General features: G+C 46.2%; 46 protein-coding genes and 1 riboswitch (1 of these 47 only partly in view). Of the genes, 33 read left to right on the forward strand and 13 right to left on the reverse strand.

The genetic code is table 11. The annotated features are described in order from the left end of the window. The 6 genes from fdx to KO537_RS06945 all read left to right on the forward strand — a co-directional run. On the forward strand, window positions 1-119 hold the final stretch of the coding sequence (gene fdx, locus KO537_RS06920) for an ISC system 2Fe-2S type ferredoxin (RefSeq protein WP_006081852.1). 220 nt of this gene lie to the left of the window's left edge; 119 of the gene's 339 nt are visible here — the last part of the coding sequence; the start codon falls outside the window, past its left edge; its stop codon occupies window positions 117-119. Between the two features lie 157 nt (window positions 120-276). Then, the gene (gene rimK / locus KO537_RS06925) at window positions 277-1,182 is read left to right on the forward strand and encodes a 30S ribosomal protein S6--L-glutamate ligase (RefSeq protein ID WP_006081851.1); all 906 of its coding nucleotides are present in this window, start codon (window positions 277-279) and stop codon (window positions 1,180-1,182) included. Window positions 1,183-1,295: 113 nt separating this feature from the next. After that, the gene (gene iscX, locus KO537_RS06930; protein ID WP_028759821.1) at window positions 1,296-1,493 is read left to right on the forward strand and encodes a Fe-S cluster assembly protein IscX; all 198 of its coding nucleotides are present in this window, start codon (window positions 1,296-1,298) and stop codon (window positions 1,491-1,493) included. A gap of 217 nt (window positions 1,494-1,710) precedes the next feature. Continuing rightward, complete coding sequence (locus KO537_RS06935; RefSeq protein WP_006081849.1) at window positions 1,711-1,878, forward strand: hypothetical protein; 168 nt, start codon at window positions 1,711-1,713, stop codon at window positions 1,876-1,878. A gap of 197 nt (window positions 1,879-2,075) precedes the next feature. Then, window positions 2,076-2,507 carry a nucleoside-diphosphate kinase gene (gene ndk, locus KO537_RS06940; protein ID WP_006081848.1) on the forward strand — a complete coding sequence of 144 codons (432 nt, stop codon included), beginning with the start codon at window positions 2,076-2,078 and terminating at the stop codon, window positions 2,505-2,507. 362 nt (window positions 2,508-2,869) lie between these two features. Next, window positions 2,870-3,313 carry an Hsp20 family protein gene (locus tag KO537_RS06945; protein ID WP_006081847.1) on the forward strand — a complete coding sequence of 148 codons (444 nt, stop codon included), beginning with the start codon at window positions 2,870-2,872 and terminating at the stop codon, window positions 3,311-3,313. Between the two features lie 100 nt (window positions 3,314-3,413). Here KO537_RS06945 and ilvN read toward each other — a convergent pair whose 3' ends face one another. The 3 genes from ilvN to KO537_RS06960 form a co-directional block, all read right to left on the reverse strand. Further along, window positions 3,414-3,908, reverse strand: a complete 495-nt coding sequence (ilvN, locus tag KO537_RS06950) for an acetolactate synthase small subunit (protein ID WP_006081846.1) — start codon at window positions 3,906-3,908, stop codon at window positions 3,414-3,416. Beyond that, window positions 3,908-5,626 carry an acetolactate synthase 3 large subunit gene (locus KO537_RS06955; protein ID WP_006081845.1) on the reverse strand — a complete coding sequence of 573 codons (1,719 nt, stop codon included), beginning with the start codon at window positions 5,624-5,626 and terminating at the stop codon, window positions 3,908-3,910. Before KO537_RS06955 ends, ilvN begins: the two co-directional genes overlap by 1 nt. 531 nt (window positions 5,627-6,157) lie before the next feature. Then, entirely contained in the window at window positions 6,158-7,381 is a 1,224-nt protein-coding gene (locus KO537_RS06960; RefSeq protein ID WP_006081844.1) for a multidrug effflux MFS transporter, read from the reverse strand. Between the two features lie 595 nt (window positions 7,382-7,976). Between KO537_RS06960 and KO537_RS06965 the strand changes: the two genes are divergently transcribed. Then, on the forward strand, window positions 7,977-9,851 hold the full coding sequence (locus KO537_RS06965; RefSeq protein ID WP_219234116.1) for a choice-of-anchor I family protein: 1,875 nt from the start codon (window positions 7,977-7,979) through the stop codon (window positions 9,849-9,851). A 115-nt stretch (window positions 9,852-9,966) separates the two neighbouring features. Here the strand turns inward: KO537_RS06965 and KO537_RS06970 are convergent, their stop codons facing one another. Next, entirely contained in the window at window positions 9,967-11,358 is a 1,392-nt protein-coding gene (locus tag KO537_RS06970; protein WP_219234117.1) for an SLC13 family permease, read from the reverse strand. A gap of 80 nt (window positions 11,359-11,438) precedes the next feature. Between KO537_RS06970 and KO537_RS06975 the strand changes: the two genes are divergently transcribed. Beyond that, the gene (locus KO537_RS06975; protein ID WP_105252590.1) at window positions 11,439-12,257 is read left to right on the forward strand and encodes a helix-turn-helix transcriptional regulator; all 819 of its coding nucleotides are present in this window, start codon (window positions 11,439-11,441) and stop codon (window positions 12,255-12,257) included. Between the two features lie 120 nt (window positions 12,258-12,377). On the opposite strand, the gene KO537_RS06980 is transcribed toward KO537_RS06975, so the two are convergent. Then, a complete protein-coding gene (locus KO537_RS06980) occupies window positions 12,378-14,939 on the reverse strand; it encodes a glycoside hydrolase family 15 protein (RefSeq protein WP_219234118.1) in 2,562 nt (853 codons plus the stop codon). Between the two features lie 150 nt (window positions 14,940-15,089). Further along, on the reverse strand, window positions 15,090-16,751 hold the full coding sequence (locus KO537_RS06985; RefSeq protein WP_173244675.1) for an MFS transporter: 1,662 nt from the start codon (window positions 16,749-16,751) through the stop codon (window positions 15,090-15,092). A gap of 891 nt (window positions 16,752-17,642) precedes the next feature. Here KO537_RS06985 and KO537_RS06990 point away from each other — a divergent pair. After that, window positions 17,643-17,936, forward strand: coding sequence for a YciI family protein (locus tag KO537_RS06990; protein WP_173244678.1), 294 nt, complete (start codon window positions 17,643-17,645; stop codon window positions 17,934-17,936). 213 nt (window positions 17,937-18,149) lie between these two features. Beyond that, window positions 18,150-19,157: a class I SAM-dependent methyltransferase gene (locus tag KO537_RS06995; protein WP_173244681.1), complete on the forward strand. Its 1,008-nt coding sequence runs from the start codon at window positions 18,150-18,152 to the stop codon at window positions 19,155-19,157. Window positions 19,158-19,246: 89 nt separating this feature from the next. On the opposite strand, the gene KO537_RS07000 is transcribed toward KO537_RS06995, so the two are convergent. Then, a complete protein-coding gene (locus tag KO537_RS07000) occupies window positions 19,247-21,409 on the reverse strand; it encodes a glycoside hydrolase family 97 protein (protein ID WP_173244684.1) in 2,163 nt (720 codons plus the stop codon). Window positions 21,410-21,676: 267 nt separating this feature from the next. Here KO537_RS07000 and KO537_RS07005 point away from each other — a divergent pair, with 267 nt between their 5' ends. The 3 genes from KO537_RS07005 (at window position 21,677) to KO537_RS07015 (ending at window position 24,025) form a co-directional block, all read left to right on the forward strand. After that, the gene (locus tag KO537_RS07005; RefSeq protein WP_173244687.1) at window positions 21,677-22,477 is read left to right on the forward strand and encodes a tRNA (adenine(22)-N(1))-methyltransferase TrmK; all 801 of its coding nucleotides are present in this window, start codon (window positions 21,677-21,679) and stop codon (window positions 22,475-22,477) included. 301 nt (window positions 22,478-22,778) lie between these two features. Further along, entirely contained in the window at window positions 22,779-23,309 is a 531-nt protein-coding gene (locus tag KO537_RS07010) for an NUDIX domain-containing protein (RefSeq protein WP_173244689.1), read from the forward strand. 155 nt (window positions 23,310-23,464) lie between these two features. Next, entirely contained in the window at window positions 23,465-24,025 is a 561-nt protein-coding gene (locus KO537_RS07015) for a tRNA-uridine aminocarboxypropyltransferase (protein WP_173244692.1), read from the forward strand. 117 nt (window positions 24,026-24,142) lie between these two features. On the opposite strand, the gene KO537_RS07020 is transcribed toward KO537_RS07015, so the two are convergent. Further along, the gene (locus tag KO537_RS07020; protein WP_028759837.1) at window positions 24,143-24,826 is read right to left on the reverse strand and encodes a hemolysin III family protein; all 684 of its coding nucleotides are present in this window, start codon (window positions 24,824-24,826) and stop codon (window positions 24,143-24,145) included. A gap of 494 nt (window positions 24,827-25,320) precedes the next feature. On the opposite strand from KO537_RS07020, the gene KO537_RS07025 reads away from it, so the two are divergent. From KO537_RS07025 to KO537_RS07065, 9 genes are all read left to right on the forward strand, one after another. Then, window positions 25,321-26,700, forward strand: coding sequence for a hypothetical protein (locus tag KO537_RS07025; protein ID WP_173244695.1), 1,380 nt, complete (start codon window positions 25,321-25,323; stop codon window positions 26,698-26,700). 167 nt (window positions 26,701-26,867) lie between these two features. After that, a riboswitch (TPP riboswitch) is annotated at window positions 26,868-26,966 on the forward strand. 201 nt (window positions 26,967-27,167) lie between these two features. After that, window positions 27,168-29,273, forward strand: coding sequence for a phosphomethylpyrimidine synthase ThiC (gene thiC / locus KO537_RS07030; RefSeq protein ID WP_251071042.1), 2,106 nt, complete (start codon window positions 27,168-27,170; stop codon window positions 29,271-29,273). A gap of 2 nt (window positions 29,274-29,275) precedes the next feature. Continuing rightward, the gene (thiE, locus tag KO537_RS07035) at window positions 29,276-31,210 is read left to right on the forward strand and encodes a thiamine phosphate synthase (RefSeq protein WP_219234185.1); all 1,935 of its coding nucleotides are present in this window, start codon (window positions 29,276-29,278) and stop codon (window positions 31,208-31,210) included. After that, the gene (locus tag KO537_RS07040) at window positions 31,203-32,105 is read left to right on the forward strand and encodes a HesA/MoeB/ThiF family protein (RefSeq protein WP_219234119.1); all 903 of its coding nucleotides are present in this window, start codon (window positions 31,203-31,205) and stop codon (window positions 32,103-32,105) included. Before thiE ends, KO537_RS07040 begins: the two co-directional genes overlap by 8 nt. A gap of 1 nt (window position 32,106) precedes the next feature. Further along, on the forward strand, window positions 32,107-32,310 hold the full coding sequence (thiS, locus tag KO537_RS07045) for a sulfur carrier protein ThiS (RefSeq protein WP_105252576.1): 204 nt from the start codon (window positions 32,107-32,109) through the stop codon (window positions 32,308-32,310). Window position 32,311: 1 nt separating this feature from the next. Next, the gene (locus tag KO537_RS07050) at window positions 32,312-33,076 is read left to right on the forward strand and encodes a thiazole synthase (protein WP_173244704.1); all 765 of its coding nucleotides are present in this window, start codon (window positions 32,312-32,314) and stop codon (window positions 33,074-33,076) included. Further along, window positions 33,073-34,188: a 2-iminoacetate synthase ThiH gene (thiH, locus tag KO537_RS07055; protein WP_173244707.1), complete on the forward strand. Its 1,116-nt coding sequence runs from the start codon at window positions 33,073-33,075 to the stop codon at window positions 34,186-34,188. Before KO537_RS07050 ends, thiH begins: the two co-directional genes overlap by 4 nt. 102 nt (window positions 34,189-34,290) lie before the next feature. Continuing rightward, complete coding sequence (locus KO537_RS07060) at window positions 34,291-34,554, forward strand: chemotaxis protein (protein ID WP_173244710.1); 264 nt, start codon at window positions 34,291-34,293, stop codon at window positions 34,552-34,554. Window positions 34,555-34,559: 5 nt separating this feature from the next. After that, entirely contained in the window at window positions 34,560-36,773 is a 2,214-nt protein-coding gene (locus KO537_RS07065; RefSeq protein ID WP_173244713.1) for a putative metalloprotease CJM1_0395 family protein, read from the forward strand. Window positions 36,774-36,927: 154 nt separating this feature from the next. Here KO537_RS07065 and KO537_RS07070 read toward each other — a convergent pair whose 3' ends face one another. The 4 genes from KO537_RS07070 to cmoA all read right to left on the reverse strand — a co-directional run bounded on the left by KO537_RS07070 (window position 36,928) and on the right by cmoA (window position 41,918). Next, a complete protein-coding gene (locus KO537_RS07070; RefSeq protein ID WP_028759846.1) occupies window positions 36,928-37,836 on the reverse strand; it encodes a LysR family transcriptional regulator in 909 nt (302 codons plus the stop codon). A gap of 203 nt (window positions 37,837-38,039) precedes the next feature. Then, window positions 38,040-39,902, reverse strand: a complete 1,863-nt coding sequence (locus tag KO537_RS07075; RefSeq protein WP_219234120.1) for a M3 family metallopeptidase — start codon at window positions 39,900-39,902, stop codon at window positions 38,040-38,042. Window positions 39,903-40,197: 295 nt separating this feature from the next. Continuing rightward, a complete protein-coding gene (gene cmoB / locus KO537_RS07080; protein ID WP_173496872.1) occupies window positions 40,198-41,190 on the reverse strand; it encodes a tRNA 5-methoxyuridine(34)/uridine 5-oxyacetic acid(34) synthase CmoB in 993 nt (330 codons plus the stop codon). Then, complete coding sequence (gene cmoA, locus KO537_RS07085) at window positions 41,187-41,918, reverse strand: carboxy-S-adenosyl-L-methionine synthase CmoA (RefSeq protein WP_173496873.1); 732 nt, start codon at window positions 41,916-41,918, stop codon at window positions 41,187-41,189. Before cmoA ends, cmoB begins: the two co-directional genes overlap by 4 nt. 150 nt (window positions 41,919-42,068) lie before the next feature. On the opposite strand from cmoA, the gene KO537_RS07090 reads away from it, so the two are divergent. The 11 genes from KO537_RS07090 (at window position 42,069) to KO537_RS07140 (ending at window position 56,326) form a co-directional block, all read left to right on the forward strand. Beyond that, the gene (locus KO537_RS07090; protein ID WP_173496874.1) at window positions 42,069-44,879 is read left to right on the forward strand and encodes a transporter substrate-binding domain-containing protein; all 2,811 of its coding nucleotides are present in this window, start codon (window positions 42,069-42,071) and stop codon (window positions 44,877-44,879) included. Window positions 44,880-45,063: 184 nt separating this feature from the next. Then, a complete protein-coding gene (gene aspS, locus KO537_RS07095) occupies window positions 45,064-46,842 on the forward strand; it encodes an aspartate--tRNA ligase (protein WP_012089298.1) in 1,779 nt (592 codons plus the stop codon). A 297-nt stretch (window positions 46,843-47,139) separates the two neighbouring features. Then, window positions 47,140-47,886 carry a YebC/PmpR family DNA-binding transcriptional regulator gene (locus KO537_RS07100; RefSeq protein ID WP_219234121.1) on the forward strand — a complete coding sequence of 249 codons (747 nt, stop codon included), beginning with the start codon at window positions 47,140-47,142 and terminating at the stop codon, window positions 47,884-47,886. A gap of 103 nt (window positions 47,887-47,989) precedes the next feature. Further along, window positions 47,990-48,511, forward strand: coding sequence for a crossover junction endodeoxyribonuclease RuvC (gene ruvC, locus KO537_RS07105; protein WP_006081743.1), 522 nt, complete (start codon window positions 47,990-47,992; stop codon window positions 48,509-48,511). Beyond that, window positions 48,508-49,125: a Holliday junction branch migration protein RuvA gene (ruvA, locus tag KO537_RS07110; RefSeq protein WP_028759853.1), complete on the forward strand. Its 618-nt coding sequence runs from the start codon at window positions 48,508-48,510 to the stop codon at window positions 49,123-49,125. The genes ruvC and ruvA overlap by 4 nt, the downstream gene beginning before the upstream one ends. A 47-nt stretch (window positions 49,126-49,172) precedes the next feature. After that, window positions 49,173-50,177 carry a Holliday junction branch migration DNA helicase RuvB gene (gene ruvB, locus KO537_RS07115; RefSeq protein ID WP_028759854.1) on the forward strand — a complete coding sequence of 335 codons (1,005 nt, stop codon included), beginning with the start codon at window positions 49,173-49,175 and terminating at the stop codon, window positions 50,175-50,177. 745 nt (window positions 50,178-50,922) lie between these two features. Then, window positions 50,923-53,460: a TonB-dependent receptor gene (locus KO537_RS07120; RefSeq protein ID WP_028759855.1), complete on the forward strand. Its 2,538-nt coding sequence runs from the start codon at window positions 50,923-50,925 to the stop codon at window positions 53,458-53,460. 224 nt (window positions 53,461-53,684) lie between these two features. Then, a complete protein-coding gene (locus KO537_RS07125; protein WP_219234122.1) occupies window positions 53,685-54,365 on the forward strand; it encodes a response regulator transcription factor in 681 nt (226 codons plus the stop codon). A gap of 225 nt (window positions 54,366-54,590) precedes the next feature. Continuing rightward, window positions 54,591-55,718, forward strand: a complete 1,128-nt coding sequence (locus KO537_RS07130; protein WP_105252564.1) for a M14-type cytosolic carboxypeptidase — start codon at window positions 54,591-54,593, stop codon at window positions 55,716-55,718. A gap of 12 nt (window positions 55,719-55,730) precedes the next feature. Continuing rightward, window positions 55,731-56,048, forward strand: a complete 318-nt coding sequence (locus KO537_RS07135) for a zinc ribbon domain-containing protein (RefSeq protein WP_219234123.1) — start codon at window positions 55,731-55,733, stop codon at window positions 56,046-56,048. Continuing rightward, entirely contained in the window at window positions 56,045-56,326 is a 282-nt protein-coding gene (locus tag KO537_RS07140; RefSeq protein ID WP_113940384.1) for a DUF1315 family protein, read from the forward strand. The genes KO537_RS07135 and KO537_RS07140 overlap by 4 nt, the downstream gene beginning before the upstream one ends. A gap of 305 nt (window positions 56,327-56,631) precedes the next feature. Here KO537_RS07140 and ansA read toward each other — a convergent pair whose 3' ends face one another. Then, on the reverse strand, window positions 56,632-57,645 hold the full coding sequence (gene ansA / locus KO537_RS07145) for an asparaginase (RefSeq protein WP_006086774.1): 1,014 nt from the start codon (window positions 57,643-57,645) through the stop codon (window positions 56,632-56,634). Window positions 57,646-57,671: the final 26 nt, after the last annotated feature.

The raw sequence follows: 57,671 nt of genomic DNA on the forward strand, positions 1-57,671 counted from the left end.
ACAAAGCATGGGGACTCGAGCCCGAAAGCCGTCTATCTTGTCAGGCTAAAGTGGTCGACACTGACATGGTGATTGAGATCCCTAAATACACGGTTAACATGGTTAGCGAAGGCAATTAATATTGCTTCGATAATGATTAAAACCAGTCCACGTGACTGGTTTTTTGCTTTTGGCGTTGAGCATTTGTGCAACTAATCTTGTCTATGCCTCTAGTTGTTTGATTTATCCTTGCGCAAGCGTATTATGCGCTCAAAATTAATGGTTGCCGGAGACCAAATGAGAATAGCGATTTTATCGCAAGGGCCAGAGTTATATTCAACGAAGCGACTCGTTGAAGCGGCTCAATTACGTGGTCATGAAGTACACGTAATCAATCCCCTTGAATGTTATATGAATATCAACATGCGGCAATCGAGTATCCACATTGGCGGGCGAGAGTTACCTGCATTTGATGCCGTGATCCCCCGTATTGGGGCGTCGATTACCTTTTATGGTTCGGCGGTGTTGCGCCAATTTGAGATGATGGGCGTCTATGCCTTAAATGATTCAGTTGGAATTTCCCGCTCACGGGACAAATTGCGTTCTATGCAGTTGATGTCACGCCGCGGTATTGGTTTGCCTATTACCGGTTTTGCCAATAAACCGAGTGATATTCCTGACTTAATTGATATGGTGGGTGGCGCGCCTCTGGTGATTAAATTACTCGAAGGCACCCAAGGCATTGGCGTGGTATTAGCCGAGACCCGCAAAGCGGCTGAGAGCGTGATTGAAGCCTTTATGGGCCTTAAAGCCAACATCATGGTGCAGGAATATATCAAAGAAGCCAACGGCGCAGACATTCGCTGTTTCGTGCTCGGTGATAAAGTGATTGCCGCCATGAAACGTCAAGCTATGCCCGGTGAGTTTCGCTCTAATTTGCACCGTGGTGGCACGGCGAGTTTAGTCAAACTGACTCCTGAAGAGCGCTCTGTAGCTATTCGTGCGGCGAAGACGATGGGATTAAATGTGGCAGGGGTTGATTTGTTACGCTCAAACCATGGCCCTGTGATCATGGAAGTGAACTCTTCACCAGGGCTTGAGGGGATTGAAGGCGCCACCACGAAAGATGTGGCGGGTGCTATTATTGATTTTGTTGAAAAAAATGCGATTAAAGTAAAAAAGGTGACGCAAGCACAGGGGTAATGCCTCGGTTGTCGAGTATTGACTACGGAATATCAACACTTGATTCACCTCCTTATGGGTAACGGCGTTAAGCACTAGCTTATCCATTCAAGCGAACCGAATAGGGGAAAACGATGACATTAACTTGGATAGATTCGTTAGATATTGCGTTGGAATTACTCGAAGCACACCCAGAGGTGAATCCCACTCAGCTGCATTTCACCCAACTGTATGAGTGGGTGTTAGCTTTGAATGATTTTGCTGATGATCCTAAGCATTGCAATGAAAAAATACTGGAAGCAATTCAGCAGTGTTGGATTGATGAAAAGTAGTGAGCACAGTTGTGGTACGGCTTTTTATGTGAGGCATCTTGTCCTTCAGAAGATTAACTAAGGTGATTTACCTCACGTATTTGCAGTGGCGCAGAGAATATTTGGCGAGAGTTTGATCACAGTCAAGTTCATTTTCAGTGGATATCGTAATTTGTTGTATATTGGTTAAGGCATTTATATGGCTTAACTTTATTCTCGCAACTGCAAGGATGTTCACATGAAACTTTTGCTTGTATTGTTATGTATGCTTGTCCCTTCAATGGCTTGGGCTCATCCAGGTCATGGCGGTGTCGGTTTATTCCATCACTTGTTAGATCTTGCACCCGCAGTCATTTTAGTCGCTTTGATTGCATGGGCTGGTATTTGGGCAAAAAATAGAAAATAATCCCATTTTTTAATGAGTTAATGAACCCTGCTAAGGATTTATCCTACTAGCGGGGTATTTTGTGTGATCAAACTGATTACGAATAAAGCGAATGTGCGCAATATCTCAGACTAATTTGCTATAAAGATAGGATTTAGCTTTTAAATTTCGTATAATCCGCGCGAATTTTTTAAACTTGCTGACAAAGGAAGCTAGTTATGGCGATCGAACGCACATTTTCTATTATCAAACCTGATGCTGTTGCAAAAAACCACATCGGTGCTATCTACAATCGTTTTGAAACTGCTGGTCTTAAGATCGTTGCATCAAAAATGTTACACCTGACTAAAGAACAAGCTGAAGGTTTCTATGCTGAGCATAGCGAACGCGGCTTCTTCGGTGCTCTGGTTGCATTCATGACTTCTGGTCCTATCATGGTCCAAGTATTAGAAGGCGAAAACGCTGTTTTAGCTCACCGTGAAATTTTAGGTGCAACTAACCCAGCTCAAGCGGCTCCTGGTACTATCCGTGCTGATTTCGCTGAAAGCATTGACGAAAACGCGGCTCACGGCTCTGATGCTGTTGAATCCGCTGCTCGTGAAATTGCTTACTTCTTCAGCGCTGAAGAACTGTGTCCACGCACTCGTTAATTCGATGCTAAGACTGAAAAAGGAGCCCTAGGCTCCTTTTTTATTGGCTACAATTTAGCGAATACTGCTTGCCGTGCGCAATGAATCTAATGCCGCGATATCAATCACGTCTCGATTCACCGTTTTAAAGTTGAATTAGCATTTGTTTTTATTGTTCTTTTAAAATTCTGCACATTTTTTTAATTTTCTTGCTTGAAATTTTCTCTCCCGTCCTTATATCTATTTCAGGATCGCTCGATGAGGGTCCTAGTGTGAATTCTGTGCCGTAAGGACAGAAGATTTAATTCGGCAGACTCTACAAACGTTTTCATCCTGAAAACAGTCCGCCAATTCTCCATATTGCTTAAGACAAGGATATGAATATGCGTACTTATGATTTAACACCACTTTACCGCAGTGCCATTGGTTTTGACCGTTTAGCGCAATTGGCAGAACATGCCGCCGCCAATAATGGCAACTCAGGTTATCCTCCATATAACATCGAATTACTCGGCGAAAATCGTTATCGCATAACGATGGCCGTAGCCGGATTCTCTATGGATGAACTTGAGATCAGCAGTGAAGGTGAAAAATTACTGGTGAAAGGCAATAAAGCCGAAAGCCAAACCGAGCGTAAATACCTGTATCAAGGCATAGCTGAACGCGGTTTTGAGCGTACTTTCCAGCTGGCAGACTATGTCACTGTGCTCGGTGCAAGTTTAGAAAATGGCTTACTCAATGTTGATTTAGTGCGTGAAATTCCTGAAGCATTGAAACCACGCAAAATTGAAATCACCTCATCGCGCTTGTTAGACAGCCAGTCATAATTGACGCTGTGATAACCGCCTAAAACCTAAGGGGAGCATTATGCTCCCCTTGATGTTTTTGTGCTTATGCGAAAATGTCCGCGAGATTTCCGAGGGAAAGCTAGGCCTTCATGGCCTTTTCGCCGCGGGCCAAACCCACCACGCCGGAGCGAGAGACTTCGACCAATTTGGTGACTTCCCCCAGCGCATGAATAAAGGCATCGAGTTTATCTGACGTGCCCACCATTTGGATGGTGTATAAATTGGCGGTGACATCGACAATTTGACCGCGGAAAATATCCGCCATACGTTTTACTTCTTCCCTAAATTCACCTTGGGCTCGTACCTTAACAAGGGCGAGTTCGCGTTCAATATAAGCAGACTCGGTAATATTCGATACTTTTAACACATCGATTAACTTATGTAGCTGCTTCTCTATCTGCTCTAACACCATTTCGTCGGCAACGACTGTGATATTAAGCCGCGACAGGGTGATATCGTCCGTTGGCGCCACTGTTAAACTTTCAATGTTATAACCGCGTTGTGAAAATAAACCGACCACACGAGACAGGGCGCCGGATTGGTTTTCTAATAATACAGATATAATTCGACGCATTAGCATTTCTCCGTCTTGGTCAGCCACATTTCATTCATCGCACCACCGCGAATCAACATGGGGTACACGTGCTCAGTTTCATCCACCATGATGTCGATAAAGACCAGTCTGTCTTTCATCGCCAGCGCTTCAGCCATTTTTGACTCAAGTTCGGCGGGATCGCTGATCGTCATGCCAACATGGCCATAGGCCTCGGCAATTTTGGCAAAATTTGGCACTGAATCCATATAGGAATGTGAGTGACGGCCAGAGTAAATCATGTCCTGCCATTGTTTTACCATGCCAAGGAAACGATTGTTTAAGTTGATAATTTTAACCGGCGTATCATATTGCAGCGCGGTCGAAAGCTCTTGAATGTTCATCTGGATGGAACCATCACCCGTGACACACACAACGGTGGCATCAGGCATGGCCATTTTTACGCCCATCGCTGCGGGCAGGCCGAATCCCATTGTCCCTAGGCCACCTGAGTTGATCCAGCGGCGCGGCTTATCGAACGGATAGTACAAGGCGGCAAACATTTGGTGCTGGCCAACATCTGATGCGACATAGGCATCGCCATTGGTCAGCTTATACAAGGTTTCAATCACTTGCTGTGGTTTGATGCGGCCACTGTTTTTGTCATAGGCCAGACAATCGCGACTGCGCCATTGTTCAATGTCATTCCACCAAGTGGCAATGGCATCGTTGTCGTTGTGTTCGTTCGATTCATCTAACAGTGCCAACATGCTGTCTAAAATACTGTCGGCTGACCCCACGATAGGAATATCCACGTGGATGGTTTTCGAAATAGAAGAGGGATCGATGTCGATATGCAAAATGGTCGCGTTCGGGCAGTATTTTTCCACATTATTGGTGGTTCTATCGTCGAAGCGTACACCAATACCGAAGATCAAATCGCAGTTATGCATTGTCATGTTGGCTTCGTAGCGACCGTGCATCCCAAGCATGCCTAAACTGTTTTTGTGGGTGCTTGGAAAAGCGCCAAGCCCCATCAGCGTGCTGACGACGGGAATATTTAATCTCTCAGCCAATTGCAGGATTTGCTTATCACAACCTGAGATAATCGCGCCGCCACCGACATAAAGTACCGGTTTTTTCGCGGCTAACAGGGCTTGAAGACCACGGCGGATCTGACCTTTATGGCCTGATGTCGTTGGATTGTACGAGCGCATTTTGACGCTTTCTGGGTAGCAATATTCGTGCAGCAGAGCTGGGTTTAAACAATCTTTTGGCAGATCGACAACCACAGGACCGGGACGGCCAGTAGAGGCAATGTAAAAAGCCTTTTTAATAATTTCAGGAATTTCAGTCGGATCTTTGACTAAAAAGCTGTGTTTCACCACAGGGCGAGAGATACCTATCATGTCGCATTCTTGGAAGGCATCGTTTCCGATAAGATTGCTCGGGACTTGACCCGATAACACCACAAGGGGAATAGAATCCATGTAAGCGGTGGCAATACCGGTAATCGCGTTGGTCGCGCCTGGACCTGAGGTGACTAATACCACGCCCACTTTACCCGTGGCACGGGCGTAGCCATCGGCCATGTGTACGGCGGCTTGTTCGTGGCGAACGAGTATGTGTTCAATACCGGGGATAACGTGCAGGGCGTCGTAGATATCTAAAACTGAACCGCCAGGATAGCCAAAAATGTGCTTTACGCCTTCATCGATCAAAGAACGCACTATCATGCTGGCGCCGGATAACATCTCCATGTGGAACTCCTATTGCATAGTACCGTTACGGTAAACAGTATCTTGTTACAGCGACGGTAATCGCTCTAAAAATTAAGCCTGAAGGGTAATTCAGACTCCGAAATGCTGAACTGACTTCGTCGAAGACAAGTGACTCATCCCTTAGGATGCAGCAACTGTTGCAATGAACAGAATTTCATCATATTCAAAAAAAACAACATTTCAAGCCTTTTATGTAAAAAATAACCAACTTGAAACAATTTCACGTTTGAATGACTCGATAACTTGCTTGAATCGCCAAGTAACCTAGGCTGGTTTATGGGCTTATCTTATATTTTTCAGATTGTTAGATGCTTAAAAAGCAAAAACGGCACTAAAAGTGCCGTTTTGGTGTTGGAGGTTAGATAAGCAGATACTTAACTGTCGCGATTAAATATTACTTATTTGCTACATCTGTGAAAGCCAATGCGCTGTTTTATGCGATCAAACATGTGTTGCCGATGTGGCATTGGTATCCATGGCTCTTAGAAATAGACCCTTAAAAATAGATCCTTAAACCGTCGGCGGTATTTGATGCTTTGGACGATTGAATTGGCAAATACCGACTAACACAATAGAACCTAACATGAGGGCAGAGAAGGGCACGGCAGTGCCATCGTAAAACACCGCCAATAATGGCCCCGCCAGTGCGCCACAGCCAAATCTTAAGGTGCCAATAACTGCGGTTGCGGTTCCTGTTTCTTGTTTAAACTTCATCAGTACTATCGCATCGGCATTGACTGACATCACCCCTAGGCTACCCATCAAAGGAATAAGCATGATCACGGTAAAGTGATAGCTCATATCCAGCAGGTTTACGGTTAATAAACCGACACCAGCAATCGCCCCGAAAAAGGTCGACACATGCAACATACGTAGCGAACCATAACGGCCCACGATGCGCGTATTAATGATATTGGCCAGCATCAAGGCGCCGACGTTAGTGCTAAACAAGATGGCAAAATAGGATTTATCTAAGGCAAAGACTTCCATGTAAACGAAGGGCGATGCGGTGAGATAACAGAAAAATGAAAAAGACGTTAACACGCCACTGGCAATGTTTAGCTTAACGCCAGGACGGGAAAATACGGTCGCATAGGCGCCAAGAAACGATTTCTGGCTGCGGGTATCCATATCTTTATCGCTGGGCATTTTTAGCGCAAACAGCACCAGTAATAACAGGGTTGCGGCATAGGCGGATTGAATGAAGAAGATTAAATGCCAATCACCGAGTTCGAGGATCACGCTGCCAATACTAGGAGCCAACAATGGCGCTAACATCATGATTAAACTCACGTATGACATACCCTTGGCGGTATTGTCACCATAGACTTCTTTGATGTATCCCGGCACCACCACAGTCGCAGCCGCGCCGATAAAGGCCTGTAAAAAACGTAGTCCAAGAAAGACTTCGACTTGACCCGCAAACCCAATCAGTAAGCTGGTGAGCATAAATCCACTCAGTCCCAATATCACCATAGGGCGACGACCAATGCGGTCGGCTAGGGGGCCGAAACATAACATGCCCAGCGCGTAACCCGCTAAGTAGATACTCAGGGACTGTTGCACTGTCGTGACATCGGTATGAAAACTGAGCGCCAATGTCGACATCGCAGGTAAGTACATGTCGATGGCCAATGGCGTGATCGCGACAATCGCCGCAAGCATGGGAATAAGCAGCGCTAAATTCGGTATACGTCTGCCGTTATGGGCAGAAGGTTGTGATTGTGGGTCCACTGTTACCTCGGGTGGCGAAAGAATTGAAAGCGTATTTCACAGGTTTATGCGGTGTGGTTTAAATTGTACTAGGACAATTCACAATTAATCCGCCATTTTTAAGCCAGTTCCTGCGCTACCAGTTTCTACACTAAGAGCGAGAGCACATGATCAAGATCATTGGCGGGGTTTAGGCAAAAGTGAATTGCGTTATTGTCTATTTGCACAGTTCAGACAGCAAGCAATAGCATAGTAAAGTGCTCGGACAAATAAACCAATCTTTGCGCTGATTTCTTTACTGTATTTTACCGATTAAATTGTAACTAAGTGGTAAGTTTGATTATCGAGGCATCACTTTAGTGGATTGAGCCGTTATCTTCACAAGATTCTTCATTTAAATCTTTCTTATCAAGTCTTTCTTATCAAATCGTAGCCCTTTGTAACTCTGCTCTTTACACCTTAGTCCTTCACATCCTTATGGTTCAAACTGACTCATTCTAAAGTGCGAGCTGTCATCTGAGTGTCACTGCTTTGTCATCTAGGTGTCTTTTATGCTGACTAATTTAGTGGGCTTTAGCTTCACCCTACTAAAAATAAAATATTCAGGAATGACACGATGAAAACACAACTACTCCCGCTTGCAACCGCCATTATGGCGAGCTTATTACTCGGTGCTTGCAGCGGTGATGATGGCGCAGCAGGTGATAAAGGCGACAACGGCTTAAATTCACTGGTTAAAGTGACCGCATTAACTATCGGTGATGCAAATTGTCCCGCCGGTGGTCAGCGTATCGATACCGGATTAGATGCCAACCATAATGGACAATTGGATAATAGTGAAATTGCAGTCGCGCAAACCCAATATATTTGCCAGCCACAAACTGTAAGCTTAAAAGCAGAGTTGATTGGTCGTCATCAGACTGGCGTTTATGGCTTAAGTGCCGCCGAAATCGTTGAATATCACAGTGCATCTAACCGTATTTTTGTGGTCAATGCGATTAGCGGCAAAGTCGATATTATCGATGGCAGCTTATTAGCGACTGCATCAAACGCCACAGATCCTTTAGCATTGAATAATCTTGAAAAATTAGTAGAACTCGATGTTGCTAAGGATGTGGGTCAAACCTTTATGGGTAGCGTGAACAGCGTGAGTATTTCAGGCAACTTGTTAGTGGCTGCCATTGAGCGTGGTGACGCTGCAGGCAATAAAACCCAAGCTAATGGTTTTGTAGCTTTTTATCAGCTTAACGGCACAGATGCTCCGCAGTTTATCAGCGCCGTCGAAGTCGGTGCTTTACCCGATAATGTGGTGTTCACCCACGATGGTAAAACCTTACTCGTGGCCAATGAAGGCGAACCAAATCCAGCCTATACCTTAGATCCTGAAGGCAGTGTTGCGTTGATTGCTATTACTGACGGTAAGCCCGCAGCTACTGCGACCATCATAAATTTTAGTGCGTTTAATCAGGGCGGTGCGCGTGCAACTGAAATCACCGCTGACATTAAAATTAATGGCCCAATGGCGAGTGTGGCGCAGGATTTAGAACCTGAATATATCGCCATTAGCCAAGATAACCGCCGTGCATTTGTCAGTTTACAAGAGAACAATGCTATTGCCGTGATTGATATCGCCAATGCGAAAGTCTCGAAGATTTTACCGCTAGGCCTCAAAGATTACGGGCTTGATGTGAATAAAATTGATGCGAGTGACAAAGATAATCTTGTTAACCAGCAAAGCTACACAGGGGTGTACGGCATGTATCAACCCGATACCCTTGCTAGCTACCGTTGGAATAACACTGACTTTATTGTGACTGCGAATGAAGGTGACTCCCGTGACTATGCGGCTTTTTCGGAAGAAGCCCGCGCAGGGGATTTAGTGCTCGACCCGAATCACCCACAATTTGCCGCCGCAAAAGATAAAACCCAATTAGCGCGTCTCAAGGTAACGACGAGCATGGGGGACGATGATAAGGATGGCGACTACGACAAAGTCATGAGCTTTGGTGCTCGTTCATTCTCGATTTGGAATGCTGATGGTCAGCAAGTGTTTGACAGTGGCAGTGATTTTGAACGTATTACCGCCGCACTACTGGGGGATAAATTCAACAATAACAACGAAGAAAATAAAGGTGATAGTCGCAGCGATGACAAGGGGCCAGAGCCAGAAGCTTTAGCCCTAGGCCAAATTGGTCAACGACTATATGCCTTTGTTGGTTTAGAACGTACCTCTGGCTTTATGATCTATGACGTGACTAATCCTTTTGATGTGCATTTTGTCGACTATGTTGTGAATCGTGATTTTGAAGCTGACTTCGTTGTCGATACCGCTACAGGTGCAGTCAAAGGTGATGCAACATTGGCGGGTGATTTAGGGCCAGAAGGGATGAAATTTGTCAGTGCCGATAAAAGCCCTAACGGTAATCCTTTGTTAATCATAGGCAATGAAGTCAGTGGCACCACAAGTGTTTACCAACTCAAGATCAAGTAATTGAGCTTTACTCAGTCACCTGAGCATCGCGCTTTGGACGTGGGCCTTGTGAGTTCTTGATATAACCGCTCTAAAATCCACCATTGGAGGCATGAATACCGCCAATGGTGAGGGTTTAGGCTATCCAACCGAGCCATAGCCACCACAGATAATCCAGTGGGATCAGTGCAACGAGCGTTATTGCCGCCAGCGGTAAGGTGATGTTAAGTAGTTTGCTTAAGGGCTCTTGGGATAATTGCATCGCCAAAATCAACGGGGCAACCTGATAAGGAAAAATCACGGTTGAGAAACCGATCACCTGCGTCATTAATACCGCAGGGGTGGAGAAGCCAGTTGCATTGGCAAAATCTGCCGCCATGGGGGACAACACAGTCGGCACGCCTGGAACCGTTGCCACTAATCCTGTTAGCGTCGCGATTAACGATAACGACATAAAATTCAGGAACGATGCCCCTTGCTGCAATGGTAACCATTCACTGAACAGTTGACCTAGCGCAGTGCCGAGCCCGGAATGATTGACCAATGCTCCCAGACCTAAGGCCGCCGCGACAAAAATGACGGTCGACAAATCCACTGAACTATTAAAACTCTTAGGCTCAAGCACTCCCCATTTTGGGAGCAATAACAAGATAGCCGTTGTTAATCCTACCCAAGCGGGATTAATGCCGTGCAGCGAGTCAGTCACCCAAAAGAGCAAAGTAATCGCCAGTAACAGTGCAACTTTCTTTTGCATACCAAGGTTATAAGCTTCTTTTTCAATAACGCGTTCAGGCTGATTTTTATCAATTTTTGCAGGAAATAGGAAGATAACTAGCGCCACAATCAATATCGATTTGAGTAAACCAAGGATTGGAAAATGCAATAAGAGATACTCGGTATAACCAAAATGGATATTGAATAGATTCTCACTGGAACCTGCCAATATCATGTTGGGAATATTCGCGGGCAACACGGCAAAACTGGGCATGTTGCACGCCAGTGCCAAGGCGGTCGCAATGCCTATCCGTCCATGGCTACCACTAGCAAAACCGACTTGCTCAGCTAACGCCATACCAATTGGCACCATGACCACAGCACGGCCAACGGATGAGGGCATCACAAAGCCAAGCAGCACGGCACTAAAGACCAAACCCGCAATCAAGCGTGGATAACTTGAGGTCAGTATGGGGGCAATCAAACTGGCCATTCTGCGACTTAAGCCAGACTGAGTGATGGCACTGCCGATCACAAACCCTGAAATGATTAACCACACCGCAGTTGAGCCGAATCCGGAGAAAAGTATACTCGGCTCAATGAGTTTAAAAATGGTGGCAAGGGCAAAAAAGATTAACCCCGCCATAAAGGGCGGGAAGAAACCTGTGCTCCAAAACATCAAGGTCACTAACACTACGCCTGCGCTGTAGGAAAACACCGCGGGATGCTGACTTAGCGGAAAAAGCGCAAGTAAAGTAGCGATCAACAGTGCACTGAAAAACGCTAGCTGTTTAACGCCAATAAAACGTTTCATGCTCACCGACCTATTGGGTTGAATACGTAAAAGATGCCTACTAAGATAGCTGACTTAGTTTGGCGTTTTAAGAGGGTAATATGTCAAAATATGTTCCTAAAGCGACATTGTTAACACCCAGTGATGCGGCGTTTATCATAGATGCCAATCGGCCCGTGCTGACCCATACTCGCAATATGGCGGCGGAAGCGGGTATCGAGCCTCACTCGCACCCGCGGGGTCAGTTACTTTGGGCCGCCAAAGGCTTGTTACGTGTTCGCAGTGAAAATGCCGTCTGGGTGGTACCCTCAACCCATGCCGTTTGGATCCCTTGCAATTTGCCCCATCAAGTGAACAGTGAAACCCACGCCCATACTCGCAATATTTATATTGACCCTAGTTATGGCGTTAGGCCACAGGATACACAAGTGGTGATGGTGACTATGACAGCGCTGATGCGTGAATTAGTGCTTAAACTTTGTGAAAGTTCACATCTTATGGACAGTGGACAACTGCATCGGCTGGGTTTGGTTGCCATCGATGAGCTTCAAACTCTGGACAGTCTGGATGCCCATTTACCCGCTGGCTCAGATCCAAGACTCAGCCGATTAATCCAAACGCTGATCCGACGTCCAAAAGTGAGTTACTCACTGACCGAGTTAGCCGAAATGGGCGGCGCGAGTGTGAGAACGATTGAGCGACTATTCAAAGCTGAAACTGGGCTCACTTATCGACAATGGCGGCAAAGGTTTCGTTTGTTAAATTCGCTTGAGAGCTTAAGCCAAGGGGAGAGCACAACTATGGTGGCCCATAGTTTAGGTTATTTGAGTGTCAGCAGTTTCAGTGCCGCCTTTAAAATGCAATTTGGTTGCACGCCGCAAGATTACCCGCAGCATAAGCCTATGAGAAACGGGAGCTAAATCAGGCATCATAAAACTGTCTATAAAAAAGCTAGAACAATATCTAGGATGCTGTTCTAGCCTGCAATTTATCAAAGTGTCTTAAGCTAATGCGCTATTTTAATTGATTATTTCAACTTGTCATTTTAATGCCGCAGGGACGATAGGGTAATAATCCCAGACTTGGCCATCGGTCATTGAGCGCACCAGTTTGATGTATTCGGCATGGGTCCAAGCAAGCGGTGTGGCAGAGTTGGTGCCTTGTCCGAGTTGGTAATGATAGCGGGTGGCATCGCCGACACCGTCCCACGCTTGCTCGGGTAACATCATGCCCGCATTCGCAAAGGTTTCCATGCCTTGCACATAGGTGTTGATTAACTGTTGCTTGGTTTGCTGCGCGTTATTGCCTGTTAGCTCGCCTTTTGCTTGGGCGAGTGCTAATTCAAAATGACCACGCTCGCCGGTGAAGAAGGGCCAGACTCGGCCGCGTTGATCGGCGCTGTTGCTGCCAGATTCCGCATAGTTTTTGCCAGTAACCGTATCCTCGCCGTAACCGTCGTTGCCATAACGTCTAAAGCCTGGGATAGTGCTGCCATCTTTGGCGGTAAACTCGTATTTAAGGCGTAGGTTGTGCTCAAGCTCTGTATTATCAATCAGTTGAAGGCTTTGATTGATTAGCTTGTCAGTTGTACCGCGCACGCCATAACGTACTAGTTCTAAAAATCCGCCATCGAGGATCTGACGTTGATCTAAACCTTGCTTACCGTTATTTGCCGCCAGTGTATCGCTAGTATTTGGCTCTCCATTCGGGCTTAAACGTAAATAGTAGGGCGCGCTGACGCCTGCGCTGTTTTTCAATAGCCCTTGGGTGGTGACTAAGTGTTTTTCTAAACTATTACTTAAGTCTTTGGCGGCGGTAAGATAACGGGCGCTTGAAGTAATATCTTTAGCTTCTTTGGCAATTTCACTCGCGGCAACAAGACCAGCGATCACGGCAGCCGTTGTTGAGGGGGAGTAACCCGCTTGTTCTTCCCAACGTTCTTGCTGAGTTTTAGGTGGGGTGATTTGGGTGTGATTCCAATCCAGATTGACCTCACCGCCACTGATCAAGAAGTCCGCTGCACCTTTGAGCATCTCTTGATACCAGTGACTGATCTCATCAGGGGTGAGTACACCCGCTTGCCAGAGTTTCCAGCCGAGCATGATAGGCATGGCGGTTTGATCGAGCTGCACGCCGACCCATTCGATTTGGCCATCCACATGGGTCTTTTGCAGGAACCAACCGGGCGTACCCGTAAAGCCAGGCGTCTTTTCGGTCACTTGCACTTTTTTCAGGTATTCGAAGGCCACTTTGGGCGTTTGCGTGTCACCCATGGCGAGGAATGCCATGGCGCATTGGTAAAAGTCGCGCGGCCATACCGCTTTATAGCCAGTGCTCGGCACGGCTGCCGAAACCGTATCGCCCCAAGGATTAGATAACGAGGCGATAAGTGCGCCCGCATAGGTTTTATCTTCCTGCGCTTTCAAGACCATAGCACTGGTATACAGCAGCTTACCGTTATCGGTCGTGTTGTTGGCCATGTTAGCGATGGCGGGCAGCGAGCTTAGGTAACCCTGCCAGCCTGTGTTGTAATTGCTGAGCACAGCATCATAACCTGCGGCCAAGCTGGCATCGGCATTGGCTAAACTCTGTGCTTCATCTTTACCAAAACCGATGGCGAGATTAAAAGTGACGGGTTTGGCTTTGATGAGCGTAGGGTAACTCGCGGTAAAGGCGATATTGCCAACGGTCGATTTATCTTGCGCACTGGTCGTTTGATAGGGCGTATCGAGTTTGCCGTTATCGGCCAAATCGGCTAGGCCATCGGAAACACCGACAAAGCCAGTCGTAGCCTGCACAAAATTCAGATCGGATTTTACCGTCATTACGCTACTGTCTTTGGCGGCGGTATAGGCCACCAGCGCCTGATTATTAGCATGAGTGTTGGCATGATTGTCAGTATGAGTATCGATGCGGCCGATATCATTGGCGCCCGCATTGTCGATATGCGGATTGACATACAAATGCGGTGTAATGCCGTCTTCAAAGGCGGTAAAGGTGACACGCATCATCAAAGTGTCGCGGTCGGGATCGGTAAAGATATGCTTTTCAATCTGATACTTACCTTCAACATCTTTATTGATAATTTTATAGGCAAGGGATTGCGGGCGACCATTAGCATCTGTATCTAAATATTCTATGCTGCTGATAGTGTTCTCTTTTTCGGTATCGACAAAGCCATTACCTGTGACCACAAATTGCAGTTCTTTGAGCTGCGCATTATGGATAAGACCATACATGGTTTCGGTTAAAATACCTTGGGCGAGGGAGAACCAAACGCGGCTAATGGGATTTTGCTTGGCATCTTGGTATTGACCTTGGGTATAAGGCTCGTAAGACGTCCCAATACCAGTTTTACCCGAAAATGCCCAAGTCGGCGCTTTACCCGGTGCGCCGGGCGCAACCTGCTGGACACTTGGCGCGGCATTCACACTTGTGGCAGTTGTTGCTGAATTCGATGTGGGTGAACAGGCTGTGAACCCTATTGTCCCTAATAGACTTGCGGCGACGGCAAGCGCTAGGCGGCTGCGCTTTGTTAACGCTTGTGTGTGACGGTTTTGGTTGGTGTGCAGATCCTGCTGCGGCGTAGGACTCGATTCCATCTCGTTCTCCCCAAATAATGGTTTTATTTTTATAGTGATTGAATTGATAAAGATATTTTATGCTGCTGTGATTAGCCAAATGACTGAATTCACCGCATGCTTAACATGCATTGCTGCATGTCCCCTAATGTGTATCGCTGTTATAAAGAGCTAACTTTTATTCGTTAATTTGCTTGTGGCTTTCGTGATTGAGTGGGTCTTGCGGTTCATCGCTGCACTTTGATTATTTGAGTTATTTTGTTCGACAATGTCTTGGTCGACAAATAATACGGCAATGCCTGCACACATCATCAAGACGCCACCTGTGATCAGTGCATAAATAGGTTGACCATCGAACAGACCATTGAGCACTAAACCCAGCACACTGGCGGCAAGAAGCTGCGGGATGACGATGAAGAAGTTAAAAATCCCCATGTAAACGCCCATTTTTTGCGGGGGTAACATGCCCGACAACATGGCGTAGGGCACAGATAAAATTGACGCCCACGCGATACCGACACCTATCATAGGCAGCCATAACAGGCTTGGGTCTTTAATAAAAAAGAAACTAATCAAACCTATACCACCACAGAACATATTGACTGTGTGGGTCAGCTTGATGCCAATATGCTTAGCCAGCATAGGAATAAAAATCGCCGCAATGGCGGCAAAACCATTGTAAGAGGCGAACAGTACGCCGACCCAATCTGCGCCGTCGTTATAAGCTTGGGACAACACATCGCTGCTGCCAAAATGGTAAGACGTCACGGCGGCTGTGGTGTAAATCCACATGGCAAACAGTGCGAACCAAGAGAAAAACTGCACGATCGCCAGTTGATGCATGGCTTTGGGCATATGGAACAAGTCATCGACCACGCTAAATACCATGCCGAGCTTATTGCGTTCAGCGGGTTGTGAATTGCCCAAACGCAGCGCGCAATACAGTTGTAATGGGCCAAAGGCGAAAATCCCTAAGCTCAAAATATACAGTTGCTTGTCTAAATCCTGCGCCCAAATAGTGAAGGTGAGCAGGGCGCCGAGACCCATCCACACGAAGGAGGCAAATTGATAATCCTTGCGGGTACGAGTGCGGGCTAAGGTTTGATCTTCAGCATTGACTTGTTTTGCGTTAAAGCTGGCTAATTCTTCAGGGGAATATTCTCTTGACGATACGACAGTCCAAGTGACCGCGAGCAATAATACTGTGCCGCCAAAATAGAAGGCATAACGCACTGAATCGGCAATTTCACCCGCTGGTGCAGTATTCGCAACATCAAAAAAGTGAGTCAAAATATAGGGTAAGGCCGAAGCGACCACAGCGCCAATACCGATGAAAAAGCTTTGCATGGCATAGCCTTGGGTACGCTGGCTTTTCGGTAAATTGTCACCGACGAAGGCGCGAAACGGCTCCATGGCGATGTTGATCGAGGCATCCATAATCCATAACATGCCTGCGGCAATCCACAGGGTAGGCGAGTGCGGCATGATAAAAATGGCAAGGGTAGTAAAAATCGCGCCAATCAAAAAATAGGGGCGGCGACGGCCAAGGCGTCCCCAGGTGTTATCACTCAAATAACCAATAATAGGTTGAACCAATAAACCCGTTAGCGGCGCGGCAATCCACAGTATGGGGATTTCATCGATAGAAGCCCCCAAGGTTTGAAAAATGCGGCTGACGTTGGCATTTTGCAGGGCAAACCCAAATTGAATACCTAAAAAACCGAAACACATATTAAAAATTTGCCAGAAACTCAGCTCAGGTTGTTGCTTGAAGGCATACGGCAACTGAGGCGCTGCGGCTTGATGAGGATCTTGCTGGTGATTCGAAGACATTGAACTTCCTTTCTGTTGCCGGCAGTCGTTCTGCCTTGAGTGCTTATTGTTTTAATTGTTTTGCCTAGCAATGGATTGGCACTGTACTTTGCTTTTATGTGGTCAGCTATTTCATCACAGCCAAGAGCATACAATAAAAGCTAATAGTCAGATTCATGGCTTATTCATGGTAGTTTCGCGCATGCCATGAATGAGTGTACTCTGTGAAAAAATGGCGAATATACTCCTCCCTCAGAAGTATATTCGCCGATAAATTCATTTCAAATTTGGACCTAACACCTTAATTCAAAGGGGTTAGCCCAAGTGAGTGGCCTAAAGCCAGTCAGCAGAAAGAACTTAAGCCTGATAGCAATCCTTGTATGTAACCCTATCAGAAACGACCTCACAGATTTCAAACCCCACAAGCAGAGGGTGAAACTAGCGGATTTATAGTAGCCTCGGCGTAGATTTTTGCACAACTGCTTACATACGTATTCATCATGGGTTAGTAACTGGGTGGAAACATAGGTGTAACGCATTTGGACTGTTTATCAATAGTCATAGGCTTGCTGGAATGCTCAAATAACTCTCTAATCTTGTTAGAATACTTGATGATCAGTCATTGCATTATTTTTTAGAAAAAAGGGTATTGTTATTGCGGATGTTAACTGAGTGATAAAATCAACCGCAGCATAACTGACGGCGAGTTCAATGCACTTAATAAGAGTCAGGATGCAATAAATATCCAGTACGGATGCCGATAGCTTGACTCGAAAGTCGCGCACTCTGCACTATGATAATAGCCAGCCTAGATATGGTGGGATCAGATAGGTACTTAGCTTATGATGATCGCCAGATTAAGCGTTTTTCGTTCGATTATTTTAAATTTTTTCAGTTGATTAAAGGAACCCTATGTTTGTTGTCTCGCTTACCTATAAAAAGCCAATTGCAGAAGTGGAGTTACATTTAGCCGCCCATATTGCTTATCTTGATCAGTATTATGCCGCAGGGACTTTTGTCGCCTCGGGTCGCAAAGTGCCACGTACTGGTGGCGTCATCCTCGCCAAGGCTGAAAGTCGCGCGGCGCTAGAGGCTATTTTGCAGCAAGATCCTTTCTGCATTGCCGATGTCGCTGAGTTTGAGGTGATAGAGTTTGTGCCGACTAAAACGGCGCCAGGGTTAGAGCCGTTGCTTGAAGTGATTTAACCTACATCTTTGTTTGAAAATTATTCCGTGTACTTGGTTATAACAGGCTTGGCGGGTTGGGGGGACATAGAGTTCCCCCCCATTTGGATGTTAGTCGGTGTTTATGCTGTTTTCGGGGCGAACTTTTCCGATATTCTGCGACCTAGTTTGGTATTATGCCGTTTTCCCTCTTGAAACCTTACGCAGGTTTCCGCTGCGCGAGTCCCGCTTTTTATGTCTATTCAAACGCTGTTATCGACGGCTCTGGCGAAACGCCATGATTTTTTACAACAAGCAGAACAGGATCAAACCGATTGTTTTCGGGTGTTCCATGGCACAGTCGAAGGCGTCAGTGGCTTGAATATCGACCGTTATGGCGATACTTGGCTAGTGCAGAGTTTTCATCAGACCTTAACCGACGAAGAGTTAGCCGATGTGAGCGCTGTTTTGCTGCAACAGGCCGATTTGCCGATTGTGTATAACGACCGCTCATTAGGTAATTCCCGCGTATTGAACGCGTTATCTCCCGCACTGGCAGATATTGCGAATTCTGAGCGAGTTATGCAGGAAAATGGCATCAAGTTCAGCACTAAACTGCGCCACGAAGGACAAGATCCGCTGTTATTCCTCGATATGCGTATTGGCCGCGAATATGTACGGGCACACAGCCAAGATAAAACTGTGCTGAATTTGTTTTCCTACACCTGCGGCATTGGTACTGCGGCAGCCATCGGCGGCGCGACTCAGGTGATGAATGTTGATTTTTCTTCCTTTGCTTTAGCGACGGGCAAAGCGAATGCGGCGTTAAATCAGGTGTCGAATGTATGTGAGTTTGTGCAGAGTGATGCGTTTCCGGCATTGCGCCAATTGGCAGGCTTGAGTGTGGGAGGGCGTCGCAATCAAAAATTACCGAGTTATCCCAAATTGGCGCAAACCCAGTTTGATCTGGTGTTCCTCGATCCGCCGCGTTATGCCAAGAGTGCTTTTGGTATTGTCGATTTGGTTAATGATTATCAAGGTTTGTTCAAGCCCGCATTAATGGCGACGAAAGTCGGTGGCACTATCGTTTGCTGTAACAATGTGGCGAAAGTCGAGCGCCAAGCATGGTTTGACAGTTTAGTGCGCTGCGTTGAAAAACAAGGCCGTACAGTCACTACGCACACTTGGCTCGATCCCCATGAGGATTTCCCTTCGTTCGATGACAATCATCCACTTAAAATAGTGGCACTGACATTAAACTAATTGGGTCACAGTAAACACAAAGGGCGCTTTTTAGCTCCCTTTGTTTATAGCGACTTTGTTGCTCGCAACAAAGTCGTTAAAGCACTTTATTAAAGCACTTTGAACCTTATTGCCGTGCCGCCACTGCTGGCGAGTGAGAGGTTTAGGCTATCTTTAGCACTCACCTCTTTTGTTTCTATCACATAATCATAGGGGTTGGTTTTCCAATCGGCTTTTGCGCCATCGCGGTAAATTTGTGCTTGATAACGTTTATTCGGGGAGAGGAAATCCAGTTTGACCGTGACCGTGCGTGCGGTTTCATCCGTGAGTGCGCCTAAGTACCAATCACCTTGATCCTTCGCTTGGCGAGCAAAGACCACATAGTCACCGACTTCACCGGCCAGCGCGACACTTTGATACCAATCTGTGGGCACATCGCGGATAAATTGGAAGGCATCTAAGTGCTTTTCATAATTGCGCGGCAGATCCGCTGCCATTTGGATTGGGCTATAGAGCACAACGTACAAGGCGAGCTGTTTGGTCAATGTGGTTTGCACACGATTTTCAGCATCCAACCCCTTGGGCGCTAAGTCAAAAATTCCCGGGGTAAAGTCCATTGGACCCGCAAGCATGCGGGTAAAGGGTAACATGGCCGTGTGTTCAGGGCTGTTTGGTGGGCTACCCCAAGCATTATACTCTTGGCCGCGGGCACCTTCGCGGGAGATCCAGTTCGGATAGGTTCGGCGCAGGCCTGTGTCTTTAATCGGCTCGTGGGTATTGATACTGATATGGTGTTTCGCTGCTTCAGTGACATTGTGCAAATACTCACCGACCATAAACTGGCCGTCGTGCCACTCGTGACGGGTAATGCCTTTGTCATCTATGCGCTTGATTTGGCCACCATCGGCGACATAGCCCGTTTTGACTTGAGTAACACCAAGCTGCTCATACAGGGCGAAGGCATCTGCCATTTGCTCGCGATAATGCGTGACTGAACCTGCGGTTTCATGGTGGCCGATTAAGCGTATATTTTGTTTTGCCCCGTAGGCTGCGATGGCGGGCAGATCGAAATCAGCATAGGCCTTGGTAAAGCTAAATTGATCGCCATTGTGGAACCAGTCGCCGTCCCAACCTTCATTCCAACCTTCTACCAATACACCATCAAACTGATATTGAGCGGCAAAATCCATATAACGCTTTGTTTCACTGGTGGTTGCTCCATGGGTTGGGCCCGAGCCCCAAGTATTTTCGTTTAAGTGCATTCCCCACCAAATACCGACGTATTTCCCTGGTTTTACCCAAGTAACATCGCCGAGTTTATTGGGTTCATTGAGGTTTAGGATGAGGTGCGAATTGAGCAGCCCAGTTGCTTTGTCGGCAATTTGAATGGTGCGCCATGGCGTATAAAAACCCACTTGGGTTTTGACACGAATACCGTCGGACCAAGGCGTGAGATCCGCCTTAAGTTTGCCATCGCGCTGTTGATCTAAGGTCATGGCGGCAAAGTCCACCAAGGCGGCTTCGTGGATACTTAAGTGCGTACCGTCTGCGAGTTTAAAGGTGAAGGGGGTATGGGCTCTATCGACGTCTTTAAGCGCTGTGGTGCGATATAAATATTCGTAGCGATTCCAGCTGCGGGCAGGGATCCACCATGCTGTAGCTTTATCGCTTTTGCCGACATTGAACTCGGTTAACTCGTCAGTGATTAATAGCGGCGAATTGGCGGGTAGGGCAGCTTGTGGGGCTAAGTGATAGCGAAAGCCAATCCCATAGTCAAAGGCTTTAAATTCGATTTCGAGTTGCACCTTGCCATTACTTAATACTGCAGTCAGTTGATTGTGCTGATCGCGGATCCATTCCTGTTCGCCCCAAGGTTGTTGCCACTTTTCATCGGCACTTTTTTTATCGCTGCTTTTTATCTGTAATCCTTGACCGAGTTCGCCAAGGGATTGAAAAACTAAGCCTAAGCGGCTCGGTTCTATGACTGTTTTGCCGTGAAAATCGATTTTATATTCGGGGCGGCCAGTATCGTCACTCAAGCTGATTTGAATTTGTTGGTTGGGTGAGCTGACGGTAACGGTTTTGGCAAATACGTTGGCACTAAAAAGACTCGTAACTGCAAGGGCGATAAGTGAATGGCTTAATCGCGCTTGCGATAGTTTTTGTCGCGATGAGCTCTGGCGAGCGTGGCTGTTTGTTAAGTGGCAGTCTGTTACGTGACGGGCAGTTAAGTCGCTGCGAGTGAACTGAATAGGGTTGGTCTTGATGAACATTCCTTGATCCTTGTTTTTATAACGAATGTGACTCACAGCATACTAGTGGCGATGGCTTTTTAACCGCAACGGCCTGCATACGTATTCACCATATTAAGGCGTGGCGTAACAGACGTGACGTGAAGCACTGCGAGGGCACGAACAAAAGATGTGGTTTGCTTTTGACTCGGGTAAACTGCGCGCTTTCTTTTTGCTTAAAAATGCAATTTAGCGTGGGATTTACAGTGGGATTTACAGTATTTGGAGCCGCAGTAGTAAGGTCAAACCGTGAAAATTAGCCAACGTTTACAACAGATAAACAGCATGATCACTGGTCATTACGATCATATTTGGGATTGCTGCTGCGATCATGGTTTGCTCGGTATGCTGTTGTTAAAAAGGAATGCTGCCCGCCAAGTGCACTTTGTCGATTGTGTCCCTTCGCTGATGCAGGCGCTTGAGCTGCGTTTACAGCGTTTTTTCCCCGCAGAGATATCAGGCCTTAATCCCAATTTAGCGCCACACTCAGATCCAGACTTAAACCCAGACATAGACTCACAGTCAAATCAAGAACCAAACTCAAACTTATATCGTCATACTCAGTGGCAAGTGCATTGCCTCGATGTCGCGGCTTTACCGCTCGAGCAAACCAGTGACAAAGATAAACAGTTGATTATCATCGCTGGCGTGGGTGGTGAATTGCTGGTGGAATTAGTGCGGGCAATTCTAGCTCAACACCCACTGCGGCACCTCGAGTTTATTTTGTGTCCCGTGCATCATAATTACTATGTCAGGCAATCACTTTCGGCCTTAGGGCTAGGGCTTAAGTCGGAACACTTATTGGAAGAGAATCAACGTTTCTACGAAATCCTCCACGTCAGCACAATCATAGATCCAAATGGTCTGCCTATCACTGCTACGGGGTCGTTAATATGGCAGACGTTAGATGAAGCAAACCTGCCGCGAGCACACCACTACCTGTCGCAGCTGATTGGCCATTACCAACGCATGCCGGCGCACAAGCAAACTCCTGAAATTATTCACGCCTATCAGCAGCAATTGGCCCAGTTCTTGAGTGAGTATGAGTGAGCTTGAATGCGCTTGAGCATTTTTGCCGCTTGGGCATTACGCTGAGAACTAAGATGAGAACCAAAGATGAGCACCAAAGATGAGGATCAGGCGAAAGAGCTGATGCATCGCGATCTCGTTGTTAATATTATGGGTAAAACGATTTTAGCATAAACCGTTAACAATCAATCTTGTAATCGTTAAAATCTATTAATCACTCGGACTGGACTGAGTGTGATTATTGCCTCTGTGGCAGTTTTTGATCTGCATTTGGCGCATTTTCGTTTATGCTTCGACTCCTTTTCGGCAAATGGCTACGACGATGCGTTTATTGAGAACTACCCAAGATCCTGCGGTTAACCTACAGACGGCACGCGTTTTTTATCGCAGAGCTGCCCGCGCGATAGTGTTATCGGGTGAAGACATTTTGCTACTTTATACCCAAAAATACCGCGACTACAGCTTACCCGGAGGCGGAATTGATGATGGCGAGAGTCTCGAAGATGGACTGATCCGCGAGCTTCAGGAAGAAACCGGTGCCTTAGACATTCAAGTGTTAGCGCCCTTTGGTCGCTATGAAGAGTTTCGACCTTGGTACCGTGAAGGAGCGAATGTAGTGCACATGGAGTCATTCTGTTATGTATGCCGTATTGACATCACACTGGGTGAGCGTGGTTTAGGTGAGACTCGATTAGAAGCCCATGAGATTAAAAATGGCATGCGGCCTGAATGGCTTAATATTCATCAAGCTATCGCCCATAACGAAGATATTCAGCGCAATCATCCCCATAAAGGCCAATCAATAGAGCGTGAAACTTTTCTGCTAAAACAGATAGTATTGGAATGTTTTTAAATTTTACCATTTTTAAATCATAACTTTAATCTATGATTTTATTTCACGTCAAACTTAGTTGGCTTGGCTTGGCTTGGCTTGTTGGCGATCGAACACCGTTATTTTAACCTGATCTTTTAAGCGGATATGCTTCGAGTCTGTGCCTGAGTCTGTGGATGTTTAAGGCTATTTCTCACTCTTTTGCCGCAGCAAGGAAGGCAATGCAGATTATTTTATTGACCCACGAGCGCGAGTTAACCCGCAAAACGAATACTGGCCAACTCGCGTTAGCCGCATTTCCTGAAGAGGTGAAAAGCATCGTCTGGTCGAGAACGGCACCTGATAACGATTTAGTGGCTATGTTGGCATCGCAGCAGGCTAAACTGTTGTTTCCAGCAAGTGATACTGAGCCAGCGCTCTCGAACGCACAAACGTTATTAGCACCAGCGCAATCCACACTCATAGCAACACAACGAATGCCTAGCCAAGTGGTGATTTTAGATGCGACTTGGCAGGAGGCGCGTAAGATGCTGCGCCAGAGCCCCTATCTTAAAACTGCTGCACGAGTCAGTTTGCCGCCACTTATGCCTGAATCCGCCTTTATATTGCGGCGTAATCAGCAAGAAGGGGGCTTGTGCACTGTAGAATGCATTATTGCGCTTTGGCGCCAGTGTGGCAGAGCAGAACAAGCGACGCTATTAGCGTCACTGTTTACTGAATTGAATAGCCATACTTGATTGCGGTGTTTGAGAGAGCGTTCAAGAAAGTGCTTGAATAGATAATTAACGACTTTTAGCTTTGACTCACAGATAAATCAGAGCCAGTTAAATCACTATCAGTTAAATCATAGTCATTTAAATAACAGTCAGATAAATACACAGAAAGTGACTCATGGCACCGCCGAGCACAAACAAATGCCAAATGGCATGGTTGAATGGAATGCGTTTACCGACGTAGAACACAACTCCTAAGGTGTAAAATAACCCGCCTAAGATTAATAGATTAAAGCCTACCTCTGACATCGCCGCCGTTAAATCGCCCATCACAGTGACACATAGCCAACCCATAGCGAGATACAACACTAGGCTTAACTTTTTGAATTTGTGAATAAACAGTGTCTTAAATAGGATCCCACCAATTGCAAGCGACCAAATGGCCGTTAAAATCACTACCGATTGTGTCCCCTGTAGGCTTATCAGCATCAAAGGTGTGTAAGTCCCTGCAATTAAACAGTAAATAGCGCAGTGATCGGCGATCTTCAGTTTATGTTTCCAGCCTGAATGGCTAACACTGTGATATAACGTCGAGCATAGGAAAAGCACTATGATGCTCGCACCATAAATGGTTACGCCCGCAAGTTGAATTGGCGTTAGGTGATCTTGACCTTTAAGCAGCATGAGCACCAATGCCACAATCCCCGCAATGACACCTAGGCCATGGGATACACTGTTAGCGATCTCTTCTTTGATACTATATGGTCCAGATTTTACCGGGTTTTTAACTGTGTTTGGCTGTTCGGTAACACTTTGACTCGACATGGTAGATACACACTCGTAAACGATAATGACTGAGTCTATCAGTTAGAAAAATAAACCACCATATTTAAGCGTACACTTGTAAGCTTAAATTTGTGGTTGGCTTCTATTTTTCATCTTTTAGATTTTTAACGCCGTCTTGCACTCCCATCAGTGCATCGCATTGATGATGCTACTCGCTTCAAGACGTGAGATTTAACATTCAATTTAGCGCGATTATGATCCCAATTTCCAACCTTATTTGTCTTAACTGGCAAGTGACTTATCAAGCACTGGCGTAAAGTACTGTGCTTGTAGCAGGTTGCATTCGCATTGAACTTTGCTCTGTTTGCCTCCTCTAATCTGCGTTGAGCACTCGTAAGTAAATGCAATCAATAGATAATTCGCTTTCAATATTCACCAACCCGATATTGGATTGATATTGAATTAGAGTGTAATCGTTCCACGTTAAGCATCATTGAAATCAATGGATACTATACAAAACCTAAGGATGGATTTTGCCTTTTCAACATCAACCCAAGGCCGCGCCTTTATTGACAGCATCTCCTACAGCGATAGCGATTGGAGATGATGCCAATAGTGCTTTGCTGATTTCGGTCACATCGCCAGAAGGCGAGACTTTTATCGCCTTTGATCATCACCTCGGTGAACTGGATGCTGCTCAAACGCCTGTTTTTACCACTGATACGGAGCCATTAGCGTTCAATAGCGATGCAGGTCATTCAGCCTCTAAGCATGACATCAAAGGCATAGCTCAAGATAAAACCCAAGATTTGGTACTGCAAGAAATCCATGCTGAACATCAACATAAATTGGTTCCTGAGTCTGAATCCAAACCTGAACTGTCTAGGACAATACAAACTAGTGCTCAGGGATTGGGGACGGGATCAGTTTTGCGTGCTCGTCAGCCATATTTCAAAGAATTAAGTCTGCTATTTTTCGTACTCTTAGTGCATGTGTGTTTATTTTTACTTATCTGCATTTTGTGGCGCCCGCAGTTAAATCCCTTTGGATTGAAGGAAATAGAAAGCCGTGGCCCTAAAGTGGCAGCGATCAAGGCTTACTTTATTTATGCTCCCGCGGTAGAGAAAGCCGAAACCTCGGAGTCCGAAACTGAGATAAAGGCCGAGGATAAGACTGAAGCGACAAGTTTAGTTGAGCCTATACCAGTTCCCACACCTCCAACTCAAGTTAAGCCTCTGCCAATACTTGAAAAGGTCATGCCTGAAACAATAGCACCTGAAAAGGCCGTCTCTGAAAAAGTGGAAGCGGAAAAAGTAGAGCAGGGAAAAGTGAAGCCAGATACGGTTAAACCGGACATCAATCAATCGAACCAATCTCAATCAAAGAGAACTCAATCAAGTGCCCAAAGTGAAGTACAGCCCGCTGAAGTGACGGCAAAAAAACCAACTAATACGCTTGATACCACAGAAATAAAGCCGCAGCTTGGCGCTAAGAGTTTACCCGCAGCAGAAGGTGAGAGCACAATAGCGACAAGCTCAAGCATGAGTTTATTCACGCAGCAATATTTTGAACGTCAGCGCGAGCAAGCGCTCGATGATCTCGTCATTGAACAGGCCGATAAATTCACCCTGAAATCGAATATGAGTGAAATGAGCCCAGAGATGGAGGTGCTATTTGTCCCTAACGCCGATGATTTCGGTGGCACAACGAGTCTAGATTTACCCTTAGATCCAAATCGTATTGTGCGTAAAGGGGATACTTGTTATCGCGTGGTACAAGTCGGCACTCAAGTTAATCCTAACGCCGAAAATTTAGGTTTTCCCATTAACTGCAGTGGCAAAAAAATCAATCAAGCTATTGATGATGCCATTCAATCTCGATTAAATAAAATGATGCTCAAACCCCATCAATAGCTGCTTTCTTTTATGATCTATTTTCATGCTAATTATAGATTTTTTAGTTTAATTTTATTTAATCAATTAAAAACAATTAATTATGAATCTTTATTTTGGATTGGTGGTTAAGATTTTTAATTGCTTTTTTCCTTGTTTGTTGCTGCCGCTTCTGTCTATACTGCGCACTCATCTTGTCGGAGTGCCTCTTGGCTGAGACCGTTTATTCGGGATCCGTTGAACCTGATCAGGTTAAAACCTGCGAAGGAAACAAGCGTAATAACACACATTAAATCGCCAAAATAGACGGCTTGAACACCTGTTAACTCAGCAGTGTTTTAAGCCTTAATGTTTAGATTTAATTGTTATTGAGCAGGGTAACTCAATTTTTGAAGCCAGTGTTGGCCACAAAAGTTGATTGCCATGTCCAGCTATCAACAACTCAATTCTCCAGACAAGCAACTCCATTTTTTAACGTGAGATTGCTTATGTCCAGTTCAAACCCAAACTCAGCTGTAGCTGCCAGTGCGATAGAAATCACAGCGCTAGAATCGACAATCCCTAATAAATCGACTGAGTCTCGTCAATCAACAGTGCCTAAGGCGCCGAGTCGCCGCGAAACCCGTGCGCAGGCCCAAGCCTTTATCGATACGCTAGCGCCACTGCAACATCCTAATTCACAAAAGATTTATCTCGAGGGTTCCAGTGCCGATATTCGCGTTGGCATGCGGCAAATTCTGCAGACTGACACCCTGGTCGGCGGCACAGATGATGCGCCCATCATGGAAAAAAATCCGCCAATCCGCGTGTACGATTGCGCCGGACCTTATTCCGATCCTGAGGCCGACATCAATGTGCGTCTAGGCCTTGGTAAATTAAGACACAACTGGATCCTAGCCCGCAACGACACAGAGCAATTATCCTGCGCGACCTCAGACTTTACCCAACAAAGACTCGCCGACGACGGTTTAGATCATCTGCGTTTTGAGGCAGGCTCGAGTGCCATTGTCCGCCCACGCAGAGCGCTGCAGGGCAAACGCGTCAGTCAATTACACTATGCCCGTCAAGGGATTATCACGCCAGAAATGGAATATGTGGCGATCCGCGAGAACATGGCACTTGCGCAAGTACAGGATGAAATCCTCAATCGTAAAGCCAAGGGCGAAGCTTTTGGTGCCTTAGTCGGCGAACCGATTACCGCCGAATTTGTCCGCGCCGAAGTTGCCCGTGGCCGCGCGATAATTCCGCTGAATATTAACCATCCCGAAGCCGAACCTATGATTATCGGGCGTAACTTTCTGGTGAAAGTGAACGCCAATATTGGTAATTCTGCGGTGACCTCTTCCATCGAGGAAGAAGTGGAAAAGCTCGTCTGGTCAACCCGTTGGGGCGCGGATACTGTCATGGATTTATCCACGGGGCGTTATATCCACGAGACCCGCGAATGGATCATCCGTAACTCGCCAGTGCCCATTGGCACTGTGCCGATTTATCAAGCGCTGGAGAAAGTGAACGGCGTGGCAGAGGATTTAACCTGGGAAGTGTTCCGCGATACCTTGATTGAACAAGCTGAGCAAGGTGTTGATTACTTTACCATTCATGCTGGTGTGCTGCTTCGTTACGTGCCGATGACGGCTAAACGCGTTACTGGGATCGTTTCCCGCGGCGGTTCAATTATGGCCAAATGGTGCCTGAGTCACCACAAGGAAAACTTCCTCTACAGCCATTTTCGTGAGATCTGTGAGCTTTGCGTCGCCTACGATGTATCCCTGTCCTTAGGTGATGGTATGCGTCCAGGCTCGATTGCCGACGCTAATGATGCCGCCCAGTTTGCAGAGCTTGAAACCTTAGGTGAGCTAGTCAAAATCGCGTGGGAATACGACGTACAAACCATTATCGAAGGACCGGGACATATCCCGATGCAGCTCATTAAAGAGAACATGGACAAGCAGTTAGTTCACTGCGACGAAGCGCCGTTTTACACCCTTGGCCCACAAATCACCGATATTGCACCTGGGTATGATCATTTCACCTCCGGCATAGGCGCGGCCATGATAGCTTGGTACGGCTGCGCCATGTTGTGTTATGTAACACCAAAAGAACACTTAGGATTACCGAATAAACAAGATGTTAAGCAAGGTTTGATTGCTTATAAGATTGCTGCCCACGCCGCCGATGTGGCCAAAGGTCATCCGAGTGCGCAAATTCGTGATAATGCGCTGGCAAAGGCGCGTTTCGAATTCCGCTGGGAAGATCAATATAATTTAGGACTCGATCCTGAAACCGCGCGTGCTTACCACGATGAATCTTTACCGCAGGAATCCGCTAAAGTCGCGCATTTTTGCTCTATGTGCGGCCCTAAATTTTGTTCGATGAAAATCACCCAAGATGTTCGCGCCTATGCCGCTGGCTTAGAGGCGGCACAAGCGAAGGCGGAGCAAGTTGAAGCGGCTGCCCAAGCTATGCAAGTCACAATCAAGACGCCGCAGGAGTTGGAAGCGGCAATGGCGCTAAAATCGGCACAATTTGCTGCCTCGGGCGCCGAGATTTATCACGTTAAAGACAAGCTCGTCGCCGAAGCTGAGGAAGCCTAATGATGCTGGGTATTCATGGGGGGAAATTGCCCATGAATACCGAGTGCCCCGCGTTTGTCTGGACTATAGCCGGTTCAGACAGCGGCGGCGGTGCCGGTATTCAGGCGGACTTGGCCACGATTCAGGATTTGGGCTGCCACGGTTGCAGCGTGATCACCACAGTGACGGCGCAAAGCTCAGTGGCGGTCACTTTAGTCGAGCCCGTATCAGCGGCGATGTTAATGGCTCAGTTGACTACTTTACTGTCAGACTTGCCACCCAAAGCGATCAAAATCGGCTTACTGGCAGATCAATCTCAAGTCGCATTACTGGCAGATTGGATCGCGAGTTTTAAAATCCACTATCCATCTGTGCCTGTGATTATCGATCCTGTGATGGTCGCCAGTTGTGGCGATGCATTAGCAGTAGATAACTGTCAGGATATAAAAAGTACGGCTAAATCAGCCTTAGATTTTAGGCCTTTCAAAGGTTTAATCGAACTTATCACGCCCAATGTGCTTGAACTTGGGCGGTTAACTCACAGTGATGTTTCGACCAAATCGCAGTTCGTTGCTGCAGCACAGGCTTTATCCCAGAGTTTAGATTGCAGTGTGCTCGCTAAAGGGGGCGATGTGAGCTTTGGCAGCACTGACATTCTTGCTGATACTCATGCTAAAACTCACGATAACACTCATGCTCAAACTCAGGCTAACGTTCATGTTAGCACTCTCGATAGCAACGGCTGGGATTTTGAGCTTGCCGAGGATTATCTGGTTTGCCATCAAGTACGCGCTAGCTCTGAGCTGCATCAAAATGGGCGTTTCTGGTTGGCAAGCCCGCGGGTTAATACACGTCATAACCATGGTAGCGGCTGTACTTTGTCATCGGCTATTGCCGCCGTGTTAGCGCAAGGTTTTGTATTGCAAGATGCGGTGGTGGTTGCCAAAGCCTACGTGAGTCAAGGCTTAAGCGCGGCGATTGGTTTAGGGCAAGGTCCAGGGCCGTTGGCCCGTACGGGGTGGCCCAATGACTTGTCCCGCTATGCCAAGATAAAATTGTGTGATGGTAATTTTATTAGTTATCACCTCAACCAACATCTTGATGTTGGTAATGACTTAGTTGCAACAGTTTTTTCCGCAACAGATCAGGCAACCGCTCAGGTAAGAATAACTTCGACGCCAGCTCAATACATCTCATCCCACGGTTTTAAAGTGCTCGATGCCGATCTTGGTGTTTATCCCGTGGTGAGTGACTTAATCATGCTGGAAAGTTTGTTAGTTGCGGGTGTTAAAACCGTGCAGTTACGGATAAAAACCGATACCAGCGGGTCAACTGCTGCAGGGTTAGCAGGATACCAGCGAGATAAATCTGCGCTAGGCAAGTCTGAGTCAGGTAAATTTGAGTTGGTTGGCTCTGAATTAGAAGCACAAATTCAAACGGCCATTGCCTTAGGTAAGCATTTTAATGCGCAGCTTTTTATCAATGATCACTGGCAGTTAGCGATAAAATACCATGCCTTTGGGGTACATTTAGGCCAAGAAGATCTCGCCGTTACCGACTTAGCGGCCATTCAAGCCGCGGGGCTCGCGTTAGGTCTATCCACCCACAGTTATTTCGAGTTGTTATTGGCGCATCAATACTCGCCATCCTACATAGCGCTTGGGCATATATTCCCAACCACGACGAAGCAAATGCCTTCAGCGCCCCAAGGGCTCGCAAAACTTAAGCACTATGTGGCGTTACTCCAAGACCATTATCCCTTGGTCGCCATTGGCGGCATCGACTTAGATAATCTGGCAAAGGTGAAAGCCACTGGGGTGGGCAATATTGCTGTGGTGCGCGCAATAACGAAAGCTAAGGATCCAGTCGCAGCGTTTGCAGAGCTGAGCCAAGCTTGGGAGCAATGTAGCTTGTCTGAAGAACTGGCTGTAAAGCATGAGGTTGCTAAGCATGAGTAAAAACCAACCGCTTGCTCACGCAGAGGTTCTTTGCGACGGTACACAAAGCGCTCATACACTAAGTGATGCCAATTTCATCCGTTATTCTCGGCAAGTCTTATTGCCAGAAGTGGGTGAGGCCGGACAATTACTACTGGCCGACGCCAGCGTTGCTATTGTAGGGCTTGGCGGTTTAGGGCAATTGGCGGCGCAGTATCTGGCCTGTGCAGGCATTGGCTACTTGACCTTAATCGACATGGATAAGGTTGAAGTATCGAATCTACCAAGACAATTGCTATTCAACGATGCCGACATTGGACTCAATAAGGCGCGAGTTGCCAAGCAAAAGCTCAAAGGCTTAGCGCCGCAGTGCACTGTTACTGCCCATGAAACAGTATTTAGTGCTGAGACATCAGCTCATCACTTCGCTGAGGTTTTACAATTAAAACAACAGGGTAAAAGAGTGCTCGTGCTTGACTGCACCGATAACTTTGCGACTCGCCAATCCATTAATCGCTGCTGTATCGAAGCTACTTTGCCTTTAGTTAGTGCGTCAATCGCAGCATTTAGCGGCCAATTGTTTGCGGTCGATCAAATGCAGCTCCCCTCTGGCGGTTGTTATCACTGTATTTTCCCCGCACAGACGAGAGTGTCGCAGAGCTGCAGTACCCAAGGCGTACTCGGCCCCAGCGTAGGCGTGATGGCGTCAATGCAATCTTTGGTGGCAATGCAACTCTTGCTGAGTGTGAATAGCGGTGGTGATGAACCGAAAAATGCCTTGTTGGGGCGTTTTTGGCGCTTTGACGCTAAATCACTTGCGTGGACTGCTGCTGTATTAACGCGGGATCCCCACTGTGACGTGTGTGGTCCCAAAGGGGCTTATCTATCATCAAATAAAGATAGTCTTGAGGTTTGATATGATTTTAATTCACATAAACAATATCCCGCAGTCGTTATCTGAACCGACGTCACTCGCGGCTGTGATCCTCGCACAAAATATTGCCCTCGATTCAGTTGCTATCGTGTTGAATGCTGAGGTCGTTCCGCGCAATCGCTGGCAATCTATTCTCTGCCAACATGAAGATAAATTAGAACTTTTCTCAGCTGTAGCGGGAGGCTAGTATGTTAAAGATTGCCGATGTGGAGTTTGAGTCGCGTTTATTTACTGGGACGGGAAAGTTCAGCAATAGCCAAGTGATGATCGAGGCGATAATGGCTTCAAAATCGCAGTTAGTGACAGTTGCGATGAAAAGAATTGATTTTAAAATGGGGCTTGATGATTTACTCACGCCGTTACGTCAAGCGGGTGTCCGGCTATTGCCTAACACTTCGGGGGCGAGAAACGCCAAGGAAGCGGTGTTTGCGGCTGAGCTTGCCCGTGAAATGCTGGGAACTCATTGGATTAAGCTCGAAATCCACCCCGATCCTAAGTACCTGATGCCCGATGCAATTGAAACCTTAGCAGCGGCCAAGATTCTCTGTGATAAAGGTTTTATCGTGATGCCCTATGTGCATGCCGATCCTGTGCTGTGCTGTCGCTTGGAAGAGGTGGGCTGCGCTGCGGTTATGCCATTGGCGAGTCCGATTGGCAGTAATCAGGGTTTAGTCACTGAAAGCTTTTTAAAAATCATCATAGAGCAGTCGCGGGTGCCAGTGGTGATCGATGCCGGCATTGGCGCGCCTTCACAGGCTGTGCGGGCAATGGAGCTGGGCGCCGATGCGGTGCTCGTCAACACCGCCATCGCCAGCAGCGCGTCGCCGATAGTGATGGCCGAGTGCTTTAAGGATGCGGTGCAATGCGGTAGACGGGCGTTTGAAGCTGGGCTTGGCCGAGTACAAACGGGCGCGGTACAGACCAGTCCTCTGACAGGATTTTTAAACCAATGAGTTTTGTAGCGGAATTTGCCAAAATCCCACGGGATAAACTGTTACTCGATTTGTATTCTTGCACAGCCCAAGATGTCGAGCGGGCGTTAGTGAGTCCAGCAGGGGATTTACGCAGCTTACTGGCCTTGTTATCACCTGCGGCAGAGCCTTATATCGAAACCATGGCGCAGCAATCTGCGGCGCTTACGCGGCAGCGATTTGGCGCGAATCTTGGCATGTATTTACCGCTATATGTCTCGAATCTGTGCGCTAATGAATGTGATTACTGTGGTTTTAGCATGAGTAACAAACTCAAACGCAAGACCTTGAATGAACAGGAGTTGATGGCTGAAATAGCTATTATCAAAGGCAGAGGTTTTGATTCTATTTTACTGGTGTCGGGTGAGCATGAAACTAAGGTCGGCATCGATTATTTTAAGCAAATGTTGCCGTTGGTAAAGCAGCAATTTAGCCATGTGGCGATGGAGGTCCAACCCATGAGTGAGGACCATTATCGCCAGTTAGTCGCGCTAGGTTTAGATGCTGTGATGATTTATCAGGAGACCTATCAGCCCGAGACTTATGCTCGTCACCATTCCCGAGGTAAAAAAATGGATTTTGCCTATCGCTTAGCAACACCGGATAGAGTTGCGGCGGCGGGGGGGGATAAAATTGGTCTTGGGGTATTACTGGGGCTGGATGATTGGCGTTTAGATGCGTTAATGATGGGATATCATCTTGACTATTTAGAGCGTCGCTATTGGCGCACTCGCTTTAGTATTTCGCTGCCAAGGTTAAGGCCTTGTACTGGCGGGATCACCCCAAAAGTTATGCTATCGGATTTAGGTTTAGTGCAAATGATTTGTGCATTTAGACTTTTTAATCATCAGCTTGATATCAGTATGTCGACAAGGGAAAGCCCTGAGCTGAGGGATAATCTTTTGCCACTTGGAATTACTCAAATCAGTGCGGGTAGTTCGACACAACCGGGCGGCTATCAAGCACCCGACAGTCAACTCGATCAATTTGAGATAAGCGATGATCGCAGCGTCGAGCAAGTCATCGAACAGATGCAACTGCAGGGTTTTAATCCCGTATTTAAGGATTGGGAAGCCAATTGGATCACAGGATAAATAAGACCATAAATAAATGGTGAGAATGCGGATAAAACCTGTACTTTTGCAGGTGATTGGTCAATAATTGACCCATTAATCACAGCGTGCAGGAATACCGTTATGCAAATCCAATCTGCTTATTCATCCGGTCTGCAAGGCTTGCAAAGTGCTCAATCTGGGCTCACTCAAGCAACAATAGATGTGGCTAAACCTACACCGACTCAAAGTGCGACTCCGGCTGAATCTACAAGAGATGTTGCGCAGCCTGATAAAACCTCGGCATTACTTACCGCTAATGAGTCATTAAGACAAGGGGAAGCGTCAACAGAAGTGATTGAAACTGATTCTGAAACGATAGGTTCGATCATTAATATTAAGGTGTAAATATCATGTCGGTTGTGGCGCTATCACTTAAGGTTGGAGCGCCATCCTCTTCATTTTCGGCACATGATAAGATGCTCAGCTCGAATCTAAGCCAGACTCAAAGCCAGAGCCTAAACCAGAGTCACGCTAATAGCACTTATCAAGGAGCCAGCGCTCACACTGCAGGCTCCGCAAAAATTGAAGCGAGTGGTGTCCATGAACTACAGGTTACTGGAACTTCATTTGCTCCAGTTCAAGCCACGCCTATTACTTCATTAGCTGCTAACGTTTCCCAATCTCTCCACTCATCACCGAATGTGTCTTTTGCTGCTTCTAGTGCTGTTTCATCAACTGCAGCACCTGTACTTCCTGTACTGAATGGTGCAAGCCAAGCACTCGAGGTCGCTCCTTTTTCCGTACCAACGCCAAGGAGCAATCCTCAGGTAAATACGTTAAATGATCGAGCTAGCTTACATGCCGATGCGAGTTTTAGTTTGTTAACAGGACCAAGATCCATTTCTGGTGTACGCGGGGGACAGATTGCGACACCTATTTCTACTCAGGTATTTTCGCCCGTCGCGGGTACGAGTAATAGCGGACTTGGGGTAAATTCCTTGGCTACAATAAGTCCAAATCTCAGTGTAACGAGCAATATTCCCGTTGATATTTTTACGCCTCTGAGTCCATCAATTGGCACTAGGGGTACTTATATTCCTGCTTTCAATCCATCTAGCACGGGTGATGTTTCTCCAATAATGCCTGATTTAGCGGCAGTGTTTGGGCCACAAACTGTCTTTACTGGAGCTGCGTTAGTTGATCCCACTACGTCCGATTCTGCAATTAACAGTTCTGTAAATAAGAGTGTAGCAACGAGTGCAGGGCCTGTTGGTCAGTCAAACTCTACGCAAGCCACAGATCAATCCGCTAGCAATGATGTTGCTCGACCGACTGTGTTAGAACTATTTACTCAAGTTTTCGGTGAAGCTCAGGCTCAAGCTAGTCCTGTAGATGCTCCTGCGACAGCGTCTAACCCAGATGATAGTCAACAAGTCTTAGCTGCTGTCTTTGCCCCAAATGATAATCAGCTTGAAAAGCAAGTACAGGAAGAAGAATCGCGGAAACAGCAAATAGCAGCAGCGGAAGAGGCAAAGCAACAATCACTGGTTCAACAGGCTCAAGAACAAGAGATACAAGCCCAAGAAAAAGTGCAGGCTCAACAGCAACAGCAAGTCGATGAACTTAAAACTCGAGATTCAGAGGTTAAAGCCCATGAGCATGCCCACGCAACCGTCGGAGGACAATACGCTCAGAGCCCGAGTTTTAAGTATGAAAAGGGTGCTGATGGCCAACGTTACGCCACCGATGGCGAAGTGCAGATTGATGTCTCTCCAGTGGGAGGCGACCCGCTTGCAACGATAAACAAAATGAAGCAAGTTTATGCCGCAGCAATGGCTCCTGTTGACCCGTCATCAGCGGATATCCGTGTTGCCGCGGAAGCCTTGCAAAAAATGAATGAAGCTAAGGTGATGCTGGCAGAGGAGCGACAAAAACAAATTGTTGACTTGCAAACGGCTCAAACATTAATAGACGCAGATGCACAAATCAAAGAGTTGCCACCGTTAGAAAAACATACACCTGTAGTGACGGGAGACGTTGATGAGTCCGGTAATATTGCTCAGCCCCAAGAGGCTGTATTCACCCCCGCCTCTACTGCGCTTGATAAGCTAAAACAAGCGATCGAGGCGCAAACGGTCAACACGAGAGTCATTGATACGGGTTCGAAAACCTCTTCTGATATCAGTGACTCAGTCACTACATCGACCACAGTGGAAACGATTGAGCCACCGACCGCAACTTTAGCATTTGGAGAAGCTTCAACTTCAGCGGATTTAGCGACGGGTTTTATTTCAAGATCCGATAGTGCTGCAAGCCGTTATTATGTCGCGGTTGCACAAGCCAGTGCTGGACCTTCAGTTCGTGTCGATATGACGTCGCAAGCCAATATTCAGCCTTCTTATCTGGCATCTTCAAATGATCTGCTTAGCAATTTGCAATCTACGGATGTTTTGTCCGCAAACGATGTAAATGAGCAGTCTTCAAATATCAGTGCTAGCGCGAATTCGAATGTGTCTTTGCAGAGCAAGTTATATGTGGTAGATGACCTCTTGCAGGAGACAGGATTTATTCAGCCGCAATACTTGGGTTATCAACAAGCGCGCTATGTCGACTTTAGTGTGTAAGATTAGGTTTTAAGCTTTAACTATTTCCATGATTCGCTTTTCATTATCTTTTTCGAAACAACTTCTCAGCGCCACTAAGAACTAAGCATTTAATCAGCAGTTAGCACTTATCGTTTTGCTCACTCGAATTGATAACTCTTTTTGTATCTTGCTGTTAATGACTATTCGTCGTTTCAATTCCATGCTGTTTTAAAATCAAGGAAGCAAGCAGTTTTGATGCAGGCCCTTGTTGATCCCTATTAGGGATAACTAAGCTCAACATGATGCGACGTTTTTGGCTGCCCTCAAGGTGTAAACGTACTAGATTACCCGAAGCCAATTCTTCTTGGACTAAGAAAGAGGGGATCCAACAGAAACCAATACCTTGATTTAAAATGACTTTAGCTTCATGGAAGTTAGAGACTGTCCAGCGCTGCTCAGCTTTGAGCCAGCCTATGTCGATATTGGATTGCACGCCGGTATCTTTGATCACTAACTGTAAATATTGTGCCAGTAGTTTATCGTCTTCAATTGTGCCTAAGTCAGCGAGTGGGTGATTTGGATGACAGACGAGGTAGAGTTCTTGTTCACATAAGGGTTCGGATAAATACCCTTTAGGCGGCACCCCTGCACAGATAGCAATATCGACTTTACTCTGCTGAATGAGCTCTTGAGTGCCGGTGATCACTGAGTCCAGCATGATGATTCGAGTGCCACGACTATGGGGCAGAAACGCATTGAGGGCGCACACTAAGCTTTCCATCGGATAGATAATTTCACGGGCAATCGTGAGTGTCGGCTCCCACCCTTGTTCGAGATTACTCGCAAGTTGTTCTAACTCATTGACGGCTTGGGTGACATGCCGTGAGCGGCGCAGCAGCACTTCGCCCTGCGGGGTGAGATAGGCTTTACGGCCTTTGACTTCGAGTAGCTCGATACCTAACTGATGCTGTAATTTGGCAACGGCATGGTTAAGTGACGATTGACTCTTGTTGAGTTTTTCGGCCGCTTGGGCATAGCCGCCAAAATCGACCACCGCTTGCAAAATACGCCATTGTTCTAAGGTAGATTTAGCTCGAGTCATTATAATCTCAAAAAAACGATAGATTGAGGCTTATAGTGGCCACTTCTTACGACTTTTTCAATTAAATATCATAGAGTCAGTCATTCTCACGACATATAGATAGTTATGTCGCGCTAAGTTATTAAGGTGATAGAGAGGCTAATCATGACGATTTTCAGTGTTTGCGCCCGAGCGAGTCACAAACACATCCTAAGCATTCACACTTAAAACGCACAAGAACCTGTTGCGTCGAAAGCTTGATTGTTGGAATTGTCAGCATGTTCTGAAGCGGCGCTATTTGAAATTCTTTGGATCAGTGCAGCACTATTAACGGGGGCGCCAATGACCACTTTTAATTGGTCACTGAAGCTTAAAGCGTCTTCATTGATGACTAATACATTGAATAATTTGAGTTTGTCTCGGCAGTTGAATGTGGATTGATCTATCAGCCTGGCTAGCGATGCTTGCCAGAGTAATTGGTAGTAGAGCGGTCCTTCGTTGGCGATAGCATTAAAGCTGTAGGGATAATCCTTGGTTTGCGGCCAACCTTGGCCAAAGCTGGCACTAAACTCTGCAGCGAGATTGGGATAGACTTGTGAATTTGCGTCTTGGTAAAAGTTAACTGCAACCTTAGCTCGAAAAACTTTGAGCTGTTTCGAATAAGCTTTAGCTAATGTTTCACGCTCCTGTAAATAATCTTGTTCAAACTGCGGAAAGAGTTGATGCCGCAGCACTTCAGCTAACCAGAGACTCACTACAAAATAGCTATCCTGACTCTGCCCCATGGCATTGTTGAGGTAGAAATGACTCGCTTTAGCAAGGGAAGTGACAGCCTCTGCGATGGATTCGGTTAATTGCTCAATGTCTTTGTAGTTACTCAGCTGTGGTTTGAGATCCAACGCTTGTTGTCCAAATTGCTGGCCGAGTACACTTTGACGCAATGTCTGCTGTTGACTACCTTGCTGTGGATTTGGGTTATACGCCACATAGATTTCACCTAACAATCTTTGCTGGTGGTAGACCCTGACGATATGTGGCCGATTGGGATCGGCAGGTATTTTATCGACCTTAGCGGTTTCTATGGTCTCAAAGTGTAAACCAAACACTTGCAGATAAGTAAAGCTGCGACTCAAGACGTCAGAAGTTTGCCATGTCGGCCCCTTGGCTGATGCTTGTTGTGACAGGGTTCGTCCAATATCCCAGGGAGCCACTTGCAGATCTTGGGTTTGGCTATCAAGAAAAGCTTTGACTAATTCAGGGGACGATAACTGCTGCGAACTAAGCACTAATGCGCTGTAATCGGTAAAGCCTGCAGCAGTGGCGGCTTGTTGGCGCTGCTCAGCAATTCGCTCTAATGCCGTTTGATTGGTTTCACTGGCTCTGACTTGGTAGGCCTGCCATACATTTTGGCGACATACGGCGTTTTCCTGCGTCAGTAAGTAACTGACGATAGTGCCAGAAAAGTCGCTCTGCTTTGAATTGTCGGGCTTCGGCTCATCACTTTTATCACCTTTTTTATGCAGATGATGTTGCTGCTGAGTCGCTTCGGGTTGGCATTGGCTGTCATTGAAGGCAAGATTAAATTGCTGGCTGCCTAACCCTTGGCCTATGCTGGCTTGCGCTGTATGTAATTTCGCTTTTTCCTCGGCGCTCCAATGCTGTTGTAGTAACTGTTTAAGCTGTTGGCTCAGCAGTATTTGTTCTGCATTGCCTTGGGCTAAGGCGTAGGCGAGTTGGCTCAATTCAGTTTGGCTGAGAAGTTGCGATAGGGTGTCGGCGAGGTGTAGCTGGCATTGCAGTAGACCCTCGCGTTCCTCACTCGGTAAGTTAAACCCACGGTAATAGTTGAGCCTGTCGTTGATATTATTAAGCCCTAACATCTGTTGCTCAAAAATAAGCGCGCGCTGGGCCAAGGTTAATTCAGACGCAGTTAAACGCGCATTGGCGAACACAGTCGCGAGATCAATACTTGGCAAACGCAGGCATTGTTCAACTAAAAGGGGAACAGGGCTTGGCGCCGCATAGGCGGCATTCGTAACATAAAGGCTCAAGCCAAACAGGCTAACCAGTAAAGTGGGTTTTAACATGGGTAATGTGTTCTGCATCTGTGATGGAATGAGTTAACTTTGACTTAGTATCCAATTGAGTTAGCTTCAAGTCATTGTTATGCATGAAACCCTGTTCTGTTCTGGATGTCAACGATAAGGGTGGGAGTCGCAAATGTATTGCTATTCAAGGAAGGAGTTACACTGAGCTGCTGAACACCTACAGATTCCAGATGTACTAGAGGAATGGTGTTCTTTCTGCTTTTGATATCAGCCATCACCAACTCAAACCCTGAGGACGTAATGACTGATATTCGCTTACTTCAGACTGAAAAGGTTAGTTTAAATCCTGATTAGGCTGATTTTTCACCGCGATAATCGTGGCGCGTTTGGGCGCAGGATAACCTTCAACCGTTTTGGTGATGTCGTTAGGATCTAGGTATTCAACCAGTGATTCGTTGGGCATCCAGTCGGTACGGCGTTGCTCGGCAAGGGCAGTGACATCGGTATCGACACAACGGATATCAGTGAAATCACACTTTTTTAACCATAGCATGAGCGCGGCAACGGACGGAATGAACCATACATTATTCATTTTGCCATATCTATCTTGAGGCACGAGTACGGCATTTTCGTCGCCATCTATCACCAAGGTTTCTAGCACGAGCTCACCACCGGTGCGCAATTGATCACGCAGCTGTAACAAGTGATCGATAGGCGAACGTCTGTGATACAAAACACCCATGGAGAAAACCGTGTCAAATGCATCGAGCGGTGGCAGCTCTTCAATACCCAATGGTAACAGGTGTACAGGGTGATGTGTGCCCGCTAAACGTTTGACGGCTTCAAACTGACATAAAAACAACGGCGAAGGGTCGATACCGACGACACGTTTGGCACCTGAGCCCAACATGCGCCACATGTGATAACCACTGCCGCAACCGACATCGAGCACAGTGCGGTTTTTCAGCGGCGAAATATGTTGCTTAACGCGGTCCCATTTCCAGTCACTGCGCCATTCGGTATCGATGTGGATGCCATGAATGTGGAAGGGGCCTTTACGCCATGGCATAAACAAACGCAGCAGGTTTTCAAGCTTCTCTTTTTCGCCTGGGCTAAGTTGCTCGCCGCTACCGACGGTCACGCTATCAACAAAATCCACTTGGTCGGGTGCTTGATAGTGCAGCTTGTTGAGCACTTTTTCCCACTTTGGCAGGTTGCCGTGTTTATGTTCCCGTTGCCACTTGCCTAAAATGCTCGGCAGGGTTTCGAGCCAGTGCTGTAGATTCGAATCGGCGATTTGTTGGTAAAACGAGCTAAAGCTGATCACTTGATGGCCACCATAGAAGCAAAGTTAAAGCATTGGAACCAGAGACTAAAGTGACTAAAGCCTTGGCGGGTGAGTCGTTGTTGATGCGTGGTTAAGGTGTCGGGCTTCATGACATTTTCCAGCGCACTGCGTTTTTGGCTGATCTCAAGTTCGCTGTAACCATTAGCGCGTTTAAAGTCCAAATGTTGCTCTTCCAATAAGGTTTGGATAGGAGCATCTTCGAAGCGAATTTTTTCAGACAGCACTAAAAGTCCGCCGGGATTAAGACCCTGATAAATCTTGGCTATCAGGGTTTCTCTGTCTTCTGGCGGTAAAAACTGCAAGGTAAAGTTGAGTACCACCAATGACGCATTTTGAATATCGATATCGCGAATATCACCGCAAACCAGATCGACATCCGTATCGCTGACATAGGCATTCAGGTTCTCTTGGCAGCGTGCGACCATAGATTCACTGTTATCTACAGCAATAATGCGACATTGGCGGCCTTGAATTTGGCGACGAATACTTAAGGTGGCGGCACCGAGTGAGCAACCCAAATCGTAAATTTGAGTATTTGGCATGACGAAACGATCTGCAAAATCGCCTATGGTATTGATAATTTGCGTATATCCAGGCACTGAGCGGCGGATCATGTCACTGAATACGCCTGCTACACGGTTATCAAACTGGAAATCGCTAATATGCTCGCTCGCTTGAGCGTAGATAGTGTCTTGAGAAACGTTCATCTGAGATTTTTCATGGGAATTCAACTGCGCATTTTAACGAATCAGAGCGATTAGCAGCAAGTATCATGCTAGTAATTTGCGATAAATTTTTGTCTAATACTTAATAGATAACAAAATCGTTACATGTACATCAAGTACTAAGGGCTCAACTTGAAGTTTGTGATCCACTTAATTGTGATCTTGTGCAGCTGTTTTTTGGGTATAACGGGGCAGGCAAGTCCGTTGTCCTCTGAGCCATTAATCATCGTTATGGGTGAGGATAGCTTTCCCTATCAATATGTCGACAACGATGGCGAGCCGACTGGATTACTGGTTGATTTATGGAAAGAGTGGGCTAAACACAGCCATACCCAAGTTGTTTTTGTGGCGCGCCACTGGCACGAGTCCCTTGATCAACTGCGGCAAGGTAAGGCGCAAGTACATATCGGCATGGGGAAAACCCCAGAGCGAGAGCAAGAATTTGATTTTACGGTGCCCATTGCGGATGTGGGCACTTTTTTGTATTTGCATAAATCCTTGCAGGGCAAAAAATCCATCAAAGAACTGATCCCCTTTCAAATTGGTGTGGTAGCGGCTTCATCCCATGAAGCGGAATTACATCGTATCGAACCGCAGCTTGTGTTTAAACGCTACGAAAGTCGTGAGAAATTATTGGCAGGGGTCGCCGCGGGCGAGATCGTAGTCTTTGCGGGGTTAGAAGGCTATTTGAAAGATCCCGACTCATCCCAAGAGATTGCCGCAAACTTTCCCAATACTGCCCGCCTTCAAATTAAGGCGATGCAGTTTGTACCCGCAGTTCAAAAGGGCAATCTTGCATTAGTCGATAAGATCAATAAAGGTTTCACTGCGCTCGATGTGCACTTTATTCAGCAAACGGAGCGACGTTGGCTTGGCTATCAACGTCAACAAGCTGGACTCGTTATTTCGATGCAACTGGGCGTCGAGCCTTTTGTGGACTTAGGGGTCGATGGTTTACCCCATGGTTTGTATGTGGACATGTGGCAGCTTTGGTCTGAGAAAACGGGTATTGCCGTTGATTTTATTTCTGGTGATATGAACTCCAGCGTGGACGATGTTCGTCGCGGTCTCGCCGATGCCCACATAGGTTATCCTGAAAGTGATGATGTTAAAACGGGCCTTACTCAGGCTTGGCATTTATATACGGTGAAGAGTCGACTCTTTCTCTATCAGCAACAGTTAATCGATTTAGACAGCTTAAAAGGTAAACGTATTGGTGTGGTGCCGACAGCGCCTTATTTGGTGGAGTTGCGTAAAGCATTACCCCAAGTGTCACTGCGTTATTACGACAGTATGGATGCCATGGTGGCGGGGGCGAGGTCTGGAGAAGTTGTCGGTTTTATCGCCGCGGGTGCATGGACATCCCATTATTTACTGCTCAATAAAGGCTGGTCTGACTTTAGCCAGTATCCTGATCTCGAATTTAGCACCAACATTTATGTGCTGACCCGTAGCGATGATGCTGGCCTTACACAGAGGATAGCCAATGGGTTTAACAGTATTAGCAATCAAGAATTTGCTGAGATTGAACATAAATGGATGCTCAATCCTAAAGATCATGTTTTTACCCAAGCTGAGCGCCATGTCAGCCTAAGCCCCGCAGAACAGGCCTATGTGGAAAGTGTAGGCGAACTCAAAGTCGGTTATTTAAAGCAATGGCCACCGATGGAGTTTATGGATGAACAGGGTGAGTTTGCGGGGATCAATAGCGATATCGTCAAATTGCTCAAGGAACAACTCAAACTTAAGCTCACGCCCGTTGCCTTTGATGATTGGCATTCGTTAATCGAGGCGTTGCAAAAGGGCGAGGTGAGTTTAGCCGGCAGTGTCGCGCAAACGGCGGAGCGCCAGCAGCGTTTAGCGTTTAGTGAAGCCTATTGGCCATCGCCGTGGGCCTTAGTATCGCAACTGGAACAAGTCTCGGTTTTTAATATTGCTCAGCTCGCAGGTCAAAGGGTAGCTGTGGTTGAGGGATATCATTTGGTGGCGCAATTGATGAGTCTGGAGCCTTCGCTCAAGTTAGTCATAGTGCCAAATACGCAGGCCGGATTAGCGGCCGTGACGAATGGCAATGCGGATGTGTTTATCGATAAAGTGGTGACTTTAGCTTCTGAGCTTAAAACCAGCCACTATCCGACACTGAAAATGTCGCTGCTCAGTGATCTCGCCGATCAGCATAGTCATATTGGTGTTTATCCTCAATTTGCGCCGCTGGTGCCGCTGATTAACAAAGCCTTAGCCTTGATTGACGCTCAGCATCAGCAAAAAATATATACGCGCTGGGTGTCATTTTCAGTGGCGACAGAGAGCGCTAAATATCTGCAATGGCTGCGTTATATCGTGTTTGGCGTGATAATCTTGTGCTTAGTGATGGTGGCGGTGTTATTAGTGAATCGCCGCTTAAATCGTGAGATCACCCAGCGATTGGTGGCAGAAAAACGTTTGTTGCATGTGGCTAATCATGATGCTTTAACTCAGTTGCCCAATCGTGCCTTACTTGATGACAGACTAACCCAAGCTTTGCTATCTCATCGCAGAGAACAGGCACATTTCGCTTTGTTATTCATCGATCTCGATGGTTTTAAACAAATCAATGACCAACACGGTCATCCCATTGGCGATGAATTACTGGTACTGGTCGCCCAAAAGTTAACCAAGGTTATCCGTGGCTCAGATACCGTTGCGCGATTTGGCGGCGATGAGTTTGTTATCCTGCTAAATCGTGTGCAAGATCTCGATGCTGCAACCCAAGTTGCTGATAATATTCTACAGGCACTGTCGAGCCCTTTGCTTATTCAAGGCGTCAGTGTCAGCATCGCCGTTAGTATCGGCGTGGTGATTTACCCCCGCGATGGTGACACAGCGATAGGTTTGTTGAAAAAAGCCGATCAGCTGATGTACCAAGCAAAAAGTAGCGGCGGGCGTTGTTATCGCTCAGCTTGATGTTTTTTTGAACGCTCATGCTCAGATAGTGCGTTCGCCTCTAGTCAAGGGCGTAAAACTGTTTGATACTTCACCGCCTAAGTGTGAAGTACTTTGGTAATCGGCATTATTTTACTATAATGCCGCTTTTATCTCGTTTTGATTATTTCCAAAGCACCGGTTTCCGGATAAAGGATAGAGTTAGATGCGCAGTCATTATTGTGGAGACGTCAATAAGTCTCACGTTGGACAAGAAGTTACCTTGGTAGGTTGGGTTAATCGTAGCCGTGATTTGGGTGGCGTTGTCTTTTTAGATTTAAGAGACAGAGAAGGTCTCATCCAAGTGGTCTATGATCCAGACTTACCTGAGGTGTTCAATGTCGCCAGCACGCTGCGCGCCGAATTTTGCGTTCAGGTCAAAGGCTTAGTTCGTGCCCGTCCTGATAGCCAAGTCAATGGTCAAATGAAGACGGGTGAGATTGAAGTCTTAGGTCAAGCCTTGACGATTATCAACGCTGCCGATCCACTGCCATTGAGCATGGATAACTACCAGAACAACAGCGAAGAGCAACGTCTTAAGTATCGTTACTTAGATTTACGTCGTCCAGAAATGGCGCAGCGATTAATTTTCCGCGCTAAAGTGACCAGTTCTGTGCGTCGTTTCCTCGATTCAAACGGTTTCTTAGACATAGAAACCCCGATCCTGACCAAGGCAACCCCAGAAGGTGCCCGCGATTATTTAGTACCAAGCCGTACTTATAAAGGTCAGTTCTTTGCCTTGCCACAATCGCCACAGCTGTTTAAACAGTTGCTGATGATGTCAGGCTTTGATCGTTACTATCAAATCGTAAAATGCTTCCGTGATGAAGACTTACGTGCCGACCGTCAGCCAGAATTCACCCAAATCGATATCGAAACGTCTTTCATGAGCTCTGAGCAAGTGATGGCGAAAACCGAAGAGATGATGCGTGGTCTGTTCCTTGAAATGCTGAACGTCGATCTTGGCGAGTTCCCGCGCATGACTTACAACGAAGCGATGCGTCGTTTTGGTTCAGATAAGCCAGATTTACGTAACCCATTAGAGCTGGTGGACATTGCCGATTTACTCAAAGAAGTCGAATTTGCGGTATTCTCTGGTCCTGCGAACGATGAAGAAGGCCGTGTTGCTGCACTGCGTATTCCGGGCGGCGCTGCGCTGTCTCGTAAGCAAATAGATGATTACACGAAGTTTGTTGGCATTTATGGTGCTAAAGGCTTAGCGTGGATGAAGATTAATGACCTAAGCCTTGGCTTAGAAGGCATTCAATCACCGGTACTGAAATTCTTAAACGAAAGCATAGTCAATGAAATCGTGAGCCGCACTGGCGCGCAAACTGGTGACATTATCCTGTTTGGTGCAGATCAGGCGACAGTGGTTGCCGAATCTATGGGCGCACTGCGTCTTAAAGCGGGCGAAGATTTCAACTTATTACAAGGTGAATGGCGTCCACTGTGGGTAGTTGACTTCCCAATGTTTGAGAAAATCAACGGCAACTTCCACGCGGTTCACCATCCGTTCACCGCACCGCGCGGCGTAACGGCAGCTGAACTTGAAGCTAACCCAGCTAATCGCGTTTCTGATGCCTACGATATGGTATTAAACGGCTGCGAATTAGGCGGTGGTTCGGTGCGTATCCACAACCAAGAAATGCAGTCTGCGGTATTCCGTATTCTGGGCATTACCGACGAAGAAGCTAAAGAGAAGTTCGGCTTCCTGTTAGAAGCGCTGCGTTACGGCACACCGCCACATGCAGGTTTAGCGTTTGGTTTAGACCGCATCATCATGCTGATGACAGGCGCAAGTTCAATCCGTGATGTGATGGCGTTCCCGAAAACCACTACAGCCGCTTGCCCGCTGACTAACGCGCCTGGTTTTGCCAATCCGCAGCAGTTAGCTGAACTTGGCATTGCCGTGGTTGAGAAAGCCGTTAAAACGGAAGACTGATCTTTTGTAAGAGGGCTTTGTAAGGCGACTTTTGTAAATCGACCTTATTCAAATCGACATTATGTAAATCGTTTTAGTGTAAGTCGATTGACGTTAGCCTTGTCAGTTATTTTTTGTCGTACCGAAAACCGAGGCATGAGCCTCGGTTTGTTTTAGTGAACCGTCATTCCACTGCTTATCAATATCTGTTAGTTCAATCCTTTAAGTAAATAGCCGTTATTTAGTCTCATTCCACCTTCGGCTCTTGATAAGCTTTGTGATGGCACCTAGATGATATCTAAGTAGAGGAGACTTCCCATGGCAGGTCACAGTAAATGGGCCAACATTAAGCACCGTAAAGCGGCTCAAGATGCTAAACGCGGTAAACTCTTTACTAAATTCATTCGCGAGTTAACCGTTGCAGCCCGTGAAGGTGGCTCAGATCCCGACTCCAATCCACGATTACGTGTCGCCATCGATAAAGCCCTCGGTGGTAATATGACCCGAGACACGGTTGATCGTGCGATTAAACGCGGCGCCGGTGAATTAGAAGGCCAGCAACTCGAAACCATTCTCTATGAAGGTTATGGCCCAGGCGGCACCGCTGTGATGGTTGAAACCATGACGGACAATCGTAATCGTACTGTGAGTGGTGTACGTAATGCGTTTAGTAAATCGGGCGGTAACTTAGGCACGGATGGGTCGGTTTCTTATCTGTTCACTAAGCGTGGGGTGTTATCCTATGCGCCGGGAACCGATGAAGATGCATTGATGGAAGTGGCGCTTGAAGCGGGCGCGGAAGATATTGTCAGCTATGATGATGGTGCTGTGGATGTGTTTACTGATCCCGTTGATTTCTATACGGTGAAAGAGGCGCTCGATAACGCCCATTTTGTGGCGGATAATGCCGAAATCGCGATGATAGCCTCGACGAAAGCTGAGCTTGATCTAGAAACCGCCGAAAAATTTATGCGCCTTATCGACACCCTTGAAGATCACGATGATGTGCAAGAGGTGTATCATAATGCGGAAATCTCCGATGATGTGATGGCAAGCCTAGGCTAGATTGACTGTGAGCTGAATTGGGGCGTCAATTGATGCCCATTTCAGCTCGCAAACGCTAACGTAGGAACAGGGACGCAAATGTAGATCCCAAATAAGGTATTGAATGGCAATTATTTTAGGTGTTGACCCAGGTTCACGGATCACAGGCTACGGCGTGATCCAATGTCAGGGACGGCATCAGATTTACCTCGGCAGTGGCTGTATTCGCACTTCGTCTGAAGAGCTTCCTGGTAGGCTAAAGCAAATTTTTGATGGGATCACTGAGATTATTCGTCAGTATCAACCGGACGAATTTGCGATTGAGCGCGTATTTATGGCAAAAAATGCCGATTCTGCGCTCAAGTTAGGCCAAGCACGCGGCGCGGCCATTGTTGCTGCCACAGTCGCCAATTTACCTGTGGCCGAATACAGTGCGACTCAAATTAAGAGCGCAGTCGTGGGTACGGGGCGAGCACAGAAAGCCCAAGTACAACACATGATCCAACAACTACTTAAATTACCCGCAGCCCCACAAGCTGACGCCGCAGATGCACTCGGAGTTGCTGTGTGTCATTATCACACCAGCCAGAGTTTAATTGCATTGAGTGGCCGGGCAACGGCAAGAACATACGGACGGTACAGATGATAGGTCGTTTACGGGGCGTGCTCGTTGAGAAACAAGCACCAGAAATTTTGATCGATGTTAACGGTGTTGGTTACGAGTTGCAGATGCCGCTTACTAGCTTTTATGAGCTGCCTGAAGTTAATCATGAAACTATGGTCTACACCCACTTTGTGGTGCGTGAAGATGCACAGCTTCTCTATGGTTTTATCACTAAGCAGGAAAGGGCGTTATTTCGCTTACTGATCAAGACCAATGGTGTCGGTCCCAAGCTTGCTTTGACCATTTTATCAGGCATGACAGCCGCAGAATTTGTGGGTTGCGTTGAGCGCGATGATATAGTGACCTTAGTGAAATTACCCGGTGTTGGCAAGAAGACCGCCGAGCGGTTACTGGTAGAAATGCGCGATAAGCTCAAGAGCTTGATGGAAGCCTCAGCAGGCTCAGAGCGTGAGTTCGTGCTGCAATCCAATTACTCACCCGCACCGACAGTCAATAGCGCCGAAGAAGATGCTATTTCAGCTTTAATTTCGCTGGGTTATAAACCACCGCAGGCGAGCAAATCGGTTTCTGCAGCCTACAAAGAGGGCATGGATTCAGAAACCCTGATCAAAGCCGCCCTTAAATCGATGCTTTAATTGAACAATGATGATAATTAAGATGAAAGCTGCGATAAGGAATAACAATGATTGAGGCAGACAGACTCATCCAGCCGCAGATCCAAGCTCAAGATGAATCCATCGACAGGGCAATGCGCCCTAAAATGCTCGATGAATACACGGGTCAAGATGACACTCGGGCACAGCTTAAGGTGTTTATTCAAGCGGCAAAGAATCGTAATGAAGCCTTAGATCATATGTTGATTTACGGTCCGCCGGGATTGGGTAAAACCACCTTAGCCATGATTGTTGCGAACGAGATGGGGGTGAACATTAAATCCACCTCGGGGCCTGTGCTGGAAAAAGCGGGCGATCTCGCCGCACTTTTGACCAATCTCGAATCCGGTGATGTGTTATTCATCGATGAAATCCACCGATTAAGCCCTGTGGTGGAGGAGATTTTGTATCCAGCGATGGAAGATTATCAGCTGGATATCATGATAGGTGAAGGGCCGGCAGCGCGCTCTATCAAGCTTGATTTACCGCCGTTTACTCTAGTGGGTGCGACAACACGGGCAGGAGCTTTGACTTCACCACTTCGGGCGCGTTTTGGGATCCCGCTACGGCTTGAATTCTATAACATCAAAGATTTAAGCACCATAGTCACGCGTTCGGCGCAGGTGATGGAACTGGATATTGATGCTGAAGGTGCATTTGAAATCGCACGCCGTTCACGTGGTACACCGCGGATAGCTAACCGACTGCTTCGCCGCGTGCGGGATTACGCGCAGGTGAAGCATGATGGCGCTGTCACTAAGTTTGTTGCCGACCATGCACTTGACTTGCTGGATGTTGATAATGAAGGTTTCGATTATATGGACCGCAAGTTACTACTCGCCATTATCGATAAGTTTATGGGTGGCCCAGTTGGACTCGATAACTTAGCCGCAGCCATAGGCGAAGAGCGCGAAACCATTGAAGATGTGCTAGAGCCATTTTTGATCCAGCAAGGCTTTATCCAACGTACACCCCGCGGCCGTATTGCAACCGCACGGGCATATCAACATTTTGAGTTGATCAAACCCGAGTAATCATCATTTTGATGATACAGACTATAAGAGGCGACCTAAGTGGTCGCTTTTTTTATAAAGAAAATTTGTCCTTGAATGTGGTCCGTATGAGATGTAAGTCATTTATTTAAGAATAAGAAACAGGGAGTGTTTAGAGGGATTGGAAGCTAATACTTATATTTAAAATTAATATGCAAGATCAGTAACAAATAGTCATTTCAAAGACGTGTAGAATTATTTGTACCTTAATTGTTAAACCATAATTTTAGACGTTGTTAAAATGCATAATTAGCACAATTGATACATAGTGTATCTCTGTTTTAATGCAATTTATCTATGTTTATCGGTATTTTAGCGCTTTGGCTATCTGTGGATATTACTAGATATGCAGATTTAACAATAGTTAATCAATACACTGTTCTTCTAGATAACTTTAATAAGGATTAAAAAGTGTGATCCAAATCACATTTTTTAATGTGCAAAATGTTGCATTTATGTTTCTTATTAACAGTCTTAAAGTCTGTTTAATATCCATATCGTGGTGATTAACTCTGTATAAGTGTGGTAAATAAGGGTATTAAAAAATAGTATTCAAATTAATTAACTAAGTAAATCACAATAATTAACAATTTGTTTTTATTGGTTAAAAATTTGAGCATTGACGGAGTTAAAGTGAATCCTCAGTATCAGGTGCAACACTAGTACAGCAATAGCTGTACAAGCTGTAAGCATAAAAATAATAGTAAGATCTAGGGAGCATTCATACATGATCAAAAGAACTAAAGTAGCGTCAGCTATTAACTTAGCTATCGTTGCATCTATCACTACTGGTGCATTTGTTACGTCAAGCGCATTTGCTGCTGAAGAAAAAGCAAAAGTTGAACGTATTGAAGTGACAGGTTCACGCATTCAACGCCAAGATATGGAAACAGCATCTCCTGTGACCGTTATTGATGCTGCTGCGATTAAAGCGGAAGGTTTTACTTCTGTTGACCAAATGCTGCAAGTACAGACTTCGATGGCGGGTGCGGCAATTGGTTCAACAACAAACAACGGTGCAGACGGTGTTGCACAAGTTGATTTACGTGGCATGGGTTCACAACGTACGCTTGTGTTATTAAACGGTCGCCGCATGGTGAACTCTGGTTCCGGTGCTAACAGCTCTGTGGATTTGAACTCTATTCCAGTCGCTATGATTGCACGTGTTGAAATTCTGAAAGACGGCGCTTCAGCTGTTTACGGTTCTGATGCGATTGCTGGTGTAGTGAATATTATCACTAAGAAAGACTTTGAAGGTTTCCAGCTCGATTTTAACGGTAGTGGCACTGACAAGGGTGACGGTAAAAATGGCGACGTAAGTGCACTATACGGTTTCAATACCGATGGTGGTAATTACACCTTTGGTGCTGCTTTTTCTGACCGTCGTGGCGTGATCCAAGGTGACCGTGATTGGACTGAACCTGGTGCAAGTTCATTTATCCCTGAAGGTACTTTAGGCGGCAAGATTAAAGATGCCAATGGCAACTGGGTAGACCGTTCATACGGTTATGATTTTACCCAAGATAGTTACTATCAAACACCAAGTGAACGTCGTAGTTTATTTGCTAACATGACTCAAGAGTTAGGTAATGATGTTGTGTTAACTGCAGATGCTATTTATACCAACCGTCGTTCTAACCAGCAAATGGCTGCTCAACCCGCTGATCTTATGCTAAATGTTTGCGGCGCGGCGGGCGTTCCAGCCGGAGCTCCATGTGTAACGCTTGATAGCGGCATGATCGCAGCAGGTATTAAAGCCGATGATAAGGGTTTAGTTAACTATCGTCGCCGGACTAACGATGTAGGTCCTCGTATTTATACTCAGGATACTGATACTTGGCGTTTATCAGGTGGTTTAGCGGGCACCTTAGATGTTCATACTGGTATGAACTGGGATGTAACCTACACCTATGGTAAAAACCAAGCTAAAACTGCAGTAGATAATTCTATCAATGCATCAGATATGCTTGATTCGATCTATGCAAATCCTAATGCATGGTTTAGTGGCACCCCATTAACACAGCAAATGATTAACGAAATCGGTTATTCAGAGCAAGCAAATGGTGGTAATGAGCAACAAACACTTTCTGCTGGTTTAAATGGCGAATTGTTTGATTTAAAAGCAGGTGCCGTTGGCTTTGCGATTGGTGCGGAATATCGTCGTGAAAGTGGTTTTTATAATCCTGATCCTGTAGTTGTTGCTGGTGAAAGTACTGCTGCTCAACAAGACCCGACTGATGGTAACTATAACGTTATTTCTATTTTCCAAGAAGTAAGTGTGCCTTTCACTGAGAAATTAACGGGTGAATTTGCGCTACGTTTAGATGATTACTCTACTTTTGGTAAAGCAACCACTTGGAAGATTGGCTTAACTTATGCTGCAACGGATGAGTTAATGGTTCGTGGTGTAGCGGCTACTGGTTTCCGTGCTCCAAGTGTTGCTGAATTGTATGGTGGTAACTCAGGTTCGTTTGATTATTTAGATGATCCATGGGGCAATGCTCAAGATCCACAAATTTTAGTAAATCGTACATCAGATCCAGATTTAAAGCCTGAAGAATCAGAGTCTTATACGGCTGGTTTAGTGTATTCGCCAAGCTATCTTGATGGTATGTCTGTGACTTTGGATTACTGGAGTTTCAAAGTTGATAACGCGATTGCGCGTATGGACACTCAAGCAGGTCTAGATGCATGTCATAGATTCCAAGTAGATGGCGATGCAACAGGTGCAGCATCTTGTGAAATTTTCAATATCGGCGCTAATGGCGATTTAGATAATTTAACGAATGCTTTAACTAACGTGGGTACACAAGACACGAGTGGTGTAGATTTCAACTTAGCCTACAGCTTTGAGCTTATTGGTTTAGATTGGAAACTAAACAATGACACAACTTACTTAGTTAACTTCGAGCAGGATGGTGAAAGCTATACTGGTACTATTGATGGTAACTTTGGTGCTTATGCCCGAGTTCGTAACAACTTTAGCTTGTCAGCGGGTCAAGATGATTGGAGTGTTATGTACTTCAATCGTTATATCGGCGGAATGACAGATCTAGCTCAAGGTACTGATGTAGACTCAATTTTGTACCATAACATTTCTGGTACTTATCATATCAATGATATGACGACTGTCAGTTTAGGCGTTAAGAATTTCACTGATGAAAAACCAGTTACTGTTTCTAACGGTAGCGATGGTGGTACAGTTCCACAAGTATATGACACAGTCGGCCGCGTGATTTACGGTGGTGTAACTGTTAAATTCTAAGCTAAGTTCAGACTCTTAGTTTCTAAAAAGCGCCTTAGGGCGCTTTTTTATTGGGAGTTTACGAGATGAGTTTTTGAATCGCTAATCATCAGTTGATTGGTTGTTAATATCGTATTTTGTTCACAGTTTTCAACATCACACTTCTTAACTAATGTAATAGCGCTAGAGTCGTCTCGATTCGCATGGTAATATAAATGATATAGATTCTCGTTTGGGCTTTAAGGATGAGTAAAATACTCTTGATCGATGATGATCCATTGTTTAGCGTTTGGTTAGCTGATGCCTTATGTACGCAAGGGCATGAGGTTAAGTGTGCGGTTAATGGCATCGAGGGTCTGGCATGCATTGAAAGTTTTGCTCCAGACATCATAGTGCTTGATTTAGTGATGCCACAGATGAATGGATTTGAGTTGCTAAAAGCGCGTGAATGTTCAACGCCGGTACTGATGATCTCAGCACGTGATAATGAAGATGATCGCATCACTGGTTATGAATTGGGGGCAGATGATTTTCTGAGTAAGCCGTTTAGTATAAAAGAGATTTTTGTCCGCTTACGAGCCTTAGAGCGGCGTCTCTGTGCCGGTCACTCTCACTCGCCGCAAATGGCGACTGTGGCGGCTAAAGTGATTAACTTCGATGAAATGAGTTATAGGATCACTATTGGCACCCGCTATGTCGATTTGACCCAAACCGAGTTTAAATTATTTAAATATCTTTTTGAAAGAAAAGGCCAAGTCATCACTAAGCAAGAGTTGCAGCGCTCAGTGCTACAGAAAGATTTGGGCCGATTTGACCGTAATCTGGACATGCACATTAGTAACACTCGCCGTAAGCTAGCCAATATCAGCTTGCCGCGTAATTTGATAAATACAGTACGAGGCCAAGGTTATAGTTTTATGGTCTAATATCTTCATTAACTTATAGTGAAAAGCTCATTTTTTGTGGATTTTAGGCGTGTTAACTGGTCAATTAAAGGCCGATTGCAAGTGTCTTGACTGAATTTAATGGCTTTCGTTTTCCCCTTGGGATGTTTTGGTTTATTCTATCGGCCATATAATAAAATGTGCCGTGTGCTATCTGTCGCACGCCATTAAATTGCCCTTAGTTTTAACAACCTATTAGGAATCATTATGCGGATCAGTGCCAACTTTGATGGCGGAAATATCCAAGTCGTCAATCTTGATAATAAAGACGATATTCAACTTGCTATCCGCCCTGATGCGGGTGGTGAGTTTTATCAATGGTTCAATTTTCGATTTGAAGGTGAAGTGGGTAACCATTACACCTTGAATATCATCAATGCGGGAACCGCTTCTTATACCAAAGGATGGGAAGATTATCAGGCGGTAGCCAGTTATGATCGCCAGCATTGGTTCCGTATTCCGACTCAATATCAAGACGGTAAACTGAGCATTAGCATAGAGTTAGATTGCGATGCCATTCAAATCGCTTACTTTGCACCCTACAGCTATGAGCGTCATTTAGATTTACTCAGCGGCGCCCAGTTACACCCAGATGTCAATTTAGAGCATTTAGGCCTGACCTTAGATGGCCGCGATATTACTCTGATGAAAGTAGGGAATGGCGATCCTTCTAAACGCAATATTTGGATCACCGCCAGACAACATCCGGGTGAAACGATGGCTGAATGGTTAGTTGAAGGCCTAGTGAATCGTTTACTCGATAATGACTGTCCCACGGCAAAGGCGCTGCTTGATAAGGCTAATTTCTATATAGTCCCCAACATGAATCCCGATGGCAGTGTCAGAGGCCACCTGCGTACTAACGCGATTGGGATTAATCTTAACCGCGAGTGGCAAACACCGAGTTTAGAAAAAAGCCCTGAGGTATATCACGTCGTCAACAAGATGCAGCAAACGGGTGTTGACCTGTTTTATGATGTGCATGGTGATGAAGGCTTACCTTATGTGTTTCTAGCGGGTTGTGAAGGCGTCCCCGCTTACAATGATAAACTGGCGCAGCTGCAAGCGGACTTTAGTCAAGCATTGACCTTAGCCAGTGCCGATTTTCAAACTCAGTATGGGTATGATAAAGATGAGCCCGGCCAAGCGAATTTGACCGTAGCGTCTAATTGGGTTGCCCAGACCTTCAAGTGTTTATCAAATACCCTTGAGATGCCATTTAAAGACAATAACAATCTGGCCGATCCTTTTGTGGGTTGGTCACCAGAACGCAGTATTTATTTAGGTGAAGCATCGCTGATTGCCATGCTCGCCGTTGTTGATAAGTTACGTTAGGGCGAGGCTGATATGGCATTAATTGAATGTCCGGTGTGTCGTAAACGTATGTCGAGCAAAGCGCCTTCATGCCCCCATTGCCAAGCAAAAACCGATGGCGACAATGAGTCCTTATCGCGCATTAGCCATATTCAAAAGTCCAGCAGCTTAATGAATCAGAGTTTCGTTGCTATGACCTTGTTCATTGCTGGTGTGGTGATTTGGTTTTGGGGTGGGGAACCCGCTGAAGGTATGCGTGCGAATATCGCCGGAATATGCTTTGTGTTTGGTTTTGTAGGTTATCTCGTAACACGAGTCAGAATCGTGTTACATAAGCGGAAAAGTGTATGACGGATATCAATCAAGTGATCGACCAAATGCCCGTTGAAGTCTATGAAAGGCTTCGCAGTGCTGCAGAGCTGGGTAAGTGGGAGGATGGTACTGTGTTGAGTGAGACTCAGCGTGAATCGACTCTGCAGGTGGTGATGTTGTATCAAGCACGTAAGCTTGAGCAAACAGAGCATTTCACTATTGCATCTGACGGTAAAATTAATGAGCTGTCTAAGGCCGAGCTGAAAAAGCAATTCCGTGGTGAGCCAATTGCCGGCTTTAAAGCGCAGGATTTATAATTTCTGACTGGCCGCACTGATTGGCATGTAAGGGGTGTTTTATTATAGGTATAGGCGTAAGTCTGAGGTTGGCAAGGGGATTGGCATTTTATCTTTTGTTAGTGATATCAAGACTAACATTGATTTGATATCAAATAACTTCAATGCAAATCTTGGTCCGCAAAAGTCTTAAAATAAATATTCATTTAGTGCTGTTTAGTCTGAGCTGAAATCTAGTCTGAGTTTAAATCAAAAAAGCCCATCAAATATGGGCTTTTTTTGTTGCTAGCGTTTGAGGGCAACAAACAGATTAAAAGACACTATCTTTAATCTATGCTCAGTTCACCGACTAGATTTTGTAACATGGCCGCTTTTATCTCAGCTGGTTGCAAATTTTTAGATAGCAAATAATGCAGTTTTGCTAAGGCTGCTTCTATAGTCATATCGGCGCCACTGATCACGCCTGCTTTGGCTAATGCATTGCCTGTGGCGTAGCCGCCCATATTCACCTTACCTTGGAAACATTGGGTTAGATTCACCAGCACTATGCCACGTTCATCTGCTTGCCTTAAGGTTTTGAGTAAGGCGGCATCCTGCGGCGCGTTACCCACACCAAATGTCAGTAGTATGAGGGCTTTAACTGGCTGCTGCAGAATGTTCTCAAAAATCTGTGTTGAGATCCCTGGATACAAGGTCACCACACCCACAGGCTGCGGACTGATATGCGCCACTTCCAATGGGGTATCGTTGGCGACGGTGATCTTGCCTGCGCGCAGATTGATTTTGATCCCAGCCTCAAGCAGTAGCGGGAAGTTGGGTGAGGCGAAAGCATCGAAGCCGTCGGCGTGGGCCTTAGTCGAGCGATTACCTCTAAAGAGTTTGTTATTGAAGAATAAACACACTTCAGCGACTGGATAATTCGCCGCAATATAGAGTGAGTTCAATAAATTAGTTTGGCCGTCTGAGCGCAACTGTGCGAGGGGAATTTGCGAGCCCGTCACTATCACAGGTTTTGATAAGCCTTGCAGCATAAACGATAGTGCTGAAGCCGTGTACGCCATGGTATCTGTGCCGTGAAGGATCACAAAGCCATCGTACTTATCGTAATTAGCTTGTATATCGTCGGCGATCATCTGCCAATCGGTTGGTGCCATATTGGAAGAGTCGATAAGCGGGCAGTATTCGTGGATGACGAATGTCGGCATTTCTTCATGGTAAAACTCAGGCATAGATTGCACGCACTGAGTCAGGAATCCCGCGACGGGAACAAAGCCGTTATCGGTCTTTTGCATACCGATGGTGCCGCCAGTATAGGCAACATAAATGGAGCGTTTAGTCATTCTTGTCGTTTTCTTAGCTTCAAGTG

It is taken from the genome of Shewanella sp. NKUCC01_JLK (assembly GCF_019345615.1).
GTDB classification, from domain to species: domain Bacteria; phylum Pseudomonadota; class Gammaproteobacteria; order Enterobacterales; family Shewanellaceae; genus Shewanella; species Shewanella oncorhynchi.

Excerpts from the sequence above, each read along its gene's own strand:
- rimK (WP_006081851.1), top strand. The coding sequence starts at position 277 with ATGAGAATAGCGATTTTATCGCAAGGGCCAGAGTTATATTCAACGAAG.
- iscX (WP_028759821.1), top strand. The coding sequence starts at position 1,296 with ATGACATTAACTTGGATAGATTCGTTAGATATTGCGTTGGAATTACTC.
- KO537_RS06935 (WP_006081849.1), top strand. The coding sequence starts at position 1,711 with ATGAAACTTTTGCTTGTATTGTTATGTATGCTTGTCCCTTCAATGGCT.
- ndk (WP_006081848.1), top strand. The coding sequence starts at position 2,076 with ATGGCGATCGAACGCACATTTTCTATTATCAAACCTGATGCTGTTGCA.
- KO537_RS06945 (WP_006081847.1), top strand. The coding sequence starts at position 2,870 with ATGCGTACTTATGATTTAACACCACTTTACCGCAGTGCCATTGGTTTT.
- ilvN (WP_006081846.1), bottom strand. The coding sequence starts at position 3,908 with ATGCGTCGAATTATATCTGTATTATTAGAAAACCAATCCGGCGCCCTG.
- KO537_RS06955 (WP_006081845.1), bottom strand. The coding sequence starts at position 5,626 with ATGGAGATGTTATCCGGCGCCAGCATGATAGTGCGTTCTTTGATCGAT.
- KO537_RS06965 (WP_219234116.1), top strand. The coding sequence starts at position 7,977 with ATGAAAACACAACTACTCCCGCTTGCAACCGCCATTATGGCGAGCTTA.
- KO537_RS06970 (WP_219234117.1), bottom strand. The coding sequence starts at position 11,358 with ATGAAACGTTTTATTGGCGTTAAACAGCTAGCGTTTTTCAGTGCACTG.
- KO537_RS06975 (WP_105252590.1), top strand. The coding sequence starts at position 11,439 with ATGTCAAAATATGTTCCTAAAGCGACATTGTTAACACCCAGTGATGCG.
- KO537_RS06980 (WP_219234118.1), bottom strand. The coding sequence starts at position 14,939 with ATGGAATCGAGTCCTACGCCGCAGCAGGATCTGCACACCAACCAAAAC.
- KO537_RS06985 (WP_173244675.1), bottom strand. The coding sequence starts at position 16,751 with ATGTCTTCGAATCACCAGCAAGATCCTCATCAAGCCGCAGCGCCTCAG.
- KO537_RS06990 (WP_173244678.1), top strand. The coding sequence starts at position 17,643 with ATGTTTGTTGTCTCGCTTACCTATAAAAAGCCAATTGCAGAAGTGGAG.
- KO537_RS06995 (WP_173244681.1), top strand. The coding sequence starts at position 18,150 with ATGTCTATTCAAACGCTGTTATCGACGGCTCTGGCGAAACGCCATGAT.
- KO537_RS07000 (WP_173244684.1), bottom strand. The coding sequence starts at position 21,409 with ATGTTCATCAAGACCAACCCTATTCAGTTCACTCGCAGCGACTTAACT.
- KO537_RS07010 (WP_173244689.1), top strand. The coding sequence starts at position 22,779 with ATGCGTTTATTGAGAACTACCCAAGATCCTGCGGTTAACCTACAGACG.
- KO537_RS07015 (WP_173244692.1), top strand. The coding sequence starts at position 23,465 with ATGTTTAAGGCTATTTCTCACTCTTTTGCCGCAGCAAGGAAGGCAATG.
- KO537_RS07020 (WP_028759837.1), bottom strand. The coding sequence starts at position 24,826 with ATGTCGAGTCAAAGTGTTACCGAACAGCCAAACACAGTTAAAAACCCG.
- thiC (WP_251071042.1), top strand. The coding sequence starts at position 27,168 with ATGTCCAGTTCAAACCCAAACTCAGCTGTAGCTGCCAGTGCGATAGAA.
- thiE (WP_219234185.1), top strand. The coding sequence starts at position 29,276 with ATGCTGGGTATTCATGGGGGGAAATTGCCCATGAATACCGAGTGCCCC.
- KO537_RS07040 (WP_219234119.1), top strand. The coding sequence starts at position 31,203 with ATGAGTAAAAACCAACCGCTTGCTCACGCAGAGGTTCTTTGCGACGGT.
- thiS (WP_105252576.1), top strand. The coding sequence starts at position 32,107 with ATGATTTTAATTCACATAAACAATATCCCGCAGTCGTTATCTGAACCG.
- KO537_RS07050 (WP_173244704.1), top strand. The coding sequence starts at position 32,312 with ATGTTAAAGATTGCCGATGTGGAGTTTGAGTCGCGTTTATTTACTGGG.
- thiH (WP_173244707.1), top strand. The coding sequence starts at position 33,073 with ATGAGTTTTGTAGCGGAATTTGCCAAAATCCCACGGGATAAACTGTTA.
- KO537_RS07060 (WP_173244710.1), top strand. The coding sequence starts at position 34,291 with ATGCAAATCCAATCTGCTTATTCATCCGGTCTGCAAGGCTTGCAAAGT.
- KO537_RS07065 (WP_173244713.1), top strand. The coding sequence starts at position 34,560 with ATGTCGGTTGTGGCGCTATCACTTAAGGTTGGAGCGCCATCCTCTTCA.
- KO537_RS07070 (WP_028759846.1), bottom strand. The coding sequence starts at position 37,836 with ATGACTCGAGCTAAATCTACCTTAGAACAATGGCGTATTTTGCAAGCG.
- KO537_RS07075 (WP_219234120.1), bottom strand. The coding sequence starts at position 39,902 with ATGTTAAAACCCACTTTACTGGTTAGCCTGTTTGGCTTGAGCCTTTAT.
- cmoA (WP_173496873.1), bottom strand. The coding sequence starts at position 41,918 with ATGAACGTTTCTCAAGACACTATCTACGCTCAAGCGAGCGAGCATATT.
- aspS (WP_012089298.1), top strand. The coding sequence starts at position 45,064 with ATGCGCAGTCATTATTGTGGAGACGTCAATAAGTCTCACGTTGGACAA.
- KO537_RS07100 (WP_219234121.1), top strand. The coding sequence starts at position 47,140 with ATGGCAGGTCACAGTAAATGGGCCAACATTAAGCACCGTAAAGCGGCT.
- ruvC (WP_006081743.1), top strand. The coding sequence starts at position 47,990 with ATGGCAATTATTTTAGGTGTTGACCCAGGTTCACGGATCACAGGCTAC.
- ruvA (WP_028759853.1), top strand. The coding sequence starts at position 48,508 with ATGATAGGTCGTTTACGGGGCGTGCTCGTTGAGAAACAAGCACCAGAA.
- ruvB (WP_028759854.1), top strand. The coding sequence starts at position 49,173 with ATGATTGAGGCAGACAGACTCATCCAGCCGCAGATCCAAGCTCAAGAT.
- KO537_RS07120 (WP_028759855.1), top strand. The coding sequence starts at position 50,923 with ATGATCAAAAGAACTAAAGTAGCGTCAGCTATTAACTTAGCTATCGTT.
- KO537_RS07125 (WP_219234122.1), top strand. The coding sequence starts at position 53,685 with ATGAGTAAAATACTCTTGATCGATGATGATCCATTGTTTAGCGTTTGG.
- KO537_RS07130 (WP_105252564.1), top strand. The coding sequence starts at position 54,591 with ATGCGGATCAGTGCCAACTTTGATGGCGGAAATATCCAAGTCGTCAAT.
- KO537_RS07135 (WP_219234123.1), top strand. The coding sequence starts at position 55,731 with ATGGCATTAATTGAATGTCCGGTGTGTCGTAAACGTATGTCGAGCAAA.
- KO537_RS07140 (WP_113940384.1), top strand. The coding sequence starts at position 56,045 with ATGACGGATATCAATCAAGTGATCGACCAAATGCCCGTTGAAGTCTAT.
- ansA (WP_006086774.1), bottom strand. The coding sequence starts at position 57,645 with ATGACTAAACGCTCCATTTATGTTGCCTATACTGGCGGCACCATCGGT.